The organism is Neisseria sp. HMSC064D07, from assembly GCF_001837185.1.
GTDB lineage: Bacteria > Pseudomonadota > Gammaproteobacteria > Burkholderiales > Neisseriaceae > Neisseria > Neisseria flavescens_C.
Map to the genome: position 1 here is coordinate 1 of NZ_KV831654.1, position 55,959 is coordinate 55,959.

The 55,959-nt window shown below is 51.0% G+C and carries 55 protein-coding genes and 1 other RNA gene (1 of these 56 only partly in view); 16 read left to right on the plus strand and 40 right to left on the minus strand.

The window, feature by feature from the left end:
* Positions 1–65: 65 nt before the first annotated feature.
* From gyrB to HMPREF2608_RS02230, 4 genes are all read right to left on the minus strand, one after another.
* Entirely contained in the window at positions 66–2,456 is a 2,391-nt protein-coding gene (gyrB, locus tag HMPREF2608_RS02215; RefSeq protein WP_070825907.1) for a DNA topoisomerase (ATP-hydrolyzing) subunit B, read from the minus strand.
* A gap of 194 nt (positions 2,457–2,650) precedes the next feature.
* On the minus strand, positions 2,651–3,538 hold the full coding sequence (prmA, locus tag HMPREF2608_RS02220) for a 50S ribosomal protein L11 methyltransferase (RefSeq protein ID WP_070825829.1): 888 nt from the start codon (positions 3,536–3,538) through the stop codon (positions 2,651–2,653).
* Positions 3,539–3,628: 90 nt separating this feature from the next.
* Positions 3,629–4,438: a 4-hydroxy-tetrahydrodipicolinate reductase gene (dapB, locus tag HMPREF2608_RS02225; RefSeq protein ID WP_003684215.1), complete on the minus strand. Its 810-nt coding sequence runs from the start codon at positions 4,436–4,438 to the stop codon at positions 3,629–3,631.
* Between the two features lie 9 nt (positions 4,439–4,447).
* Positions 4,448–4,843: an outer membrane protein assembly factor BamE gene (locus HMPREF2608_RS02230; protein WP_039862532.1), complete on the minus strand. Its 396-nt coding sequence runs from the start codon at positions 4,841–4,843 to the stop codon at positions 4,448–4,450.
* Between the two features lie 151 nt (positions 4,844–4,994).
* On the opposite strand from HMPREF2608_RS02230, the gene fur reads away from it, so the two are divergent.
* The 3 genes from fur to dapD all read left to right on the plus strand — a co-directional run bounded on the left by fur (position 4,995) and on the right by dapD (position 7,400).
* Positions 4,995–5,492, plus strand: coding sequence for a ferric iron uptake transcriptional regulator (gene fur / locus HMPREF2608_RS02235; protein WP_003682812.1), 498 nt, complete (start codon positions 4,995–4,997; stop codon positions 5,490–5,492).
* Positions 5,493–5,569: 77 nt separating this feature from the next.
* Positions 5,570–6,316 (plus strand): leucyl/phenylalanyl-tRNA--protein transferase, encoded by a 747-nt coding sequence (aat, locus tag HMPREF2608_RS02240; RefSeq protein ID WP_070825908.1) that lies wholly within the window; start codon positions 5,570–5,572, stop codon positions 6,314–6,316.
* A gap of 262 nt (positions 6,317–6,578) precedes the next feature.
* On the plus strand, positions 6,579–7,400 hold the full coding sequence (dapD, locus tag HMPREF2608_RS02245; protein ID WP_070825830.1) for a 2,3,4,5-tetrahydropyridine-2,6-dicarboxylate N-succinyltransferase: 822 nt from the start codon (positions 6,579–6,581) through the stop codon (positions 7,398–7,400).
* Positions 7,401–7,598: 198 nt separating this feature from the next.
* Here dapD and HMPREF2608_RS02250 read toward each other — a convergent pair whose 3' ends face one another.
* From HMPREF2608_RS02250 to HMPREF2608_RS02270, 5 genes are all read right to left on the minus strand, one after another.
* Complete coding sequence (locus HMPREF2608_RS02250; protein ID WP_070825831.1) at positions 7,599–8,393, minus strand: glycosyltransferase family 8 protein; 795 nt, start codon at positions 8,391–8,393, stop codon at positions 7,599–7,601.
* A 38-nt stretch (positions 8,394–8,431) separates the two neighbouring features.
* On the minus strand, positions 8,432–10,234 hold the full coding sequence (rmuC, locus tag HMPREF2608_RS02255; protein WP_070825832.1) for a DNA recombination protein RmuC: 1,803 nt from the start codon (positions 10,232–10,234) through the stop codon (positions 8,432–8,434).
* Positions 10,235–11,260: 1,026 nt separating this feature from the next.
* The gene (gene mnmE, locus HMPREF2608_RS02260; RefSeq protein ID WP_070825834.1) at positions 11,261–12,625 is read right to left on the minus strand and encodes a tRNA uridine-5-carboxymethylaminomethyl(34) synthesis GTPase MnmE; all 1,365 of its coding nucleotides are present in this window, start codon (positions 12,623–12,625) and stop codon (positions 11,261–11,263) included.
* A 112-nt stretch (positions 12,626–12,737) separates the two neighbouring features.
* Positions 12,738–13,277: a DUF924 family protein gene (locus tag HMPREF2608_RS02265; protein ID WP_004520918.1), complete on the minus strand. Its 540-nt coding sequence runs from the start codon at positions 13,275–13,277 to the stop codon at positions 12,738–12,740.
* A 432-nt stretch (positions 13,278–13,709) separates the two neighbouring features.
* Positions 13,710–14,366 (minus strand): NAD(P)-dependent oxidoreductase, encoded by a 657-nt coding sequence (locus tag HMPREF2608_RS02270; RefSeq protein WP_070825835.1) that lies wholly within the window; start codon positions 14,364–14,366, stop codon positions 13,710–13,712.
* A 119-nt stretch (positions 14,367–14,485) separates the two neighbouring features.
* Here HMPREF2608_RS02270 and HMPREF2608_RS02275 point away from each other — a divergent pair, with 119 nt between their 5' ends.
* From HMPREF2608_RS02275 to ubiG, 4 genes are all read left to right on the plus strand, one after another.
* Positions 14,486–15,376, plus strand: a complete 891-nt coding sequence (locus HMPREF2608_RS02275) for a LysR family transcriptional regulator (RefSeq protein WP_070825836.1) — start codon at positions 14,486–14,488, stop codon at positions 15,374–15,376.
* Complete coding sequence (locus HMPREF2608_RS02280) at positions 15,373–15,645, plus strand: GIY-YIG nuclease family protein (protein WP_070825837.1); 273 nt, start codon at positions 15,373–15,375, stop codon at positions 15,643–15,645. The genes HMPREF2608_RS02275 and HMPREF2608_RS02280 overlap by 4 nt, the downstream gene beginning before the upstream one ends.
* A gap of 467 nt (positions 15,646–16,112) precedes the next feature.
* Positions 16,113–16,646 (plus strand): c-type cytochrome, encoded by a 534-nt coding sequence (locus HMPREF2608_RS02285; protein ID WP_070825838.1) that lies wholly within the window; start codon positions 16,113–16,115, stop codon positions 16,644–16,646.
* 162 nt (positions 16,647–16,808) lie between these two features.
* Positions 16,809–17,522, plus strand: a complete 714-nt coding sequence (gene ubiG / locus HMPREF2608_RS02290) for a bifunctional 2-polyprenyl-6-hydroxyphenol methylase/3-demethylubiquinol 3-O-methyltransferase UbiG (protein ID WP_191620498.1) — start codon at positions 16,809–16,811, stop codon at positions 17,520–17,522.
* A gap of 151 nt (positions 17,523–17,673) precedes the next feature.
* On the opposite strand, the gene HMPREF2608_RS02295 is transcribed toward ubiG, so the two are convergent.
* Complete coding sequence (locus tag HMPREF2608_RS02295; protein ID WP_003749055.1) at positions 17,674–18,144, minus strand: CYTH domain-containing protein; 471 nt, start codon at positions 18,142–18,144, stop codon at positions 17,674–17,676.
* Positions 18,145–18,182: 38 nt separating this feature from the next.
* Complete coding sequence (locus HMPREF2608_RS02300; protein ID WP_036492713.1) at positions 18,183–18,602, minus strand: CopD family protein; 420 nt, start codon at positions 18,600–18,602, stop codon at positions 18,183–18,185.
* Between the two features lie 234 nt (positions 18,603–18,836).
* On the opposite strand from HMPREF2608_RS02300, the gene HMPREF2608_RS02305 reads away from it, so the two are divergent.
* The gene (locus HMPREF2608_RS02305) at positions 18,837–19,100 is read left to right on the plus strand and encodes a hypothetical protein (RefSeq protein ID WP_070825840.1); all 264 of its coding nucleotides are present in this window, start codon (positions 18,837–18,839) and stop codon (positions 19,098–19,100) included.
* A 188-nt stretch (positions 19,101–19,288) separates the two neighbouring features.
* Here the strand turns inward: HMPREF2608_RS02305 and HMPREF2608_RS02310 are convergent, their stop codons facing one another.
* The 4 genes from HMPREF2608_RS02310 to HMPREF2608_RS02325 form a co-directional block, all read right to left on the minus strand.
* Positions 19,289–21,325 carry a M3 family metallopeptidase gene (locus HMPREF2608_RS02310; RefSeq protein ID WP_070825841.1) on the minus strand — a complete coding sequence of 679 codons (2,037 nt, stop codon included), beginning with the start codon at positions 21,323–21,325 and terminating at the stop codon, positions 19,289–19,291.
* Positions 21,326–21,446: 121 nt separating this feature from the next.
* Positions 21,447–22,313, minus strand: coding sequence for a hypothetical protein (locus HMPREF2608_RS02315; protein ID WP_070825842.1), 867 nt, complete (start codon positions 22,311–22,313; stop codon positions 21,447–21,449).
* Positions 22,314–22,384: 71 nt separating this feature from the next.
* Positions 22,385–23,248, minus strand: coding sequence for a mechanosensitive ion channel family protein (locus tag HMPREF2608_RS02320; protein ID WP_004520900.1), 864 nt, complete (start codon positions 23,246–23,248; stop codon positions 22,385–22,387).
* Between the two features lie 21 nt (positions 23,249–23,269).
* A complete protein-coding gene (locus HMPREF2608_RS02325) occupies positions 23,270–23,764 on the minus strand; it encodes a restriction endonuclease (RefSeq protein WP_070825843.1) in 495 nt (164 codons plus the stop codon).
* Between the two features lie 288 nt (positions 23,765–24,052).
* Here HMPREF2608_RS02325 and HMPREF2608_RS02330 point away from each other — a divergent pair, with 288 nt between their 5' ends.
* The gene (locus tag HMPREF2608_RS02330; protein ID WP_003684489.1) at positions 24,053–24,388 is read left to right on the plus strand and encodes a hypothetical protein; all 336 of its coding nucleotides are present in this window, start codon (positions 24,053–24,055) and stop codon (positions 24,386–24,388) included.
* A 240-nt stretch (positions 24,389–24,628) separates the two neighbouring features.
* Here HMPREF2608_RS02330 and dnaE read toward each other — a convergent pair whose 3' ends face one another.
* Complete coding sequence (dnaE, locus tag HMPREF2608_RS02335; protein WP_070825844.1) at positions 24,629–28,063, minus strand: DNA polymerase III subunit alpha; 3,435 nt, start codon at positions 28,061–28,063, stop codon at positions 24,629–24,631.
* A gap of 164 nt (positions 28,064–28,227) precedes the next feature.
* On the opposite strand from dnaE, the gene HMPREF2608_RS02340 reads away from it, so the two are divergent.
* Together HMPREF2608_RS02340 and HMPREF2608_RS02345 are read left to right on the plus strand one after the other, a co-directional pair.
* The gene (locus HMPREF2608_RS02340; RefSeq protein ID WP_070825845.1) at positions 28,228–28,461 is read left to right on the plus strand and encodes an RNA-binding S4 domain-containing protein; all 234 of its coding nucleotides are present in this window, start codon (positions 28,228–28,230) and stop codon (positions 28,459–28,461) included.
* Positions 28,439–28,657, plus strand: coding sequence for a hypothetical protein (locus HMPREF2608_RS02345; RefSeq protein ID WP_070825847.1), 219 nt, complete (start codon positions 28,439–28,441; stop codon positions 28,655–28,657). The genes HMPREF2608_RS02340 and HMPREF2608_RS02345 overlap by 23 nt, the downstream gene beginning before the upstream one ends.
* A gap of 100 nt (positions 28,658–28,757) precedes the next feature.
* Here the strand turns inward: HMPREF2608_RS02345 and HMPREF2608_RS02350 are convergent, their stop codons facing one another.
* Positions 28,758–29,228, minus strand: coding sequence for a PepSY domain-containing protein (locus HMPREF2608_RS02350; RefSeq protein ID WP_283122279.1), 471 nt, complete (start codon positions 29,226–29,228; stop codon positions 28,758–28,760).
* Positions 29,229–29,570: 342 nt separating this feature from the next.
* On the minus strand, positions 29,571–30,212 hold the full coding sequence (gene yihA / locus HMPREF2608_RS02355) for a ribosome biogenesis GTP-binding protein YihA/YsxC (protein ID WP_070825849.1): 642 nt from the start codon (positions 30,210–30,212) through the stop codon (positions 29,571–29,573).
* A gap of 215 nt (positions 30,213–30,427) precedes the next feature.
* On the opposite strand from yihA, the gene HMPREF2608_RS02360 reads away from it, so the two are divergent.
* The 5 genes from HMPREF2608_RS02360 (at position 30,428) to rarD (ending at position 36,701) form a co-directional block, all read left to right on the plus strand.
* Entirely contained in the window at positions 30,428–31,051 is a 624-nt protein-coding gene (locus tag HMPREF2608_RS02360) for a c-type cytochrome (protein ID WP_003684518.1), read from the plus strand.
* 268 nt (positions 31,052–31,319) lie between these two features.
* Entirely contained in the window at positions 31,320–33,272 is a 1,953-nt protein-coding gene (locus HMPREF2608_RS02365; protein ID WP_070825850.1) for a cytochrome c biogenesis protein ResB, read from the plus strand.
* Positions 33,265–34,452, plus strand: coding sequence for a c-type cytochrome biogenesis protein CcsB (gene ccsB / locus HMPREF2608_RS02370; protein ID WP_070825851.1), 1,188 nt, complete (start codon positions 33,265–33,267; stop codon positions 34,450–34,452). Before HMPREF2608_RS02365 ends, ccsB begins: the two co-directional genes overlap by 8 nt.
* 99 nt (positions 34,453–34,551) lie before the next feature.
* Positions 34,552–35,622 carry a tRNA (adenosine(37)-N6)-threonylcarbamoyltransferase complex transferase subunit TsaD gene (tsaD, locus tag HMPREF2608_RS02375; protein ID WP_070825853.1) on the plus strand — a complete coding sequence of 357 codons (1,071 nt, stop codon included), beginning with the start codon at positions 34,552–34,554 and terminating at the stop codon, positions 35,620–35,622.
* Between the two features lie 176 nt (positions 35,623–35,798).
* On the plus strand, positions 35,799–36,701 hold the full coding sequence (rarD, locus tag HMPREF2608_RS02380) for an EamA family transporter RarD (RefSeq protein ID WP_070825854.1): 903 nt from the start codon (positions 35,799–35,801) through the stop codon (positions 36,699–36,701).
* Positions 36,702–36,794: 93 nt separating this feature from the next.
* Here rarD and murU read toward each other — a convergent pair whose 3' ends face one another.
* The 22 genes from murU to HMPREF2608_RS02490 form a co-directional block, all read right to left on the minus strand.
* On the minus strand, positions 36,795–37,490 hold the full coding sequence (gene murU / locus HMPREF2608_RS02385; protein WP_070825855.1) for an N-acetylmuramate alpha-1-phosphate uridylyltransferase MurU: 696 nt from the start codon (positions 37,488–37,490) through the stop codon (positions 36,795–36,797).
* Between the two features lie 87 nt (positions 37,491–37,577).
* Entirely contained in the window at positions 37,578–38,078 is a 501-nt protein-coding gene (gene hpaC / locus HMPREF2608_RS02390) for a 4-hydroxyphenylacetate 3-monooxygenase, reductase component (RefSeq protein WP_070825857.1), read from the minus strand.
* A gap of 10 nt (positions 38,079–38,088) precedes the next feature.
* The gene (gene hpaR, locus HMPREF2608_RS02395; protein ID WP_004520883.1) at positions 38,089–38,526 is read right to left on the minus strand and encodes a homoprotocatechuate degradation operon regulator HpaR; all 438 of its coding nucleotides are present in this window, start codon (positions 38,524–38,526) and stop codon (positions 38,089–38,091) included.
* A 339-nt stretch (positions 38,527–38,865) separates the two neighbouring features.
* Positions 38,866–39,372 carry a protein disulfide oxidoreductase gene (locus tag HMPREF2608_RS02400; RefSeq protein WP_070825909.1) on the minus strand — a complete coding sequence of 169 codons (507 nt, stop codon included), beginning with the start codon at positions 39,370–39,372 and terminating at the stop codon, positions 38,866–38,868.
* Between the two features lie 87 nt (positions 39,373–39,459).
* Positions 39,460–39,852, minus strand: a complete 393-nt coding sequence (rpsI, locus tag HMPREF2608_RS02405; RefSeq protein WP_003681515.1) for a 30S ribosomal protein S9 — start codon at positions 39,850–39,852, stop codon at positions 39,460–39,462.
* A 12-nt stretch (positions 39,853–39,864) separates the two neighbouring features.
* Positions 39,865–40,296: a 50S ribosomal protein L13 gene (rplM, locus tag HMPREF2608_RS02410; protein ID WP_003684605.1), complete on the minus strand. Its 432-nt coding sequence runs from the start codon at positions 40,294–40,296 to the stop codon at positions 39,865–39,867.
* Positions 40,297–40,475: 179 nt separating this feature from the next.
* A non-coding RNA gene (gene ssrS / locus HMPREF2608_RS02415) (6S RNA) lies at positions 40,476–40,656 on the minus strand.
* 8 nt (positions 40,657–40,664) lie between these two features.
* Positions 40,665–40,967, minus strand: a complete 303-nt coding sequence (gene zapA / locus HMPREF2608_RS02420) for a cell division protein ZapA (RefSeq protein WP_003681511.1) — start codon at positions 40,965–40,967, stop codon at positions 40,665–40,667.
* Positions 40,968–40,978: 11 nt separating this feature from the next.
* Entirely contained in the window at positions 40,979–41,302 is a 324-nt protein-coding gene (locus HMPREF2608_RS02425) for a hypothetical protein (protein WP_039862529.1), read from the minus strand.
* A gap of 74 nt (positions 41,303–41,376) precedes the next feature.
* Positions 41,377–42,366 (minus strand): NAD(P)H-dependent glycerol-3-phosphate dehydrogenase, encoded by a 990-nt coding sequence (locus tag HMPREF2608_RS02430; RefSeq protein ID WP_004520880.1) that lies wholly within the window; start codon positions 42,364–42,366, stop codon positions 41,377–41,379.
* A 135-nt stretch (positions 42,367–42,501) separates the two neighbouring features.
* Positions 42,502–44,661 (minus strand): polysaccharide biosynthesis tyrosine autokinase, encoded by a 2,160-nt coding sequence (locus HMPREF2608_RS02435; RefSeq protein WP_004520879.1) that lies wholly within the window; start codon positions 44,659–44,661, stop codon positions 42,502–42,504.
* Between the two features lie 26 nt (positions 44,662–44,687).
* A complete protein-coding gene (locus tag HMPREF2608_RS02440) occupies positions 44,688–45,137 on the minus strand; it encodes a low molecular weight protein-tyrosine-phosphatase (RefSeq protein WP_004520878.1) in 450 nt (149 codons plus the stop codon).
* Positions 45,138–45,306: 169 nt separating this feature from the next.
* Positions 45,307–46,434: a polysaccharide export protein gene (locus tag HMPREF2608_RS02445; protein ID WP_004520876.1), complete on the minus strand. Its 1,128-nt coding sequence runs from the start codon at positions 46,432–46,434 to the stop codon at positions 45,307–45,309.
* 43 nt (positions 46,435–46,477) lie between these two features.
* Positions 46,478–48,379, minus strand: a complete 1,902-nt coding sequence (locus HMPREF2608_RS02450; RefSeq protein WP_070825858.1) for a polysaccharide biosynthesis protein — start codon at positions 48,377–48,379, stop codon at positions 46,478–46,480.
* Between the two features lie 109 nt (positions 48,380–48,488).
* Positions 48,489–49,664, minus strand: coding sequence for a DegT/DnrJ/EryC1/StrS family aminotransferase (locus HMPREF2608_RS02455; protein WP_070825859.1), 1,176 nt, complete (start codon positions 49,662–49,664; stop codon positions 48,489–48,491).
* Positions 49,657–50,436, minus strand: a complete 780-nt coding sequence (locus HMPREF2608_RS02460; RefSeq protein ID WP_070825860.1) for a methionyl-tRNA formyltransferase — start codon at positions 50,434–50,436, stop codon at positions 49,657–49,659. Before HMPREF2608_RS02460 ends, HMPREF2608_RS02455 begins: the two co-directional genes overlap by 8 nt.
* Positions 50,437–50,449: 13 nt before the next feature.
* Positions 50,450–51,142, minus strand: a complete 693-nt coding sequence (locus tag HMPREF2608_RS02465) for an HAD family hydrolase (protein ID WP_070825861.1) — start codon at positions 51,140–51,142, stop codon at positions 50,450–50,452.
* Complete coding sequence (locus HMPREF2608_RS02470; RefSeq protein WP_070825863.1) at positions 51,135–52,109, minus strand: ATP-grasp domain-containing protein; 975 nt, start codon at positions 52,107–52,109, stop codon at positions 51,135–51,137. Before HMPREF2608_RS02470 ends, HMPREF2608_RS02465 begins: the two co-directional genes overlap by 8 nt.
* Complete coding sequence (locus HMPREF2608_RS02475) at positions 52,096–52,713, minus strand: sugar transferase (RefSeq protein ID WP_049333552.1); 618 nt, start codon at positions 52,711–52,713, stop codon at positions 52,096–52,098. Before HMPREF2608_RS02475 ends, HMPREF2608_RS02470 begins: the two co-directional genes overlap by 14 nt.
* The gene (locus HMPREF2608_RS02480) at positions 52,706–53,878 is read right to left on the minus strand and encodes a glycosyltransferase (RefSeq protein WP_070825864.1); all 1,173 of its coding nucleotides are present in this window, start codon (positions 53,876–53,878) and stop codon (positions 52,706–52,708) included. Before HMPREF2608_RS02480 ends, HMPREF2608_RS02475 begins: the two co-directional genes overlap by 8 nt.
* A gap of 13 nt (positions 53,879–53,891) precedes the next feature.
* Positions 53,892–54,962, minus strand: coding sequence for a glycosyltransferase family 4 protein (locus HMPREF2608_RS02485; protein WP_070825865.1), 1,071 nt, complete (start codon positions 54,960–54,962; stop codon positions 53,892–53,894).
* A protein-coding gene (locus HMPREF2608_RS02490; protein ID WP_070825867.1) for an O-antigen ligase family protein crosses the window boundary here: on the minus strand, positions 54,959–55,959 show its 3' portion. The gene runs 310 nt beyond the window's last position; 1,001 of the gene's 1,311 nt are visible here — the last part of the coding sequence; the start codon falls outside the window, past its right edge; it ends in the stop codon at positions 54,959–54,961. Before HMPREF2608_RS02490 ends, HMPREF2608_RS02485 begins: the two co-directional genes overlap by 4 nt.

Below are 55,959 nucleotides of genomic sequence, written 5' to 3' on the forward strand. Positions count from 1 at the left end.
GAATTTTGCAAAGGTCTCAGGCCGTCTGAAAATCGTTTTTCAGACGGCCTTTTATCTTCTCATGCTTAGGCGTCGATGTTTTGCGCCAGCAGGGCGTTGTTTTCGATGAAGGCGCGGCGCGGTTCGACTTCGTCGCCCATCAGGGTTACGAACACTTCGTCGGCGGCGATGGCGTCTTCGATGCGGACTTTCAGGAGGCGGCGGACGGTAGGATCCATCGTGGTTTCCCAAAGTTGTTCCGGGTTCATCTCGCCCAAGCCTTTGTATCGTTGGATGGACATGCCTTTTTGGGCAACGCTCATTAAGATGTCCAAAGCGCCTTCAAAGCTGTCAATGTCGTATTCGTTGTCGCCTTTGCAGAGCTTTGCCCCTTTGCCGACCATGCCTTTGAGTGCGGCGGCGGTTTGGGTAAGGGTTTGGTAGGCTTTGCTGTTGAGGAACTTAGGCTCGAGGTAGCTCACCATCACATTGCCGTGCAGTTTGCGTGTGATTTTGATGAACTGGTGTCCTTCGTGGCCTTCGATGCGTTCGAGTGCGACTTCTTTTTCGTCCAAGAGGCCGCTCAATTCGGCAACGGCGCGGTCTGCACTTTCTGCCGTGCTGAGATCGACCGGTGAAGCGTGCAGCATGGCATGCAGGACGAGTTCGTCAATGATGCGGCTTTCTTGCTCGATGACGGTTTTGGCCAACAGGAATTGTTTGGCGGTATTGGCAAGCTCTTCGCCTTCGATGGTACGGCCGTCTGAAACGATTTTGGCTTTTTCCAAGGCCAAACCGAGTAGCCATTGGTCTTTTTCCAATTCGTCTTTGAGATAGCGCTCTTGTTTGCCGTATTTGGCTTTGTACAAAGGCGGCTGGGCGATGTAGATGTAGCCGCGTTCGACCAGCTCGGGCATTTGGCGGTAGAAGAAGGTCAGGAGCAGGGTGCGGATGTGCGCGCCGTCCACGTCGGCATCGGTCATGATGATGATGCGGTGGTAGCGCAGTTTTTCGGCATTGAATTCTTCTTTGCCGATGCCTGCGCCCAAAGCGGTAATCAGCGTGGCGACTTCTTGGCTGGCCAGCATTTTTTCAAAACGTGCTTTTTCGACGTTCAAAATCTTACCTTTGAGCGGCAAAATCGCTTGAAATTTGCGGTCGCGGCCCTGCATGGCGGAACCGCCTGCGGAGTCGCCCTCGACGAGGTAGAGTTCGGACAGGGCAGGGTCTTTTTCTTGGCAGTCGGCAAGTTTACCCGGCAGGCCCAAGCCGTCCATCACGCCTTTGCGGCGGGTAATTTCGCGGGCTTTTCGTGCGGCTTCGCGCGCGCGGGCGGCATCGACGATTTTGCTGGTGATAATTTTGGCTTCGGTCGGGTTTTCTTCAAGGAAGTCGGTCAGGGCTTGGTTGATGACTTCATTGACAACGGGGCCGATTTCGCTGGAAACCAGTTTGTCTTTGGTTTGCGATGAGAATTTCGGATCGGGCAGTTTGACGGACAAAACGCAGGTCAGGCCTTCGCGCATATCGTCGCCGGCGGTTTCCACTTTGGCTTTTTTAGCCACTTCGTTGGCTTCGATATAGTTGTTGATGGTACGAGTCATCACTTGGCGTAATGCGGTCAGGTGAGTACCGCCATCACGTTGCGGAATGTTGTTGGTAAAACATTGCACGCTTTCTTGGTAGCTGTCGTTCCATTGCATCGCGCATTCGACGCTCATGCCGTCTTTTTCGCCGAACGCGTAGAAGATTTTTTCGTGCAACGGCGTTTTTTTACGGTTCATGTATTGCACGAAGCCGGCCACGCCGCCAGAGAGGGCGAAGCTTTCATGTCTGCCGTCGCGTTCGTCGATCAGCTCGATGTCTACGCCGTTATTCAGGAAGGAGAGTTCGCGGATACGTTTGGCAAGGGTGTCGAAGCTGTATTCGACGTTGCCGAAGGTTTCGCTGCTGGCGAGGAAGCGTACGGTCGTGCCTTTTTTGTCGGAATCGCCGACAACCTTCAACGGCTCTTCGGTTTCGCCGCGTACGAAGCGGACGAAGTGTTCTTTGCCGTCGCGGTAGATGGTCAGCGTTACCCAGTCGGACAGCGCGTTGACGACGGAGACGCCCACGCCGTGCAGGCCGCCGGAGATTTTGTAGCTGTTGTTGTCGAATTTGCCGCCCGCGTGCAAGACGGTCATGATGACTTCGGCGGCGGAGCGGCCTTCTTTCGGGTGGATGCCGGTCGGCATGCCGCGGCCGTTGTCGGCCACGCTGACGGAATTGTCGGCATGGATGGTTACGGTGATTTTGTCGCAATGTCCGGCGAGCGCTTCGTCAATGGCGTTGTCGAGCACCTCGAACACCATGTGGTGCAGGCCGCTGCCGTCCTGCGTGTCGCCGATATACATACCGGGGCGTTTGCGTACCGCTTCCAAGCCTTCTAGCACTTGTATGCTGTCGGCGCCGTATTCTTCGTGTTTTTGGTCAGTCATGGTCTTTTCTTGCTGAATTTCAAGGAATTTTTCCGTACGCACAATGAAATGTCAAACGGGCGCGGCGGATGTGTTCCGAAAGGTCAAAATAATAGGCAATTATACCTGATTTTGCTGGAATATTCAGCGTTTTAAGTGCAAAAAGGCCGTCTGAAAGATTAAATTTCAGACGGCCTTTGTATCGGAAAACAGGTTTAGCGTTTGACGCCGCTCAATCGCGCCCAGCCTTCTTCGATTTCGGCAGGCTCGATGTTGAACCATTGACTGTAAATGCCGCTGAGTTCTTCGACTTGTTCGTCCAAAAGGCCGGACAAGACAATACGGCCGCCTTGTTTGGTACGCGCGGCAAGCATTTCGCCGAGCATACGCAGCGGGTTGGCCAGAATGTTGGCGACAACGACATCAAATTGACCTTGCGGCAGGCCGTCCGGCAGGTAGAACTGCGCGTCGACGTTGTTTTGTGCGGCATTGTCTTTGCTGGCGCGGATGGCTTGTTCGTCAATGTCTACGCCGATGGCGGAGCCTGCGCCGAGTTTGAGGGCGGCAATGGCCAAAATGCCTGAGCCGCAGCCGTAGTCCAATACGCTTTCACCGCCTTTGAGCTGCGTGTCCAGCCATTTGAGGCAGAGGCGTGTGGTCGGGTGGCTGCCTGTGCCGAAGGCAAGGCCCGGGTCGAGTTGCAGGTTGACGGCGTTGCCGTTGGGTGCTTCGTGCCAAGACGGGGTAATCCACAGGCGGTCGGAAATTTGAATCGGGTCGAATTGCGCTTGGGTCAGGCGTACCCAGTCTTGATCTTCAAGGATTTCGCCGGTGTATTTCAAATCGTTCAAACCGCATTCCTGCGCGGCGGCTTCGATAATGGAAGCGGCATCGTCGCTTTCGCCGAAAAGGGCGATGACTTTGCTTTGTTGCCAGATTTGTTCGGTCGGCATGCCCGGCTCGCCGAAAATGGCCTGCTCGTTTTCTGTACCGGCGTAGGCATCTTCAATGGCGGCGGACAATGCGCCGTGTTCCATCAGCGCGTCGGCAAGGCGTTCGGCGACGGCATCGTTGACGTTGATGGTGATTTGTTGATAGGACATGGTGGGGCTTTCTTTGTTAATAAGGCCGTCTGAAAATCGACGTTGTGCTTTCAGACGGCCTTGTAAGGTATGAAACCTGATGATGCGGGTTTATCGGTTTTTCAAACCCAGTACGTCTTGCATATCGTACAGGCCTTTTTTGCCGTTTGCCCAAACTGCGGCGCGTACGGCACCGGCGGCAAAGGTCATGCGGCTGCTGGCCTTGTGGGTGATTTCCACGCGCTCGCCGTCGGTGGCGAAGAGGGCGGTGTGGTCGCCGACGATGTCGCCTGCGCGGACGGTGGCAAAACCGATGGTGGACGGATCGCGCGGGCCGGTATGGCCTTCGCGGCCGTAAACGGCGCATTCTTTGAGGTCGCGGCCGAGGGCGTCGGCAATGACTTCGCCCATACGCAATGCGGTACCGCTTGGGGCATCGACTTTGTGGCGGTGGTGGCCTTCGATGATTTCGATGTCGTAGCCTTCGTTTAACACGCGGGCGACGGTGTCGAGGATATGGAAGGTCAGGTTGACGCCGACGCTGAAGTTGGCGGCGAAAACAACGCCTATTTTTTCGCCTGCGGCTTGGATGGCGGCTTTGCCTGCATCATCAAAACCGGTCGTGCCGATGATGATGTTGACGCCTTTTTCCACGCATTTTTGTAGGTGTTTCAGGGTTGGCTCGGGGCGGGTAAAGTCGATGAGGACATCGCTTTGAGCCAGTACGGCATCCACGTCGTCTGAAATGGCAACGCCGGTTTTGAGGCCGGAGGCGAAGCCTGCATCCAAACCCAATACTTCCGAACCGGAATGCTCGAGTGCGCCGGAGAGGACGGCATCGGGATGGTTGTTGACCGCTTCAACCAAAACACGACCCATGCGGCCGTTGACGCCGGCAATGGCGATTTTCAATGCGCTCATGGGGCTTCCTTATTTCGCGTTGGTTTCGGTAGTTGGAACGACGTTTTGTCCAGCTTGAACCGCTTCGATGGATTTCTGAATGGCATCGCCTTCGGCTCGTGCAAGGACGTCGTTTTCAAAGTACAGGGTCAGGTTGCTTTGTTCTTTGATGATGCCGTTGCGGCTGGTGTTGAAAGTGTAATCCCAGCGGTCGGCATGGAAGGCGTCGCGCAGGAGCGGCGTGCCGAGCAGCAGTTGGACTTGGTCGCGGGTCATACCTTGGCGCAGGGAAACCACGGCGCGGGGATTGAGCTCGTTACCTTGAATGATTTTGAGTTTGTAGGATGGAAAGTTGGATACGCGCTCGGCACTGCATGAGGCCAGACCTAAAATAGCGGCGATGGCAAGGCATAAGGCTTTATTCACGGGCTTACCTTTCTGTGTCATTTCGGGAAAGATGTTTATCATCGCTTGAATATTTTTAAAAAGCAAACGATAATCATCTTCTTAATTTTTCTTTTCGCCGATTTTCAATTGCAAGACCGGCGGCAGATTGTCGCCCTTTAACGGTCCAATAGTGGGCAAACGGGCGGAAAGTGCGTATTATAACGGTTATTACCTTACAGGGATATTGAATATTATGGAAAAATTCAGCAACATTGCGCAATTGAAAGACAGCGGTTTGAAAGTTACGGGTCCACGTTTGAAAATTTTGGACTTGTTCGAGACTCATGCCGAGGAGCATTTGAGTGCGGAAGATGTGTACCGTATCCTGTTGGAAGAGGGTGTGGAAATCGGCGTGGCGACGATTTACCGTGTGCTGACCCAATTTGAACAGGCCGGCATTTTGCAACGCCACCATTTTGAAACCGGCAAAGCGGTTTACGAATTGGACAAAGGCGATCACCACGACCACATCGTCTGCGTGAAATGCGGCGAAGTAACCGAATTCCACAATCCGGAAATCGAAGCGCTGCAAGACAAAATTGCCGAAGAAAACGGCTACCGCATTGTCGATCACGCGCTGTATATGTACGGCGTATGTGGCGAATGCCAAACCAAAACCAAACGTTAATCAGTTTGTATGTTGATTTTTCAGACGGCCTTGGGCATTTTCAGCCTGAGGCCGTCTGAAACTTTATGGGCTTTACGATGAAGATTCCTTTTCTTGCGCCACAGGATTATTGTTTCCCCGACCCGTCTTACGCTTTGGCAGAATGCGACGGCTTGGTTGGTGTCAGCGGTGATTTGGATACGGGGCGGCTGCTGTCGGCGTATGTGCAGGGGATTTTTCCGTGGTTTAGCCGCGACGGTTGGTTTTTCTGGTATGCGGTTGCGCCGCGGGCCGTGATTGTGCCGGAAAGCCTGCATATAGGCCGTTCGCTCGCCAAAACTTTGCGTCACAAGCCGTATCGGGTAACGGTCAACCGCTGTTTTGAAAAAGTGATTGCCCATTGCGCCAATGTGCCGCGTCCGGAACAGGACGGAACGTGGATAGAACCTGCGTTTCAGACGGCCTATTTGAAGCTGCACCATCAGGGGCATGCGCATTCGTTTGAATGCTGGCTGCCGGATGAGCAAGGCGAAATGCAGTTGGCAGGCGGGTTTTACGGCGTGCAAATCGGCTGCGTGTTTTATGGCGAATCGATGTTTGCCTTGCGTCCCGATGCGTCCAAGATTGCGTTTGCCTGCGCCGTCCCGTTTTTGGCGGATTTGGGCGTTGCGCTGATAGACTGTCAGCAGGATACCGAACATATGCGCCGTTTCGGTTCGCAGTTGATGGATTTTGCCGACTTTCAGACGGCCTTGAAGGATTTGAATGCGAAACCGTTAAAGCGGAATATCGAATGCGGCGTGGTGGCTGAAAATCTGCTGCAAAAGATTGGTGGCAAAGATTGATTTATCGGCACGGCGTGTCGGCAGAAGCGATAGTCTGTATATCGTAGCTGGAAAATTAGTTAGAAAATAAATGCGATTCAACTTTCTTGGATAGGCCGTCTGAAAATCTTGGCTTAACCGAAATCCGGTCGTGTAATGCTCGGCGCTCATCATGTTAATAGCTGACGAAATCGCTTTTACATGGCAAAATAACGAGTTAAATATTTGTAATAGGGTGGCCTGAATAGGTTTCAGACGGCCCTGATCTCTTGAAGGAATCAACATGTCTTTGCAAAACATCATTGAAACGGCTTTTGAAAACCGTGCCGAAATCAATCCGAATACCGTTACTCCCGAAGTGCGTGAAGCGGTTTTGGAAACCATTCATCAACTCGACTCCGGCAAACTGCGCGTTGCCGAGCGTTTGGGTGTGGGCGAATGGAAAGTCAACGAATGGGCGAAAAAAGCCGTATTGCTGTCTTTCCGCATTCAGGACAATGAAATCCTCAACGACGGTGTGAACAAATACTTCGACAAAGTGCCGACTAAATTTGCCGATTGGTCTGAAGACGAATTCCGCAGCGCAGGTTTCCGTGCAGTTCCGGGTGCGATTGCCCGCCGCGGCAGCTTTGTGGCGAAAAATGTCGTGTTGATGCCTTCTTATGTCAACATCGGCGCATACGTTGACGAAGGTGCGATGGTCGATACTTGGGCGACTGTCGGCTCTTGCGCGCAAATCGGTAAAAACGTGCACTTGAGCGGCGGCGTCGGCATCGGCGGCGTACTCGAGCCTCTGCAAGCCAGCCCGACCATTATTGAAGACAACTGCTTTATCGGTGCGCGTTCTGAAATCGTTGAGGGCGTGATTGTCGAAGAAGGCAGCGTGATTTCTATGGGCGTATTCATCGGTCAATCCACCAAAATCCTTGACCGTACTACCGGCGAAATCTATCAAGGCCGCGTACCGGCAGGTTCGGTTGTTGTATCCGGCAGCATGCCTTCCAAAGACGGCAGCCACAGCCTCTACTGCGCGGTTATCGTCAAACGTGTGGACGCGCAAACCCGTGCGAAAACCAGCGTGAACGAATTGTTGCGCGGTATCTAATCGGATAACGATAACGCTGACTGAGGGTGGGTGCAAAGCCTGCTTTATGGTCGGGTTTGAACACAAAACAGGTAGAATGTTCTGCCTGTTTTTTTATGGCTTAAAGGCCGTCTGAAACGATTTCAGACGGCCTTTGTTTTTGATGATGGGTTGTTTTAAGGTCAATTGAGGCAAGGGAAGAGTATTCCCTGTCTGAGACTACGTTTCCGGCCAGTCGGCGCAATAGTATTGCCAATAGATTTCTTCAAAAGGAATCTTGCCGTAATCGCACAACCACGGTTTGGCGCGTGAGGTGTAGTGGATGATGGGCGGGGTGGTATCCGGCAGAGGGAACATTTCGTCAAGGTCGTATGTTTGGAAAAATCTTCTGGCGCCGGTTTGGTAATTCCAAGATTCTTCCAATTGCAGCCAGTTTTCTTGAAATACGGTGTTTAGAAAGCATTGGTCGCCGTAGGGGACGGTTTTATCAATGGTGGCGGCGGTTTGCAGCAGTTGCGCTGCGATATTGTGTTTGCGCCATTGACCCAAATCAGCCAGCAGCATACCGGAATTGAAATAGGGCGTGGTATGCAGGCCGGTCGGATGGTTCCAATCGGTACGGGCGAGATAGGAATCTTGTACGGCGGCGACGGGATAGCCGCGCATATCGAGGTTGAATAAATCGTGCAGGGATTGGGTAACCACCATATCGCTGTCGAGATAAAGGGCGCGGTCGACGGGCAGGTGCTGCATCATCAGGCGGAAAAATGCGGCATCCGAAATATGGGACAGGCGGCGATATTGGCTGAAGTCCATTTCGATTTTGACATCATTCAGACGGCTGCCGCTGGCGGCGAGTTTTTGGTTGGTATAGTTGATCCATTCCTTCCTGAAGGTGTTGTGCATAAGGTAGAAATTGACACCTGTATTGTGCGTACAGACGGACTTCATTAGGGTATGAACCTGCTCGGCGTAGCCGGTATCGGCGGCAAGGACGATGGTGATGTTGCTCATTGGTTAAATTCCCTTTATTTGCAATGTTTTAAATTTTGTCAGTCATTTTCTTGGTCTTGTGCGGTCGGTAAGGCGGCGTGGTCTTCGTTTTCCGACATAGCTTTTTCTAATAAATCGCGTTGCAGCTGTTTGCTGGCTTTGATGCCCAATTTGCGTAGTTTTTCGGTGCTGCTGATGAGGTTGCCCCTACCGGAAACCAAGCGGCCATAGGCCGTCTGAAACTGGGATTGAGCCTGACCAAGCGCTTTATTGATACCGTCCATGCTTTCGACAAAGCCGACAAATTTGTCATAGAGTTTGCTGCCTGCTTCGGCAATCGCCAGTGCGTTTTGGTTTTGTTGCTCGTTGCGCCAGATGTTGGCAACGGTGCGCAGGGTGGCGAGCAGGGTGCTGGGGCCGGTCAGCATGATGCGTTTGTCGAAACACTCTTGGAAGAGGTTCGGATCGTGTTGCAGGGCGAGGAGGTAGGCCGGTTCGACAGGGACGAACATAAAGACGAAGTCCAGCGTTTTGATGCCTTCAAGGTCAGTGTAATCTTTTGCTGCCAAGCTTTTGATGTGGGCGCGGATACTGGCGACATGGTTGGCAAGCTCGCGCTCTGCTTCTGCACCGGTGCTTTGCGTATAGCGGACGTAGGCGGTCAGCGATACTTTGGAGTCGATGACGATTTGTTTGTTGTCGGGCAGATTGATGAGGACGTCGGGCTGGAGGCGGCGCTGGGTGCCGTCTGCTTCGTGGCGGACGCTGGAAGCTTGAACGATGTATTCGCGGCCTTTTTGCAGGCCGGAATTTTCCAATACGCTTTCCAAAATCATCTCGCCCCAGTTGCCTTGGGTTTTATTTTGCGTGCCGGTCAGCGCAGTGGTCAGCGCTTTGGCATCGTGGTGGAGCTGGGTGTTGAGTGTTTGCAGGCGTTTGAGCTCGTTTTCGATGGTCAGGCGTTCTTTGGCTTCTTTTTCATAAGTCTGCTGAACCAGCTCGCTGAAGCCGTGTATGCGTTCGTTGAGCGGATTGAGCAGTTGCTGGAGATGGTCGTGGTTTTGTTCGGTAAAGCGGCGGCTTTTCTCTTCCAGAATAGTGTTGGCGAGGTTTTGGAACTGGTCGCTCAGGTTTTTACGCGCATCTGCCAGCAGGGTCAGTTTTTCTTCGGCAGCCTGACGGTCTTTTTCCGATTGGGTGTTGAGGCGCTCGTTTTGGACTTGAAGCGCGTGATTTTGCTCCAAAAGGGCGGCGTATTCTTGTTTCAGACGGCCTTGTTCGGCTTCCTGTTGCTGTAAAAGGCTGTTTTTATCGTCGATATTGGCTTTTTCTTGCGTCAGTTGTGTGGAGAGGCGTTCGTTTTGGACTTGCAGCGCATGGTTTTGCTCTAAAAGCGTGTCGTAGTCTTGTTTCAGACGGCCTTTTTCCGTTTCCTGCTGTTGTAAAAGCGTATTTTTATCCGCACTCAAGGCCTGCTCTTGAACCAGCTGCGTGTTTAGGCGCTCATTGTTGATTTGCAGGTTTTGTGCGCTTTGCTGCCATTTTGCACATTCGTGTTTTAAAGCTTCGGCTTCGGCCTCGCAATCTTGCAGATAGGCAATCTGTTTTTCGGCTGCGGCAAAGCGGTTGTCCGTCTCCTGCAATTCGTCTTGCAATTCCTGCACGGTATGGCGGCTTTGTGCCAAATCCGCTGCAGTTTGAGCCTGCACCTGTTCGGCAAACTCATGCAGGCGGCGGGCTTCGGCCAATTCTTGTAAAACGGTAAAGTGTCGGCTTTGGGCTTGGTAGCGTGTCATCAGCCAAGCAAACAGCGCGCCGATAAAAAATGCGGCCACGCCGGTCAGGATTAGGGTGTTGTTCATGCTGGAAATAGTCAATACGCAGAATGTTTCACTATATCATATATTTGCAGCGCATTTTATGGTCGGATATGCGCTAGAAACGTGTGTTTTCTTTAAAAGAAGCTATCAAAGGTATTGGTTTTGACTAATTGAACATTTAGGTTGTGAAAAAGATAAATTTGTAACATTTTGAATTTAAAAATATATTTAATTTAGAGTGCAATTTTGCAACAAAAAAGGAGGGATTTTATGGGCGCAGAAAGATACGTTTGTAGTGCGTATGTAATTAAGACATCGGTGTCATTGAAAAAGACATCGGTGTCATTTTCAAAACAAAATATAAATTAACTAAAATCATCATTATGTATATTTTTAGTATTTTATCTTTACGGAAAAATTGTATTAATTAACGATTAACACGGTATGATTCGTCCTGTCGGCAGCGCGGATGCCGGCGAAAAAATGTGTATGTTGTTAAATAACATTTTGTATCTATGAAAAAGGACTACTTAAAATGGGATATTTAATAACGCTTGCCACCGCTTCTTTAATCAGCATGTCGGAATACCGGCCTCCGCACTCGGCGTCGCCTACAATATCGAAACGGTAGTACACAAATAATTCAATCATAAACGAATTAATTACAATACTTCAGAAAACGCAACTTAGGCCGTTTTTCGGCCGACAGACAAGAAAGTGAGATAAACAATGAAAACTTTAATCAAACTGGCAGCAGCCTCTTTAATCGGTATGTCCGGCCTGACCGTCGGTGCAACCAATATCGCCCACAATATGGCTGATGCCGATAAATAAAAAATACACAACACACCTTTAAATACACAGAAAAGAGTTAAAATGAAAACATTAATCAAATTGGCCGCAGCTTCTTTGATCGGTATGTCCGGTTTGACAGTTGGCGCAACCAAAATCGCAAAAAATATGGCAGAAGCTGCCAATAAATAAACGCAAGTGAAATTAAGCTTGTTTTGGTGATAAAAAAGGCCGTCTGAACATTCAGACGGCCTTTGTATTTGATGGCAAACCGTTTTATTTGCCGATACAGAAGCGCGAGAAAATCACGCCCAGTAAATCGTCGGCGGTAAATTCGCCGGTGATTTCGCTGCACGCGTTTTGGGCGAGGCGCAGGTGTTCGGCAAAAAGCTCGATTTGGTTGTTGTTGCAGAGGGCGGCGTTTTCCAGCTCGGCTTCGGCTTCGTGCAAGGCGTTGAGGTGGCGGCTGCGGGCGAGGAATAGGCTTTCGCTTTCGCCCTGCCAGCCAACTTCCTGCAATAGGGCGTGTTTGAGCAAGTCGAGACCCGCGCCGGTCTTGGCGGACAGGCTGATGACACTTTCCGCACCGGTTTGCGCGAGGCCGTCTGAACGGACGGCGACAGGTTCGCCGGTCAGGTCGGCTTTGTTGTGGATTTCGATTTTTTTCAAACCTTCGGGCAGGCTGTTCAAAATGGCTTGGGTTTTGGCGTTCACACCTTCGCGCGGGTCAATCAGAATCAGGGCAACATCGGCTTCGGAGACGGCTTTGCGGCTGCGCTCGATGCCGATTTGTTCGACCACGTCGTCGGTTTCGCGCAGGCCGGCGGTGTCGATGATGTGGACGGGCACGCCGTCGAGGGTGATTTGTTCGCGCACGGTGTCGCGGGTGGTGCCGGCGATGTCGGTTACGATGGCGATGTCGTCGCCAGCCAAGGCGTTGAGCAGGCTGGATTTGCCGACGTTGGGCGCGCCGACAAGGACGACGTTCATGCCTTCGCGCAAAATTGCGCCTTGTTCCGCGCTGGCGAGGACGGTTTTCAGACGACCTTGCAGGGCTTGGAGCTTGCCGCGCGCGTCGGCAGCTTCGAGAAAATCAATGTCTTCTTCGGGAAAGTCCAGCGTGGCTTCGACCAACATCCGCAGGGTAATAAGGTCGTCCACCAGCTCGTGTATGTGTTGGGAAAACGCGCCTTTGAGCGAACGCAACGCCATGCGCGCGGCGGACTTGCTGGAGGCGTCGATGAGGTCGGCGACGCTTTCGGCTTGGGCAAGGTCGAGTTTATTGTTGAGGAAGGCGCGTTTGGTAAATTCGCCCGGTTCCGCCATGCGTGCGCCCAGTTCGAGGCAGCGCGAGAGCAGCATGTCCATCACGACGGGGCCGCCGTGTCCCTGCAATTCAATCACGTCTTCGCCGGTAAAGCTGGCGGGAGCGGCGAAGTAGAGCAGGATGCCGTTGTCTATCGGTTGCCCGTCACTGCCGAGAAAGTCGGTGTAAAGCGCGGTGCGCGGTTTGGGCGTTTTACCGCCGCTGAGGGTTTGCGCCAAAGACAGCAGGTTTTTGCCGGAAAGACGGATCACGCCGACGCCGCCGCGTCCTGGTGCGGTGGCGATGGCGGCGATGGTGGGTTGGGTTGCGGACATAGCTGGCTCGTATCGGGAATTTAATAGACAGTATTATATAGTGATTTCACGATGATGAAGGCCGTCTGAAAACCTTGATTTCGGTTTCAGACGGCCTTTGACTTTGATGGAATTAAAATGATGAACCTTCCTGCTTCAGAAATTCTGCTTCTTCTTCCGTGGTTTTACGCCCCAATACGGCGTTACGGTGCGGATAGCGTCCGAAGTGGTCGATGATGACTTTGTGTTTGATTTCAAAGGCCAATGCGTTTTCATTGGTATAGCGTTCAAACAGCGGTACGGCTTGTTCATGGATAACTTGGCTTTCGCTGTGCATCAACGGCATCAGCATGAAATGGCGTTCATGCGGAAGGAGGTCGGCGAAGCCGGGTTGGCGAACGGCTTCTTGGGCAAGAATGAGTGCAGCAGTATCTTGGGCAAACGCTTGAGGGCTGTCGCGGAACAGATTGCGCGAGAATTGGTCAAGAATAATGATTTCGGCGAGCCTGCCTTGCAGGGTATCGCGCCAGTGTGAAAGTTCGCCGCGAGCTGCCTGCTGCCAGATATCGAAAAATTGAGCGCGAATTTGGGCATCGAATCCATTGTTGCGGGCAAATTGGAAAGGGTGGTTTTCTTCGGTAAACCAGAAATCTAAGACAGTTTGAGGTGTCATGAAAACTCCTTGAAATAGAGTACATGGAAAATTGAGGCCGTCTGAAAAATTAGAGAGATGCTTTCAGATCATCTTAACCATCAGCGCTTGCGTGAGAAAAGATCGGTAGCGGAGCGGATTGTTGCTCACAATATGCAATTTATGATCTACATCTTTTCAGGATGGGCTCCTTACTACTCTGGTACAGTTCCTTCACTTTGTTCAAAATATTTTTGTAATTTTGATATAAATTGCCGACAGATTTTATTCGTATGTGGAGACGACGACAATATTTTGCACTTGGAAAACTTTGCTTGCGTTGCCGACATAAGCTGTTGCACCAATCACTGCGATTTTCATGTGTGACTTCTTGTTGAGATTCGATTGATGAGATGAGCGCATGCAAAGGCCGTCTGAAACTTTTAGTTTCAGACGGCCTTTAAATTAAGATGATTAAACAGCGGCGACGGTAAAACGTTCAAACAAATGCGCTTTGTTTTCCGCATCGTCGGCGATGGCGACTGCCAAATCGGCCACGCTGATGCCTGCCGGAATTTCACCGTCCATCAGCAAATCGTCTTTACCCAAGCGGTATTTGCCGGTTTTGTCTTCGCTGAAACCGCCGTCCGCGCCCAGTCGTGCCGGAGGGGAAACGAAAGACCAGTTCACGTCGCGGCGCGGCAGGAGTTCTGCCAAGAGATGGCGTGCGGCATTGGCACCGTCGAAAATTTCTTTCGGGAAGTCGGGCGTATCGATAACTTGCAAACCGGGTGCCACATACAGGCTGCCCGCGCCGCCGACGACCAATAAATAAGGCACTTGTGCTGCTTTTGCCGCTTCGACGATGCTGTTTGCGCCGTGTGTGAAATCCGCGCCGATGTTGGGATTGGTCCAGCCGGGGTTGAATGCGCTGACCACGGCATCAAAACCGGCCAGTTTGTCGGCAAAATCTGCTGCGTTGACATCTGTGGAGACTGCGGCAACATTTTGTGCTTGGAAAACTTTGTCTGTGTTGCGAGCGAAAGCGGTCACTTCATGGCCGCGGCCTGCCAATTCTTGAACGACTGCGTTGCCGACATAACCAGTTGCACCGATAACTGCGATTTTCATGTTTGACTCCTTGTGGGGATGTGATTGATTAGATAAGTGCATTGTAAGGCCGTCTGAAACGCTTGATAATCCCTGATTTACTGTTATTATTATGAAGTTTAACTACATAATTAGTCGAAATGCAAGACATCAAACCCCTGCTTGTTTTCGCTACCGTCCTCGAACACGGCAGCATGAATGCCGCTGCTGCCGCGTTAGGCATGACGCCGTCTGCTGTCAGCCAGCACATCAACCGCCTCGAAACCCTGCACGGCATCAAGCTGTTAAACCGCAGTACGCGCAGTCTTGCGCCTACCGATGCCGGCCGTGCCTTGGGCGAATACTGCCGCCGTCTCGCCGCCACGCTTGCCGATACGCGTACCGTTATCGACAATCTGAAAACCGAACCTGTCGGCGAATTGCGCATTTCTCTAACTTCTACGGTCATCGAATCCCACGCTTTTCAGACGGCTTTTTCGCGATTGCAAACTGAGTTCCCTAAAATCCGTCCTGTCTTTAATTTCAGCGATACCTTGGACGACCTGCAACACAATCAGACCGACATCGCCATACGTGGCGGCGACCGCGCTTTGGACGATCCCAATTTGGTTGCGCGCCATCTCGTGACGTGGCCGTACATAATTTGCGCCGCGCCGGATTATCTCGACCGGCATCCGCCCATTACCCATCCCTCTCAGCTTCACGCCCACCGCTGGCTGCATTTTTTACCTGTCCGCACGACCTTGCAAAACGGTGAAGAAAGCTATTTCCTCGACGTCGCCGACAGCATTGCCTGTACGCATCTTGCCGCCGTGTGCAATCTGACCGAAAGCGGTTTCGGTTTGTCTTTACAAGTGGGTGGCGAAGTAAGGGAGAAAATTGCGCAAGGCCGTCTGAAAGCGGTTTTGCCTGAATGGACATTGCCGCCGGTCAGCCTTTATTTGGTGACGCCTTATCGTGTGCAGTCTGCCAAAACCGAGGCTGCCGTGCGGATTTTTACCGAGAGTTTTGCCAAGGAAGGGGATTTATGAACGCGGAAAATTGGAGCGTTTACCTGATTTTGTGCGAAAACGGCGCGTTTTATTGCGGCATCAGCAACCGTCCTCAAGAGCGATTTGCAGCGCATTTGTCAGGAAAAGGCGCAAAATACATGCGTTTGAACAAGCCTGTCGAGATGCGCATCGTTTCAGACGGCCTGAGCAAAAGTGAAGCGCTGAAACGGGAAGTCGGCATTAAGAAATTGACGGCAGAGCAGAAGCAGGGATTGTGGGTTGAAGCTGAAACATTGGCAAAAGACTAATGGCGACAATGGATTAAATTGTAGTCGGAATATGAATAACCACATAAATAGGTAAGCCTGCTGGTGTCTTTTGCATGGCCAAGCGGCAAATGTTTATTAACATGATTCAAAAAGGCCGTCTGAAACCTGATTGGGATTCAAACGGCCTGTTTGGATGGGGATGGCTTTTAGGTTGACGCTACTTATGGAGAAGTCGGTAAAAAGTTGAATTCTAAAAGAAACTTTGAAAATAAAATGAGTAACTGCTTGAACAATAAAATGAAAGTTATCGCGTTTTATGACAAATGGGGGTGAATTTCTATCCGAGTAGAGAGGTGGTGTCAATATGTTTTTCAGTTTTTGAGACAAAATCTGATTTATACCAATATTTATTATAGTGTAGGTCGAAAGTATTAGTTTCTATGCTAGAATTTTTAAGCTGTTTATATAAAACAGTGATTTAAACTAAAACTAAGGAAAGACCGAACATGAACAAATTACTGATTGCCGTAATGATGATGGCTGGTTTGACAGCTTGTTCCCAAGAGGCTAAACAGGAGACTCAAGAGGCTGCTCAAGCCGTTGCATCTGAAGTTAAAACCGAAGCCGCTTCTGCTGCCGATGCGACTGCATCTGCCGCTCAAGAAGCTGCCGATAAAGCCGAAGCCGCTGCCAGCAAAGCAGAGGAAGCCGCTAAACCTGAAGAAGCTGTCAAGCCTGAAGAGAAAACCGAAGCGCCTGCCGCTGAAGCCAAGCCTGCCGAATCCGCCAAAGTGGACGGCAAAGCTGTTTTTGAAGCGAACTGTAAAGCATGCCACAGCGGCTTGATTCCCGGCGCTCCGGCCGTAGGCAAAAAAGAAGACTGGGCGCCTCGCATCAAACAAGGCCAAGACACTCTGCACAAACACGCAATCGAAGGCTTCCAAGCCATGCCTGCCAAAGGCGGCAACGGCAGCTTGAGCGACGACGAAGTGAAAGCCGCAGTTGACTACATGGCCAACGAATCCGGCGCTAAATTCTAAATCATACCGATTGAAACGCACCTTGCCACAAGGTGCGTTTTTTATATTCAGGCGGATGAAAGTTGAAATAGGGCCGATAAACGGGCAAAGGCCGTCTGAAACATTTTATTTTGAAGCACAATCGGCTAAAATCAGGCGAATGATTTTATGCAGGAGCAAACCATGAGCAATCAACACGACAACGTAGATGCCGGCGAAATCGCCAAGTTCAGCCAAATCGCCGATAAATGGTGGGATAAAAACGGCGAATTCAAGCCCCTGCATGACATCAACCCCTTACGCCTCGACTATATCGACGGCTATGCCGGATTGGCAGGTAAACGCGTGCTGGATGTAGGCTGCGGCGGCGGGATTTTGTCAGAAAGCATGGCCAAACGCGGCGCAGAACACGTGACCGGCATCGATATGGCGGAAAAATCCCTGCAAACCGCCGCTGCCCATGCGACCGCTCAACACGTTGCCAATATCGATTACCGCTGCATCCGCGTTGAAGACCTCGCCGCCGAGCAGCCGCACAGCTTTGACGTGGTAACGTGTATGGAAATGATGGAACACGTTCCCGATCCGGCCGCCATCGTTCAAGCCTGTGCGAAACTGGTCAAACCAGACGGCATGGTGTTTTTCTCCACTATCAACCGCAATCCCAAATCTTATCTGCATCTGATTGTCGGTGCGGAATATCTGTTGAAATTCGTTCCCAAAGGCACGCATGACTGGAAAAAATTCATCACGCCGGCAGAACTCGCACGTATGTGCCGCCAAGCCGGATTGGATACCGTCGGCAGCAAGGGCATGACCTACAATTTGTTGAGCGGCCGTTATTCTTTGTGTGACTCGACCGAGGTCAACTACATGGTTGCCTGCCGTCCGGCGTAAGGTTCCACGGATAAAACACACGGGCTTGCCCGATATTTGAAACAGTATGTCGAAAGCAGCTTAATTCAAATATCGGTAAGGCAAATCAGGCCGTCTGAAAAGAAAAAAGGCATGTGCGATACATGCCTTTTTTGTATGTGGGTTGTACTCGTTATTCCGTCCAAGACGAATACGGATGTTTGCTCAAATACGCATTGGTGAACTTACCGTCTGACGTGATTTCCTTGCCCAACCAAGACGGTTTGGGGAACTCGGTATCTTCAGACGGCAATTCGATTTCCGCCACAATCAATGGCGCATTGTCGCCGAAATATTCGTCTATTTCATACACAAAGCCTTCAAATTCGACCCGATAGCGGTATTTTTCCATTTTAAACGGGCACATATCCGCCATCATCGCCTGCGCGTGAGCCAGCGGGATTTCGTATTCAAACTCGCTGCGCGTCATATCGGAAATATAGCCTTTCAGGGTCAGCCAGGCTTGCGAACCGATAATCCGCACGCGGATGGTGCGCTCTTTTTCCACGCTCAAATAGCCCTGTTGCAACACCAGCGGCTCGCCTGCCGCTTCGCGCCAACTGTCATCCGCCAGCAAAAAGCGGCGTTCGATTTCGACCGTCATGAATTCTTTCCTTATTTACCAAACAGGCCGTCTGAAGATTAAAACGGCTTGAAAACCACCATATAAAGCGCGGCCACCATCATCAAAACGGGGAGTTCATTGAATACCCGATACCAGCGGTGCGAATACACATTGCTGCCGTTTTGAAAACGGCGCAGCAACAGGCCGCAATAAAGCTGATAAGCCAAGAGCAGCAGGCCGCACAATAATTTAACCGCCAGCCAGCCGTTGCCCCACCAATTGTTGACAAAGCCGATGGCCGCGCCGAATATCAGCGTTCCCCAGCCCAAAGGCGACATAAAGCGGTACAGCCGCCGCGACATATCCGTCAGCCGTACATATTCAGCGCTGCCGGGTTCTAATTGCGCCAGATTCACATAAATCCGCGGCAGATAAAACAGTCCGGCAAACCAAGAAATCACAAAAAATATGTGTAACAGCTTAAACCACAAATACATTTCAGACGGCCTCAACACCTAAAACCGTTATTTTATCCGCAATGCGGCCCAAGCCGAAACAAAATAGTCAAAACAATCCGACAAGGTGCGCCACAACAATGTGTGGCAGGCATGATTTTACCCAAAAGCCAAATTGTAAATTCCGCAATAATATGCACATTGAGATATGCAAAATGCAAAAAACTTGCTAGAATCCTATGCTATTTAACTATAAAAGCATTATGGACGGAAAACATGAAACAATTTGAAATCAGCAGCAGCGTCAGAAAAGCGCTTTGCGACTACCTGAATACGCACAATCTAAACCTCAAAGCCGCCATGGACAATGAAACAACCAATGGCGAAGTCGCGGCCATCGTTCACGCAGGATTGCCGGCGATGATTCGGAAAATCTATTCTTTGGAAAAAATGAAAACCTTTTTCTGGACGAAAAAAGATTTGATGATGGAGTTTATCAATATGCGCTTGGCAGCCGGCGATAAAAAGGGCAAAAACTAATTTTAGCGTTGAGCCGAGGGAGATAGGAGTTTGAAATGTGGACTTCAGTTTCTCCCGAAAAAATTGTTAGAGATTGGACGTATTTTGTTCCTCATTAATTGTGCCAACCGAAAGGCCGTCTGAAACATTTCAGACGGCCTTTAATTTTGAATCAGCAACCTTTCTGTTTAAAACGGCGGATTTTCAAATCAAGCTGCGTTGTCGAAACCGCTGTGGCGGAGCAGGGCATCCAGGCTTGGTTCGCGGCCGCGGAAGGCTTTGAAGGATTCGGCTGCGCTGCGCGAACCGCCTACGGCCAGTATTTCTTTCCAGAAGCGGCGGCCGGTTTCGGCAACGTCGTCGCTTTCTTCAAAAGCGGCGTAAGCGTCTGCACTCAAAACTTCCGCCCATGCGTAGCTGTAATAGCCTGCGGAGTAGCCGCCGGCGAAGATGTGGCTGAAGCTCAAGGCAAAGCGGTTGTATGCCGGTGGTTGGGTCACGGCGACTTCTTGACGCACTTTGTCTAAGATTTGCGGCCATTCTTTCAGACGACCTTCATCTTCCTGATGGTAGATTTCCATGTCGAAGAGGGCAAATTCCATCTGGCGGACGAGGAACATACCGCGTTGGAAGTTTTTAGCCGCGTGCATTTTGTCGAACAGCTCTTTCGGCAATACCGCGCCGGTTTCTTCGTGCGAGGACATTTGCGCCAATACGTCGTATTCCCAAACGAAGTTTTCCATGAATTGGCTAGGCAGCTCGACCGCGTCCCATTCGACGCCGTTGATGCCGGATACGCCCACTTCGTCAACTTGGGTCAACAAGTGGTGCAGGCCGTGGCCGGTTTCGTGGAAGAGGGTGATGATTTCGTCGTGGCTCAAACGCGCTTCTTTGTCGCCAACAGGCGGGGTAAAGTTGCAGACGAGGTAGGCGGTCGGCAGTTGCAGCGTACCGTCGGCGAAACGGCGGCGGCCTTTGTAGCCGTCCATCCATGCGCCGCCGCGTTTGCCTTCGCGTGCGTACAAGTCCATGTAAACGCCGCCGATGGTTTGGCCGTCTTGTTTCAGCTCGAAATAGCGCACGTCTTTGTGCCAAACGGGGACGGTTTTTTCAGCCAGCTCGATGCCGTAGAGTTTTTTGATTTGGGTAAACAGGCCTGCCAATACTTTGCTGATAGGGAAGTATTTTTTCACTTCGGTTTCGCTGAAGGCGTATTTGGCTTGGCGCAGTTTTTCGGCGGCGTAGCTCAAATCCCAAGATTGTGGATCTTCGATATTCAGGTTTTCGCGTGCAAAGGCTTTGATTTCGGCAAAGTCTTTTTCGGCAAACGGTTTGGCGCGGCGGGCAAGGTCGTGCAGGAAATTCAGAACCTGTTCGGGCGTATCCGCCATTTTGGTTGCCAGCGACAGCTCGGCGTAGTTTTTGAAGCCGAGCAGTTTGGCGGTTTTCAGCGCGTTTGCGAGGGTTTGTTCGACGTTGGCTGTGTTGTCGAATTTGCCTTCGTCAGCCAATTCGCTGGCACGGGTAACGTAGGCGCGGTAGATTTGTTCGCGCAGTTCGCGGTTGTCAGCGTATTGGATAACGGCGAGGTAGTGCGGAATCTGCAGGCCGATTTTGTAGCCTGTTTTGCCTTCGCTTTGCGCGGCGGCGGCAAACATGGCGATGGAGTCTTCGGGAATACCGGCAAGCGGCGCGGCATCGTCAAAGTAAATGCCGAAAGCGTCGGTCGCGTCTTGGATGTTTTGTGCGAATTTGGCGCCCAGTTGCGCGCCTTCGGTTTGCAGTTGCGCCAGTTCTGCCTGCTGTTCGGGCGGCAATTCGGCACCGCTGAGGACGAAATCGCGCAAGTCGTGGTTGAGCTTGGTTTGCTGTGCTTGGGAGAGGGTGTTGAATTCGGCAGAATTTTTGATGATTTTGAAGCGGTTGTACAACTCGATGTCTTGACCGATTTCGGTGAAGAAAATGGTGATTTCAGGCATCAATTCGTTGTATACGGCACGCAGCTCGGGCGTATCGACCACGGAGTTGAGATGGGAAACCACGCTCCAAATGCGGCCGACGCGTTCGGTAATGTCGGTTAGTTTTTCGACGGTGTTGGCCCAGTCGGTGTGCGTTTGCGCTTTGATGGCGGCGATTTGTTCACGTGCTTCGGCAATGGCGGTTTGCAGGGCGGGTTTGATGTCTTCGGTTTTGATTTGGTCGAAACGGGGTTCTTCGCCCAAGTGGAGCAGGACGTTGTCGCTCATATGGTTTCTCCTGAATAAGATGGATTCAGACGGCTTTGTGGCCGTCTGAAAAGAAAACGATAGGCGTTATATGGTGGCAGACAGGCAGAATTAAAGTGTCTCGCCTGCCTGTCTGCCAATCTTATTCTGCGCCGCGTGGATTGGCGTGCAATGGCGCAGCCAGCTCGAGGCGCATGGTGGTGCCTTCGGGGGCGTAAACTGCATTAGCAAGATTGGTTTGCAGGGATTCGGCAAACGAGCCGCGATACACTTTTGCGCCTTGGTGGGTCAGGTTGGATTGCACGTCGACGTACACTTCTCCGCCGATTTGACGCCAGAGGTAGCAGAAGGTGTAGTCTTCGGACAGATAGCGTTTGCTTTCGGGATCGACCATGCAGTCGAAGAAGCGGTAGTGCAGGCCTTTGTTTTCCGGGCTGTAGTCGCTGTCGGAGACGTAGTTCAACTCGGGGTAGGCCTCTATCATTTTTTCAAATACGCTGCGTTTGATAACCATGAAGCCGGTTGGCGCGTCATGGACTTTCATAAAACCGTCTTCATCGACTTTCAATACGATTTCACCGTTTTCATCTTTGTCGTTGGTGTTGACGGTGTAAGAAGTGTACATGCGCTCAAAATCGGCTTGAGTCATGCCGGCCGGAAGGCCTGCTTTCGGCCAGTTTTCGCGTTTGAGCGGATAAACGCCGGCTACAACGTCTTTATCGGCCAAGAGCAGGCGGTAGAATGAGTCGGGAGAGAAGCCGATGTCGGAGTCAATCCAGAATAAATGCGTCCATTCTTTGTTTTCCAAAAATTTGGCCACGCAGTTGTTGCGCGCGCGCGTAATCAGGCTTTCGCCGCGCTGCATCATTACTTGCAGCGGCAGGCCGAGGGAGGCGTTGGTGTGGACGATGTTCAGAAGCGAGAGGGTGTAGTTGTGGAAATATTTGCCGTCATGGCTGGGGGTCATAATGACGGGATACATTTCGGCAAGGGCTGATTCGGGCAACATGACTTTTCCTTATTGTTGATTGTGAACTTCATTATTGTAAGGGATTTGATTGTATCAATAAACAAACCGTACTATTTTGTTTGGTTGATCAGTCGGTATTGCGTGCGCAAAAATTCGTCTAAGACGGCCTGTTGTATTTCCAGCCGTTTGGAAACGGGGGAGGCGAAGCGTACGATGATGTGGTACACCTTGTCATCATGCGGCACGCGGGACACGCGCGGCTGGGCGGCGGGGGTAATAAAGAGTTTTTGCGCTTGAACGTTTTCCAAATATTGTTGGATAACGGGAACATAGGCTGCGCACAAGGGCTCAAGAACGGCTTTCAGACGGCCTATGATTTCGTCCGAATCCAAATGAATCGGCACGGGGATTTCCACCGTATGAATCACATAATTGCCCAAAATATTGTCGCGGCGCACGGTATGGCTCAAAAGCAGGCTGTTGGGAAACGAGAGCGTTTTGCCGGAAAGCTGGCCGATCAACGGATTAGGGCCGATTTGCATCATCAGCGTGTTCAGCATATTGATATCGACCACCCGTCCGCGCAGGCCGTTGATTTCGATGTAATCGCCGATGGAGTATTGTTTGGTTACCGAGCGCAGGATGCTGCCGGACAAACACATAATCAGCTCTTTGGTTGCCACCACAATCGCCGCGGCCACTGCAAACATCGACAAGGCTAAAGTTTGAATCTGCGCCGCCCAAATCATCGCCAGCCCGAGCAGGATCAGCAACATGGTCACGTTGCGGCTGAACACCAGCGAGCGGCGTTTGTTTTCAATGCTCAAATCCGGATGGCTGCGAAAATGCGCCGAGAGCAAAATGCTGCGCCCGGCAATGACGGCCACAATCATCAATACCGACATCAATGCCGATTTAATGATTTCTTCACTGACAGGCAAAGCGTTCAGCCATTCATGCATGGTGTTCCACATAATACTGTTTCCTTTCCCTTTTTAGGTCGTCTGAAAACTCACGTGTTCAAAAATTTCTGCCGCACACGCTTCCGATACCGCAAACAAAGTTGCCACGCTGCCCAAAGTCCGTTGCGCTGCCACGCTCAAATCATCGCGGCACACTTCGCCCAGCCACTCAACCGGCCGTACCAGCGACATTTTTTCATCGTCCCATTGCGGACAATGTACCGCTCCGCCCGTAATCCTGCCAACCCGATAACGGCGCAGGGTAGGCGAGTAGGTCAATACGGCATCTCCATCGGACAACTCGTTGACAAACCGCCACATCTGAGCCGCACCCGATTGCGCCGTTCTCAACTTCACATCCGGCACGGCTGAACGGTAAATATCCGTCAGTTCCTCACGGCCAAAACCCTTGGCCGCCGCTTCGGCCAGCATAGGCCAGGCCAACGCCACCACACCGCGTTCAAAAAATACATCATAAAGCGCACCTTGCGTGCTGCGAACCATATAAAGTCTGGCTTGTTTTCCCATTGCAGTACCTGTTTGTTTGAAGAACCCATCTCTTTGTTTCCATGTTACCCGTTACGGCTGAAAAATTCGATATTTTGAATTATCGGAAGGGTTTTAAGTTCTCGCTGAAAATAAATGAATGATGAATAAAAGGCCGTCTGAAAAACAAAATAGTCTGATATATCAATAGATGATATATCGTAACAATATATTAATAACTGTAAAATTTTTTACGTTTGCATCAAAAAAAGATAAGATAAAAAATCAATCACGAAAGATTGCTATTCACTGAACATTAGGAGAGAAAAAATGACCTGTAAAACCCACGAACATCATGACCACGTCCACGGCGCAAACTGCGGCCACACTGCCATCAAACATGAAGGCCACGTCGATTATCTACACGACGGCCACCTGCACCATGAGCACAACGGCCACTACGACGAGCATGCACTGAGCGTCAATGAAACCAACCCTGACGGCTGCCACCCGGTTGACACCTGCCACGGCCACGTTCACGGCGAAGGTTGCGGCCACGAAGCCGTACCGCACGGCGATCACGTCGACTACATCGTCAACGGCCGTCTGCATCACCAACACGGCGATCACTGCGACGACCATGGCCCGGTTGAAATCGTTAAATAAAACTGTTTTTCAGACGGCCTTTGATATGGGGCTTCTATAGAAAAAGGGGGTGTATTTTCACCCCCTTTTTTTGTGGGCTATCTTTTCCTATTAGCCAAAGTCTCTTGCAATAAACTTTTCAGATAATCTCTCTATACAATAAGGTCGTCTGAAAGCCTCAATCCGTATTTGATTTATGTTTTTAAAGCGCTTTTTAAATTAAAGGCCGTCTGAACGTGTAGTTTCAGACGGCCTTTAGTCTTACCAATTCACACGAACTGCCCTGCTGCCGAGCAATGTTTCCAGTTCGTCAAACAAGGCGGTGCTTGGCGTTACAATCCATTTGGGCGCAATTTTCAATTTACCCGATGCTTTGCCGTTGCTGTACGATAGTTGCAGCGGGATGTGCGACGTGTCGGGCAGGCGGTGGGCGGTGAGGATGGCGGCGAGGCGCGTGATGTCGTGGCCGGGAGCTAGGGCGAGGCTGAGGCTGCGGGCGTAGCGTTCGCGCGCCATTTGCAGGGTCATGACTTGGTTGGCCATGATGCGCAGCCCGTCGCCGCCTCCGTAGTCGTCACGGCTGACTTTGGACTCGATAATCAGCACTTGGTCGGATTTGAGGTAGTCGGCGCAGTTTTCCAGCGTGTGGCCGCTGACCATGATTTCAATCTGCCCGCTCAAATCTTCGAGGCTGACGAAGGCGATTTTGCCGCGCTTGCCCATCATGGTGCGCACGGCGGTAACGAATCCGGCGAGGCGCGCGCTGTCTTGCGGTTTCAGACGGCCTAATTTGGTCGGGGCGATTTGGCGGACTTCTTGGGCATACGGGCCGAACGGGTGGCCGGACAGATAAAAGCCGATGACGGTTTTTTCTTCGGCAAGTTTTTCCGATTCGCTCCACATCGGCGCGTCGATGAGCTGCACCGGCTCGATAGCGTCTTCCATCATGTCAAACAGTCCACCCTGATTGGCGTTGGCGGCTTTTTGGTCGGCGTTGTTCATGGCGAGGTCGATGTTTGCCAAGAGCATGGCGCGGTTGGGTTCGATGCTGTCGAACGCGCCGCCGCGGATCAGGGCTTCGAGGGTGCGGCGGTTCATGTGTTCTTTGCCGACGCGCTCGCAGAAGTCCAAGAGGCCGGTAAATTTGCCGCCGCTTTGCCGCGCGGCGATGATGGATTCGACGGCGGCTTCGCCCGTGCCTTTAATCGCGCCGAGTGCGTAGCGGATTTTCATGTTCGGATACGGCGTGAAGCGGTAGTCGGATTCGTTGATGTCGGGCGGCAGGAACTCGATGCCGTTGGCGCGGCAGTCGTCGTAGAAATGCTTGAGCTGGTCGGTGTTGTCCAATTCAGACGACATGGTTGCTGCCATAAATTCGGCGGGGTAGTGCGCTTTGAGCCATGCAGTCTGGTAGGAAATCAGGGCGTAGGCGGCGGCGTGGGATTTGTTGAAACCGTAGCCGGCGAATTTTTCCATGTAGTTGAAGATTTCGTCGGATTTTTCGCGCGAAATACCTTGTTTTGCCGCACCTTCGGCGAAAATTTCGCGGTGTTTCACCATTTCTTCGGGCTTTTTCTTACCCATGGCGCGACGCAGTAAGTCCGCGCCGCCGAGCGAGTAGCCGCCGATAATCTGCGCCGCCTGCATCACTTGTTCCTGATATACCATAATGCCGTAGGTCGGCGCGAGGATGCCTTCGAGCAGCGGATGGATGTATTGGAATTCCTGTCCCTTCATGCGCGCGACGAAGTCGGGAATATTGTCCATCGGGCCGGGACGGTAGAGCGACACGAAGGCGATAAGTTCTTCAAACTTGGTCGTGTGCGCCGTTTTCAGCATTTTTTTCATGCCGGTCGACTCGAACTGGAACACGGCGGTGGTGTTCGCATCGCGGAAGATTTGATAGGCGGCTTGGTCGTCAAGCGGAATCTTGCCGACATCGACGATATCGCCGGTGGTGTTTTTGATGTTGTTCTGCGCCATTTCGATAATGGTCAAGTTGCGCAGACCCAAAAAGTCGAACTTCACCAAGCCCACGTCTTCCACGTCGCCTTTGTCGTACATGGATACGGGCGAGGCGGATTCGTCCGCCTGATACACAGGGCTGTAATCGGAAATCTTGCCCGGCGCAATCAACACGCCGCCTGCGTGCATACCCAAACCGCGCGTCAGGTCTTCCAGCTTTTTCGCCAGCGTAATCAGTTCGTCCGCTTCTTCCGCTTCAATCAATTCCTGAATCTGCGGCTCGGCCTCCATGGCTTTTTCTAAACCCAGGGGTTTGTTGGCTTCCAACGGAATCAGCTTGGACAGTTTGTCGCACAGCATAAACGGCAGTTCCAGCACGCGCCCCACGTCGCGGATGACTGCTTTGGACGACATCGTTCCGAAAGTCACAATCTGGCTTACCGCATCCGCGCCGTATTTTTCGCGCACATATTCAATCACGCGGCCACGGTTTGCCTGACAGAAGTCAACGTCAAAGTCAGGCATGGAGACGCGTTCAGGGTTTAAGAAACGTTCGAACAGCAGCGCGTATTTGAGCGGATCAAGGTCGGTAATCTTCAATGAATACGCCACCAATGAGCCTGCACCCGAACCACGGCCCGGTCCTACCGGACAGCCGTGCGTTTTTGCCCAGTTGATAAAGTCTTGTACGATAAGGAAATAGCCGGGGAATTTCATCTGGATAATGATGTTCAGCTCAAAATCCAAACGTTCCTGATATTCCGGCATTTTTGCCGCCCGTTCCGCCTCGTCGGGATAAAGCTGAACCATGCGTTCCTGCAAACCCTCGTTGGACAGTTTCACCAAATAATCGTCCAGCGACAGGCCGTCCGGGGTAGGGAAGAGCGGCAGGAAGTTTTTGCCCAATGTGATGTGCAGATTACAGCGTTTGGCAATTTCTACCGTGTTTTCCAAGGCTTCAGGCAAATTGGCGAAACGTTCGGCCATGGTTTCCGGCGGAATGAAAAACTGGCTCGGCGTGAAATCGCGCGGACGTTTTTTGTCCGTCAATACCCAGCCGCCTGCAATACACACCCGCGCCTCGTGCGCGTTGAAATCGTCGCGGCTCATAAACTGTGTCGGATGCGTCGCCACCACTGGCAAACCCAGTTCCTCAGCCAGCTTCACGCTGCCCGAAACGCAAGCCTCCCATTCAGGGCGTTCGGGCAGGCGTTGCAGCTCTAGATAAAACGCATCGGGAAACCATGCTGCATATTTCAACGCCGCCGTACGCGCCGCGTCTTCATTGCCGTTCAAAAGATTCACGCCCACTTCGCCGTAATGTGCGCCGCTCAAACAAATCAAGCCGCTGTTGTCGCCGTTTTTCAGCCATTCGGGGTTGAGTTCCGCATGATGGATATTGCGGTCTTTGCCGACATAAGCCTCCGTTAAAAGCTCGCTCAAGCGCAGATAGCCCGCATCGTTGCGGATAATCAGCATGGCGCGAAACGGCTTGTCGGGCGCATTCGGATTGCCTATCCACACATCCGCCGCGCCGATGGGCTTAATCCCTGCGCCGCGGCAGGCTTTATAGAATTTCACCAAGCCGAATTCGTTCATCAAATCGCTGATGCCCAAAGCAGGCAAACCGTATTCCTGCGCTTTGGCAATCAGTTTTTTAATCCGCACCATACCGTCGGTAATCGAAAATTCGGTATGCAGGCGCAGGGGGATGTAGGTCGGCTCGGTCATGGCAAAATCGGCGTGAACAATAAAAGGCGTATTGTAGCAGGGTTGGCAGCTAAAGGCCGTCTGAAAACCAAATGTAATGGGGTTGGATAAAGCAAATCAAACAGAAGGGGCTTTCTTTCAGACGGCCATGTTAAAATATCGCCATTATTGAAAAGGATTAAATGATGGAAGCAACCGTCTATCTTGAAGACAACGAATACATCGCGTTGTGCGACTTATTGAAATTGGCCGGCCTTGCCGAAAGCGGCGGACAGGCAAAAGCGTTTATCGCCGAAGGGCTGGTGTTGCGCAACGGCGAAACCGAAACCCGTAAAACCGCCAAAATACGCGGTGGCGAAGTGATTGAGTTTGACGGTGCGCGCTTGGAAATCGCCGATGGATACGACTCTGAAGAATAAAGCCGAAGCCATCTTGGGCGAGCCGTTGTTAGACGAACCTGTCCGCCCTGAGTCGTGGGAATGTTGCGGCAGCGAGTGCGGCGATGCCTGTATCCAGACAATGTATTGGGCGGAAAAAGCACGTTATGACGCGCAACAGCGGAAATTGAAAGAAGCTGGTTGGACTGATGGTGAAGATGAGGTAAAGGCCGTCTGAAAACGATTGGGCTTGATAGGAGCTGTGTTTCAAACAATGCTGCATTAAAGCCAATGCCGTCTGAAAGTTTCAGACGGCATTGGCTTTTTTAAAGTTTAAATTAAGATTGTGTTACCTCGGAAGCGGTTGCATTTTCAGGTGTGTCAGGTACAGCATCTGCAGGAGCCTGATAATCTGTATTTTGCGATGAAGAGGGCTCGGCATTGTCATGGTTATCATGTTTATGATGCTTATCATGTTTACCAAAGTGTCGTTTGTCTTGATCGTCATCTTGTGCTACTGCCAATACTTTGCCGTTTTGAGCATCAACCAAAGCTTCGTATTCGACGCCGTCTTTCAAGATTTCTACTTTGTAACGGCCGCCCAAATGTTGTTTGTATTTGTAATCGACATCTTTAACGACGCCGCCCACTTCCGCTACCGCTGCTGCGGCTGCTTGCTGGCCGGAAACCTTTGCAAATATACCTTCTTTGAAAGCCATAGTACCTGCTGCACCAGCAACGCCCAAACTTGAAGCAATAATACCGGCAATGATGAGTTTTTTTGAAATAAAAGCGTTAATGCGTTTCATGATTTTCTTTCCTACTGTGTTGTTGAACGATGAATGCATTCTATGCCTCAACAATTAGCTGAATATGAGCAAAATGCTAAGATGTGTAATTAGTTGCAATACTAAAATTAACACTTTAATAATAATGGAGATCGAAGCCGCGCTTTCAGACGGCCTTGCTGATATGTTGTGATGGCATATTTGGCGAAAGTTTTGGTTTGCGTGTGAAAACAAAAAGTGTGATGAAAAAAGGGCATGTGTGATACATGCCCCGAATTAAATGGTAAACGCGATGGTGAGAAAACAAATGACGGAATAAAATTTGCGGTTGGTCAACTCATCTCATTCCGCCTTGTTTTACAATCATTCAGGCGATGCTTCGCCTGCAAGATTCTCGATTTCTTTGCGATGCGCGTCAAACCATGAGCCGACCACTTGATTGACTTCGTCCATACCTTGCTTTTTCAGGCTGGAGAACAGTTGAACGCTGATTTTTTGACGCTCGGTGTAGGGCTTGAGTGATTTTTTTACCGTCGCTAAAGTTTTAATCTGGTCGTTTTTAGACAGCTTGTCTGCTTTTGACAGCAGGATATGCACAGGACGGCCGGTGATGTGGAAAAAGTCCAGCATTTGAATGTCTAAAGCTTTTAGCGGATGGCGCGAGTCCATAATCAAAATCAGGCCGATCAATTGGCGGCGTTGTTGCAGGTAGTCGCCCAAGAGTTTGACCCAGTGCGCACGAATGGCCTCCGGTACTTGCGCGTAGCCGTAGCCGGGCAAGTCGACCATGAAATTGCCGTTTTCCAGTTCAAAGAAATTGATGTGTTGGGTGCGGCCCGGTGTTTTGGAAACGTAGGCAAGGCGCACATGATTGGTTAAAGTATTGATGGCGCTGGATTTGCCGGCATTGCTTCGGCCGACAAAGGCAATCTCGGCCGGCGTATCGGGCAGGTCTTTCAGATGGTTGACCGTTGTAAAGAATTTGGCGTTTTGAAAAAGGTTCATCAGGATTTCCTTGCATGGAAACAAAACTGCAACATCATAATTTGTATCGGGCATTTATGTTGCAGCAGTTTGGTAATTTGAGTAGTAATTTAATGTAAACTTGGTATAGAATAGCACGTTTATAGAATTATCGGTTTTAATCGGGAAAATTCCCCGGTATTTGAGTATAAAAAAGGCATTGACGCGGTACGCAATGCTGTAATCAGGAGCACTCCATGAAACGATTGACTTTATTGGCCTTGGTATTGGCTGCCGGTGCGGTTTCCGCTGCCCCTAAAGCAGATGCTGAAAAAGGCAAACAGGTAGCGACTACTATCTGTGCGGCGTGTCACGCAGCCGATGGTAACAGCGGTATCGCAACTTATCCTAAACTGGCAGGTCAGGCTGCGGCCTACACCTACGGTCAAACCATGGCCATCAAAGACGGTACCCGTACCCACGGTGCTGCCGGCGTGATGAAACCGATGGTGATGAACTTGTCCGAACAAGACATCCGCGACGCTGCCGCCTACTATGCCAAACAACAAGGCAAACCGGGCGAAGCCAATCCTAAAGAAAACCCAGAGCTGGGCGCGAAAATCTATCGCGGCGGCCTGAGCGCTAAAAAACTGCCGGCATGTATGTCTTGCCACGGCCCTAGCGGCGCAGGTATCCCGGGCGGCGGTACTGAAATCCAAGCCTATCCTCGTTTGGGCGGCCAACACAAAGCTTACGTTGTCGAGCAAATGAAAGCTTACCAATCCGGCCAACGTAAAAACGCTATCATGGCCGATATTGCCAACCGCCTGAGCGAAGAAGAGTTGAACGCAGTAGCCAACTTCATTCAAGGTTTGCACTAAATTTCGTTCTGAAACGAGTTTATTGATACAGGCCGTCTGAAAACCCTTCAGACGGCCTTAGCCAATATAGGCCGATAAGCCTGATTGGTTTTTTCAAATAGCGACAGCAAGATTTTGACTACAATATGCAATATTCTTCCTTTCGCATCACACGTCATAGCAGTCCGTTCCATCAATCGGGTTGCCCCAAGCCGACATTTGAGACATGAGTAAATCTTCATCATCCGTCCCACTTATCCGTAGACCATGGTTTGCCTTTTTCAGCTCCATGCGTTTTGCCGTTGCCCTGCTCAGCCTGTTGGGCGTGGCTTCGATTATCGGTACGGTCTTGCAGCAAAACCAGCCACAAGTCGATTATTTGGTTAAATTCGGCCCGTTTTGGTCGCAGATTTTCGGCTTGTTGGGCCTGTACGACGTGTACGCCTCGGCGTGGTTCGTTGTCATCATGATGTTCTTGGTGATTTCCACCGGATTGTGCCTGATTCGCAATGTTCCGCCGTTTTTGCGCGAGATTCGTTCGTTCCGTGAAAACGCGAAGGAAAAATCACTGGCGGCAATGCGCCATTCCATCGTTTTAGACGGACAGGTAACGCCCGAAGTTGCGCAACGTTATTTGGAAGTGCAGGGCTATGGCTGCAAAACCGTTACGCGTGAAGACGGTTCGGTTTTGGTGGCGGCGAAAAAAGGCGCGATGAATAAATGGGGCTATATCTTTGCCCATGCCGCGCTGATTGTGATTTGTTTGGGCGGTTTGATAGACAGCAATATCCTGCTGAAAATCGGTATGCTTACCGGCCGGGTCGTGCCGGACAATACTGCGGTTTACGCCAAAGACTTTAAGCCCGAAAGCGTGTTGGGTACGTCTAATTTGTCGTTTAGGGGCAATGTCAATATTTCGGAAGGTCAGAGCGCGGATGTGGTATTTCTGAATGCGGATAACGGCATGCTCGTGCAAGACCTGCCGTTTTCCGTCAAATTGAAGAAATTTCATATTGATTTTTACGATACCGGTATGCCGCGCGATTTCGCCAGCGACTTGGAAGTCACGGACAAGGCGACCGGCAAAGTCAGCGAACACACCATCCGCGTCAACCATCCTTTGACGCTGCACGGTATTACGGTTTATCAGGCAAGTTTTGCCGACGGCGGCTCAGACTTGACGTTTAAAGCGTGGAATCTGGCTGATGCCGACCGTACTCCGGTCAAACTCAAAGCAACTTCCATGCGCGAGTTTCCGCTGGATTTGGGCAAGACCTCTTATAAGCTGGAATTTGACCAGTTTACTTCGATGAACGTCGAAGACATGAGCGAGCCGTCTGAAAAAGAGCAAAACCTGAAATCCGCCATCAATGATGTTCGCTCCGTTCGTCAGGAAGGCAAAAAATACACCAATATCGGCCCGTCTATCGTTTACCGCATCCGCGACAAAGCAGGGCAGGCGGTCGAATATAAAAACTATATGCTGCCGGTAAAACAAGATGAAGACTATTTCTTCATTACCGGCACACGCAGCGGCTTGGCGCAGCAATACCGCTGGTTGCGCATTCCGATGGATAAAAACGGTAAAATCGATACCTTTATGGCTTTGCGCCAATATTTGAAAGACGACGCGGCACGCCGTAAAACCGTTGCCAACGCCGTCAAAGGCGCACCCGCCGAAATCCGCGAGCAATTCATGGCGGCGGCGGAAAACACCTTGTCGATTTTTGCCAAAGGCGGCTATTTGGCTTTGGACGAATTTGTTACCACCAACATTCCCAAAGATCAGCAGGAAAAAATGCAGGGTTATTTCTACGAGATGCTCTATGGCGTGATGAACGCCGCTTTGGAAGACACGATCAGTACATACAACCTGCCGGCTTGGCCGCAAGATGAAAAGCGCAACCGCTTCCTGCTGCATGCAATGGACGCGTACACCGGTTTGACCGAGTATCCTGCGCCGATGTTGCTGCAATTGGACGGCTATTCCGAAGTGCGCTCTTCCGGATTGCAGATGACCCGTTCGCCGGGCGCATTCTTGGTATATCTGGGTTCAGTATTGCTGGTGTTGGGTACGGTGTTTATGTTCTATATTCGTGAAAAACGCGCGTGGCTGCTGTTTTCAGACGGCCGTATCCGTTTTGCCATGTCTTCCAGCCGCAACGAACGCGACTTGCAGAAAGAATTTCCGCAACACACACGGCAATTGCAGCAGCTTGCCAAGGATTTGAACCATGAATAACAAACATCAGGCCTTGCCCGAGCATGAGCTTCTGACACACAAATCATTTATCCGAAACCTCAACCTCTTCGACTGGGCATTCGCACTGCTGATTGCAGTCGGTGCGTTTATTGCCCAAACCCAAGCCGGTCTGCACATGGATATCTACGAAATGGTAATTTTGTGGTCGAGTGCCGGTATTGCCGTTTTTCTGGGTTGGTTTTTCAAACCGATGCGCTGGTTTATCCCTTTGGGCGTGTGCTTGGCGTATTTGGCTGTTGATTTGTATGGCGGCAACATCAAACGCGCAGACGGCTTCCTGCTCAAATACCTGTTAAGCAGCCAGTCGGCGATTATGTGGCAATGCGCGTTTGTGTTCTTTGCCTTGTTTGCCTATATCGTCGGCGCGATAGCGGCGGTACGCAAAAATGTGCCGTCCAATACGCTTTTGAGCATGGGTACCGTGTTTGCGTGGGTTTCCGCGATGGCGGGCTTTGTCGGTTTGCTGGTACGCTGGCATGAAAGCTATCTGCTGCGTCCCGATGCCGGCCATATTCCGGTTTCCAACCTTTACGAAGTATTCATCTTGTTCTTGGTCATTACGGCGCTGATGTACCTCTATTACGAAGGCCGCTTTGCCGTACAAAAACTGGGTGGCTTTGTCTTCAGCTTTATGGCGATTGTGGTCGGATTTGTCTTGTGGTACAGCGTTTCACGCGAGGCGCATGCCATTCAGCCGCTGATTCCTGCTTTGCAGTCTTGGTGGATGAAAATCCACGTTCCGGCCAATTTTATCGGCTACGGCGCATTCTGTATCGCCGCCATGCTGGGTATTGCCGAATTGCTGGCACTCCGAAAAGAAGATGCGGGCAAAAAATCATGGCTGCCGCACTCGCAAGTCATTGAAGAAGTTATGTACAAAGCGATTGCCGTCGGTTTCTTGTTCTTCACGATTGCCACCATTCTCGGCGCATTGTGGGCGGCCGATGCGTGGGGCCGCTATTGGAGCTGGGACCCGAAAGAAACTTGGGCATTCATCGTTTGGCTGAATTACGCTATCTGGTTGCATTTGCGGCTGGTGGCAGGCTGGCGCGGCAAAGTGTTGGCTTGGTGGGCGGTTATCGGCCTGGTCATTACCGCCTTTGCCTTTATCGGCGTGAATATGTTCTTAAGCGGCCTGCATTCTTACGGCACTTTGTAAGCAGCTTATCCCACACTTTATTTCAGACGGCCTTTTTCCGTTTTCGGAGAAAACGCCGTCTGAATCGTTTTTAATCATTTTTTCAGACGGCCTCAAACCATGTTGGTATTAGGAATTGAATCATCTTGCGACGAAACTGGCGTTGCGCTCTACGATACCGAGCGCGGCCTGCTGGCGCATCATTTGCACACACAAATGGCGATGCACGCCGAATACGGCGGCGTTGTCCCCGAATTGGCCAGCCGCGACCATATCCGCCGTGTCGTGCCGTTGACGCAAGGTTGCTTGAAGGAAGCAGGCGTAGGCTATGCCGATATTGACGCAGTTGCCTTTACGCAAGGCCCGGGTTTGGGAGGTGCATTGCTGGCCGGTTCAGGCTTCGCCAATGCCTTGGCATTTGCCATCGGCAAGCCCGTTATCCCCGTTCACCATCTTGAAGGCCATTTGCTCTCGCCTTTATTGGCAGACGATAAGCCTGAATTTCCATTTGTCGCTTTGCTGGTGTCGGGCGGACATACGCAATTTATGGCTGTACGCGGTATCGGTGATTACACCTTGCTGGGTGAAAGCGTGGATGATGCGGCAGGCGAGGCGTTCGACAAAACGGCCAAGCTTTTGGGCCTGCCTTATCCCGGCGGTGCCAAATTATCCGAGTTGGCCAAACTCGGCACGCCTGATGCCTTCACATTCCCACGCCCCATGCTCCATTCGCACGATTTGCAGATGAGCTTTTCCGGTTTGAAAACCGCTGTTTTAACCGCTGTCGAAAAAGTCCGCGCCGAAACCGGCAGCGATGAAATTCCGGAACAAACACGTAACGATATTTGCCGCGCTTTCCAAGATGCGGTGGTTGACGTATTAGCGGCCAAAGCCAAAAAAGCGTTGTTGGATACTGGCTTTAGAACTTTGGTGGTTGCCGGCGGTGTGGGTGCAAACTGGAAACTGCGTGATGAATTTTCGCGCTTAACCGTTAAAATGCCGTCTGAAAAAGGCAAACCAAAGCCGCAGGAAGAAAAAATCAATGTTTATTTCCCGCTGATGGCATATTGCACCGACAACGGCGCAATGATTGCCTTTGCCGGCGCGATGCGTCTTGCCGAGCGTCAGGCTGTCGGCGCATTCAATGTCAAGCCGCGCTGGCCGCTGTCGGATATTGTGAAGCAGGGCTGATGTATTAGACTGCTTCGATGCAATGAAAGGCCGTCTGAAAACCTGAAGACAGGGTTTTCAGACGGCCTTTAATGAAACGGATGTTTGCGGTAAAACTTCATTCAAAAAGATGAGTAATTTTTTCATCCGTTTTTTCTACAATATTAACTTTGATTGATTGCAAAAGGCCGTCTGAAATGACGAATTTATCCAAAGGTTTGCTGGCTGCGATAGCGTCCAATTTGTTGTTTTCCATGCTGTTTCTGTATGGTATGTGGATGCGGCCGATGACGGGGACGGAGGTGTTTGCCTGGCGCATAGTCGCCATGCTGTCGGCTTTGTGCGTGCTGATGACGATGGTCAACGGTTGGCAGGCGGCAACGCGTTTTGCTTATGGCGTCGGCCGGGATTGGAAACGATGGCTGCTGATTGTATTGCCGACGCCGATATTTGCCAGCCAGTTGTGGCTGTTTGTCTGGGGGCCGGTCAATGGGGAAGGGGTAAACATTGCCATGGGTTATTTCCTGTTTCCTTTGGCAATGATGCTGGGCGGACGGATTTGGTTTAAAGAGCGTTTGAACCGGTTACAGAGGGTGGCGGTAATCTTGGCGTGTGCAGGCGTGGCATGTGAATTGGTGCGGTCGGGCGCGTTTTCGTGGACGACTGTATGGGTGTTCGGTACTTATCCGTTTTATTATCTGCTACGTCGCAAGCTGGGCGTGCCTTCCTTAATCGGGCTGACCTTTGATTTGATGATGATTACGCCGTTTGCGTTGGCGTATATTTTGCTGGCAACGGATACGCCGGCGATGATTGCGGCCAAACCGGTTTTAATCTTTTTTATCGTGTTGCTGGGCTTCAATAGTGCAATATCCATGCATTTGAATTTGAAGGCAAATCAGTTGCTGCCGGTGGCGGTGTTCGGCATGTTGAGCTATTTGGAGCCTGTATTGCTCTTTATCGTGTCGATTGTGTGGCTGGGCGAGCCGGTACAAAAAGGCGCATTGATCGGCTATGGCCTGATTTGGTCGGGATTGTGCGTGATGATCGTCAATGGCTTGTTGGGAATGAAGAAAGAAAAGAAATTGGCTAAAGCTTGATGATAGATTGAGGCCGTCTGAAAAATGGGTTGCCCAATATTTTCAGACGGCCTTTGATATTGCAAGGGATGTATCGGATACGTCTCTTTTGTTTTACCAGCTTTGGGCGATACGATCGGCTTCTTGCAGGCGTTCGACTGTGCCGACATCCAACCAAAGGCCGTTGTGGTGTTCGCCGCTGATTTGGTTTTGGCTCATGGCCTGACGCAACAGAGGGGCAAGTTTGGCAGCCTGATGCGCCGGGGTATCTTTGAAAAGTGCGGGATGATAAACGCCCACACCGCTGAAAGTCAGGGCTTGGCCGTCTGTGGATGAAGCGGATACCAGGCCGTCTGAAAGCAGGCCGAAGTCGCCTTCGGGATGATGGGGCGGATTGTCCACCAGCCATAAATGGGCGAGAAGGTTGTGTTCCTGCATACGCTGGGCAGCCAGTCGTGCAGCTTGGAAATCAATGTCGGTCAATACATCGCCATTGACGACCAAAAATGGTTCGTCGCCCAAAAGAGGCAGGGCAGTGGCAATGCCACCGGCGGTTTCCAGGCCTCCGGCGCGCTCTGGAGAATAGGCAATGCGCACTCCGTAGTCTGAACCGTCTTTCAAGGTATCTTCGATTTGTTGGCCAAGCCAGGCATGGTTGATGACGATTTCAGTGAAACCGGCCTGTTGCAGGCGGCGTAAGTGCCAGCCGATAAGCGGCGTGCCTGCTACTTCGAGTAAGGGTTTGGGCGTGTGGTCGGTCAGGGGGCGCATGCGTTCGCCGCGACCGGCGGCCAGTATCATTGCTTTCATGGGTGTGCCTATAATGTGTGAAACAGAAAAGGTCTCAGGCCGTCTGAAAAAATGAAACCGATGTTTCAGACGGCCTGAGACCTTTATTTATGCCAAAGATTTGAATTGCCTACGGAAATACAGCAATGCCGGTGCCTGTGTGTCGGTATTGCGGATTTCGTTGATCTGAACGAAAAAGACGTAATGCGTGCCGATTTCGCGTTGATCGACAATGCTGCCGTGCAGGTGCGCCAGCGCGCCTTCGACTTCGAGCTGTCCGGTTTGCCCCCTGTGCCAAATATGGTATTCGAAGCGTTCTTCGGGCGAGAGGTCGGTCAGTCCGGCAAAGTGTTCGGCGACATCCTGCTGGCCGTCGTTGAGTGTGTTGATACACAAATCACGGTTGCCTTGCAGGATGGGAATGATGGCGGATTGGCGGTTGATGCACAGCATGACCGTCGGCGGCTCATCGGTAACGGCAGTTACGGCAGTCATGGTAATGCCATAGCGTCCCGCTTCGCCGTCTGTCGTGATAACGTGCACACCGGCGGCACAGGAGGCCATGGCATCTCGGAAAGAACTCTTGAATGTGTGTGTTGAATCTGTCATCCGGCTCGCTTTATTTTAATGCCTGTTCGATTTTTGCCAGCTCTGCCAAGAGTTCTTTGAGTTGTGCCATTTTTTCTTTGGTAAGGACTTTTTCAATTGCGTCATAGCGCTCGTCAACCAATGCGCCAGTGGACTCATAGAGTTTCTCGCCTTCGGGCGTCAGTTTCAAGTAAACACGGCGTTGGTCGTTGGAAGGCTTCAGGCGCACGGCCAAACCTGCTTTTTCCAAGCGGGTCAGAATGCCGGTCAGGCTGGGACGGAGGATGCAGGCCTGATTGGCCAAATCTTGAAAGTCGAGTGTGCCGTTTTCCGCTAAGAGCCGGATGATACGCCATTGCTGGTCAGTAATATTGGCTTGGTTCAGAATAGGGCGGAATTGGGTCATCAATGCTTCCCGTGCCTGAATCAGACCGATATTGATAGATGCATGTTTAGATTGGTTGGGCATTACTAAGTCTCCGGTGTTATCAAAAATCAAACCGTTGAAGCGTGAGGTAGATTGATAAAGGCGAATATTGCTGTTTTAAGGCTACCGTCGGCAGCCGGGTCATGGGAACAAAAGCATCACTGCCACAATATTAGATGAAGATCTCTAACAGTTTGTTTTGATAATAATGTTTCCAATTGTTCTTATGGTTATATCTTAGTCTATTTTCTTTATAATCTCAACAAAATCATATGTTATTGGGAAAGAGATAGTTTATTTATTTATGAAATGGAATTGGTTGAATATATTCAGGTGAAATTATTCTTTAGATTCTCTATTTTTAGTGGATTTTCAATGAATTTAGCTGAAGATATTTGCCAAGTAAATTCTGATTTTTAAGCCGATATAACTGGAAAGTCCGGATGTGTGATGAATCATTTTGCCATCTTTTAATATGATAATGGTCGGAGTGACGGCTATGTTCCATTTTTGAGCCATCAGGCCGTCTGAATCGTTGAAGTTTGGAAAGGATAGATTGTTTTGTTGCATATGGTGGGCAATGTCCGCGTCACTTCCGGAGCGTAAGGCTACGCCCAGTGTTGGGATATTGTCTTGGTGCAGCTTTTCTATGGTTGATGATGTGTATGAACAAATACGACACCAGCTGCCCCAAAAATAAACAACGGCAACCCGATTTTGGCTGAAGGATTGGAGGGAAGTGGTTTGCCCATCGGTTAAAGTGATGGTTTGTGCTGCCGACTGCAAGGGTTGGTCAGGCTTGCGCACCCAGTCGACAATCAGGGATAAGAAGATGAAGATAATCACAGCCTGAAGCAATGATTTGGCATAGTGGAGCAGGGTTTTCATCATATATTGCGGGGATATTGGATTATTGTTTTATATATGAAAAAAGCCTTGCAGAGCAAGGCTTTTTGATTCGATTCTGAAAACGTATTAACGTTTGGAGAATTGTTTTGCGCGACGTGCTTTGCGCAAACCTGGTTTTTTACGTTCAACTTCACGAGCATCGCGAGTAACGAAGCCTGCTTGAGACAGGGCTGGTTTCAGGGCTGCATCGAAGTCGATCAGGGCGCGGGTAATACCGTGACGGATAGCGCCGGATTGACCGGTTTCGCCACCACCGGTTACGTTAACTTTGATGTCGAAAGATTCGGCATTTTCAGTCAGAACCAGAGGTTGACGTACAACCATGCGGCTGGTTTCACGTGCGAAGAATTCGTCAACGGGACGGCCGTTTACGATGATTTGGCCGGTACCTTTAGTCAAGAATACACGAGCCACTGAACTTTTGCGGCGGCCTGTGCCGTAGTAGTATTTACCGTTCATGTCGTGTCCTTATTATTTCAGTTCCAAAACTTTAGGTTGTTGTGCAGCGTGGCCATGTTCGGCGCCGGCGTACACTTTCAGTTTTTTGATCATAGCGTAGCCCAGAGGACCTTTAGGCAGCATGCCTTTTACGGCTTGTTCCAAAGCGCGGCCTGGGAATTGCTCTTGCATTTCGCGGAAAGTACGCTCGTAGATGCCGCCTGGGAAACCAGAGTGACGGAAGTATTTTTTGTCTTCGAATTTAGCACCGGTCACGCGCAGTTTGTCTGCGTTGATGACGATGATGTAGTCGCCAGTATCAACGTGAGGGGTGTATTCGGGTTTGTGTTTGCCGCGCAGACGGTGTGCGACTTCGGCTGCGACACGACCCAGAACTTTGTCTTCTGCGTCAATGACGAACCATTCGCGCTTCACCTCATGGGGTTTTGCAGAGAAGGTTTTCATGGTTGGAATCCAGATATATATAGAAAGTTATGGATTTTAAAGAGGAGATTGGCTTTTGTCAATCTTAATTGAGTGTGTTTGATGCATGAATATGTGGTTTTTTCAGACGGCCGGAAATCTTTACGAAAGTCTTTACTTAGAAAGGGAAAAGCCACACCTGTCGGTATGGCTTTTTTTAGGGAATCCCCACGAGTGCCGTTTAGGCTGAATCCGCTTGAACCTTGCTGACAAGGCGGTCACCTCGGGTAGTTTCGGGTGCGTCCAATAAACGGACGCTCGCGCCCACTACAGCTCCCGGCAACCTAAAGCGAACGTATTGGTTCAAAGGAATATATGCCTTCGCGAACACCGCAGGGAAAAGGGGGAAATCAGTTTTGCTCCAAGCGCGCCAGTGCTTTTTGGCACGCGTTGTTCATGTCGGTTATTTTACGCTCAAATTCACCGATTGCCAAATCGTCGTTGAGGGTGGTTTTCAAGAGGTCGTGCACGACGTTGAGGGCTGCCATGACGACGATTTTGTCTGTGCCGACGATGCGGCCGCTTTCTTTAATCGCATCGCTTTTCTTGTTGAGCATTTCAACGGCTTGCAGAAGGGTGGCTTTTTCTTCACTCGGTGTGTTGATGGTGAAGTTGACATTCATGATGTCGAGATTGACTTGTTCGATACTCACGGGGCATCCTTTTATTGTTGTGTTTCTTGGGGCAATCGGGTAATGAGGCTGCGGATTTGGTCTGCGCTTTGGGCCAGCGCGTTGCGGTAGTTTTCTTTTTCGGCAGTCAGGTTGTCAATTTTGCTTTGCAGGTCCTCTTTGAGTTTGCCGACTTGAACCAGCAAGGCTTCGCTGAGTTCGTCAATGGCCGCGTCGTGTTGGCGTTTTTGTTGCTCTTGCTCGAGTTTGAGTCTGTCGATTTCTTCGTTGAGACGGCGGTTTTCTGAAACCAGCGTTTCAAATTTTTGGACAAGTTGGTAAACGTTGATTTCCAGATTGTTCAGTGATTGGTTCATGTGTTTCCCTTCAGACGGCCTGATGGCCGCCATATTGTGCGTCAGGCCGTCTGAATGGCAGACGGCGCGACCGTTTATTCGAAGCGCGCGCTTCGTTCCATCAGTCGTTCAACGACTTGCTGCGGGGTCATTTCTTTGCGGATGAGTTGCAGCAGGGTTTGAGTGATGGGCATATCGATTTGGTATTTGGCGGCGGTGTTGAAGACTTCTTCAATGGTGCTGACGCCTTCGGAAACGTGGCCGATTTCGACAAGCACTTGATGCAACTCTTTACCCTCTGCGAGGCCTAGGCCGACGCGGCGGTTGCGCGAGAGTGCGCCGGTACAGGTCAGGATAAGGTCGCCGATGCCTGCTAAGCCCATCATGGTTTTGGGTTGTGCGCCCATGGCGATGGCAAGGCGGGTGATTTCGGCAAGGCCGCGTGTTACTAAGGCTGCGCGTGCATTGAGGCCGTATTCGAGGCCGTCTGAAAGGCCGGTGGCAATTGCCATGACGTTTTTAACGGCACCGCCCACTGCGACACCGATGACGTCGGTGCTGCCGTACAGGCGCATTACGTTGGTGTTCAGTTGGGCAGTAGTTTCTTCCACCCAGTCTTTGTTTTCGGAAGCAAACACGACGGCGCAAGGCAGTTGGGCTGCAAGTTCTTGGGCAAAGCTCGGACCTGAGAGAACGCCGATTTTTTTATTGTTAGGTAGGACTTCTTTCAGTACTTGGAAAGTCAAAAGGCCGGTATCTTGTTCAAAACCTTTGCAGGCGGCGAGAACGGGAATATCGGCGGCGTTATGCTGTTTGAGCAGCTCGGCGCTGCTTCTGAGGCCGGCTACGGAGGTAACGATCAGGGCAAGTTGGCTGTCTTTCAGCGCTTCGCCCAAATCGGCGTGAACGGTCAGGGACTCAGGGAAAGGGAAGCCGGGCAGGCCGCGTTTGTTTTCGCGATCTGCTTGCAGGGTGCGGATTTGGTCGGGATTGCGTGTCCAAAGGGCAACTTCATTGTTGTGGTGCGCAAAGTGCAACGCGAGAGCTGTACCCCACGAACCTGCGCCGATGACGGTAATTTTCATGTTTCTCTTCCATATGGGAACGGGGCTTACTTTAAAACAAACGGCTTTGGGGTGCAAGGGCGGCGTTTGTGAAAAATATTTTGTGCTGTTTAAAAAGCCTTAGGCCGTCTGAAAGTTCAGACGGCCTGCTTCGGTTTATGATTTATTGTTACCGGAATGGTAGGCATCGTAGGCGTAGTAGTCGTAGCTGTTGTTGGCTTCGCGCTTCATGCCGTTGAGGACAACACCTTTGATGTTGATGTGGTTTTGTTTGAGGCGTTCGACGCTGGCTTCAAGCTCTCGTGCACGCGTGTGCGCATAACGGCTAATCATAAGGACGGTGCCGGCATGTTGGCCGATGATGATGGCGTCGGTAACGGCCAATACGGGCGGCGTGTCCAAGATGACATAATCGTAGCGTTGGCGCGCGTGGGCGAGCAATTCGTTGAAACGGTTGTCCATCAAAAGCTCGGACGGATTGCTAGGATAGCTGCCGCTGCTGATAAGGTGGAGGTTTTCAATGCCGGTCTCTTGTACGGCTTTTGCCGGAGCTGCTTTGCCGTTGAGGATGTCAGACAAGCCGAACTCGGGGGTAAGGCCGAAGAGTCGGTCGAGGTAGCCTTTGCGCATATCGGTATCGATAAGCAGAACGCGTTTGCCTGACTGCGCCATTACGGTGGCGAGGTTGGCAGAGATAAAGGATTTGCCTGCTTCAGGCGCGGCACCGGTAATCATGAGGACGTTGTTAGGCGCGTCCAGCATGGAGAAGTAGATATTGGTGCGCAGGGCGCGGATGGCTTCGACTGCCGTGTCGGCGCGGTCTTCGCTGGCCAGCAGATAGTTGGAACGGCCGCCGGTTTTTTTGAATTTGTTTTTGAAGAAGTCGCGTTTTTGCTGGGTTTTGGAGTGCGGAACAAGAGCGACGACTTCCAAATTGAGGTTTTCGATTTCTTCGGATGAAGTAATGCCGTTTTTCATGCGGTTGCGAATCATCAGCCACAAAGCGGTCAATGAGCCTGCGGCAAGTGCGCTCAGGAGCGTGATGACGGCTTTGCGCGGGGCAACGGGGTTTTCAGGGACATAGGCATAATCGACGATGCGAACATTACCTTGTGCACTGGCTTTCATGATGTTGAGTTCTTGTTGTTTGCTCAACAGTTGGACGTAGGTTGCTTGGTTGGTTTCTACGTCGCGGGTCAGGCGGATAACTTCTTGTTGGGTGTTCGGCAACTCGGCAATTTGTTGGTTGATTTTGTTTTTAGCGCGTTCGAGGACGGCAAGTTTGTCCAATACGGCTTTATAGGAAGGGTGTTCCGGCGTGTACAGCTCGGCCAAACCTGCTTCTTCGGTTTTGAGCAGGGTAATTTGGGTTTCGATGCCGGTCAGGCTTTCCAATGCGCCTTTGGACTCGAGCGGAATGTCGAGAGAGCCTGATTGTTGGCGGTAGGCATTGAGTTTGTTTTCAGCGTCTTGCAAGGTTTCTTTCAAGCGTGGCAATTCTTCGCTGATGAAGGCCAAACCGCTGGATGCGACTTGGACGTCGCGTTCGCGGTTTTGCGCAACGTAGTTGTCGGCAATGCTGTTGAGGATGACGCTGGTACGTTTAGGGTCGGTGCCGGTAAAGGTAAGGTTAATGATGGGGCTGGTTTTACCTTTGCTGATAACAGCCAGTTTGTTTTGGATGTTTTCGATGGCGCTGATGCGGGAGAACTTGGTTAACGCAAATTCTTGACCCGGATTAGCCAGGATTTGATCGATTTTGAGGGTGGTTTGATTGTTGATTTTCAGAGGCACGCCGACCTTGCCTTCGACAACGCGTTTGTCAGGCAGGGTAAGGGTATAGGCTTTGTTGCTCTTGGCGGTCAGTGTGAAGGTTTTGTTGAACCATTCGTCTTGTACGGAAAAGCTGCCGACGGTCAGTTTGGGATCGGGGTCGCCACTGATGTTGTGCATCAGGCTGCCGATAACGGGTGTGTATTTGGCTTTGACTTCTTGGTCAAGCTGAAGGTCGTCAACGGTTTTACCCAGCACCAAGCGTGATTGAACCAACTCGACTTCTGCTTCAGACGGCGTGGTTTGGTTGTTGAAGATGCTGTTGATTTCGGTCAGGATTTGGTTTTGTCGCGTTTCAATTTCCAGCATGGCATCGGCACGGTATTGCGGAGTGGATGCCAGGCTGAAGGCTGCGCCAAGAATGCCGCCTGCAAGCAGGGCGGCGAGGATTTTGTATTTATTTGTCCAAATTACTCGCAGCTGTTGGCCGAAGTCGATTTCGTCGTTGTCTGCGCTGTAAGGTGTGTAGGTCGTTTTTTTCATTGCTTGCTTTCTTGTTCATGCCGGTTTTATACCGGTTGAGTTTTTCCGTTTAGTTTGGTTTTCCAAGTGTCTGCGGCAGCATTGAGCTGTTCAAAAACGGCTTCAAACATTTCACTGCTTTGTTTGTATGGGTCAGGTACGGTTTTTTTAGGCAACCATTGGGCAAACAGCATGGTTTTGCTGCGTGCCGGCGGATGGATGTCGGCCACCATGTCAATTTGACAGGGCTCCATGACGAGAATCAAATCGGCCTGTTCGCACATTTGGGCAGTCAGTTGGCGTGCCGTATGGCCTGCAACGATAACGCCGTGTTTGAGTGCGGTTTTGATGGCTTGGAAATCGGCATCCTTACCTGCCAGTGCTTTTATGCCAGCGCTGCTGATGCGGTGGCCGGGTAGTTTTTTCTGCATAATCCGCTCTGCGGTGGGGGAGCGGCAGATGTTGCCTAGGCAGACGATGAGTATGTTGTGGTACATGATATTGTTTCGGTTTATGGTCTGAAAAAAGCGTGAGTCAGACTATAAGGTACTGCTTTTCCGTTTGTGCGGTGTGTACGGCTTTTATATGCCGTTTATGTAATTTGGTTGGATTGTGCGTGATTTTGTATCCTGCTGTCAAACAGGGTCTGACAGCAGGAACCACTGCTTATTTAAACGTATTGTCGAGGGTATTGACGTTGCTGATGGAGTTGGTAATTTGTGACATTACGCGGTTCCAACGGGTAACTGGGGCGGCGGTAACGTAAACGGTGTCTTCGGAGCGCAATTTGAATTCGCTGCCCAGTGCGTAAGAAGTCGCATCTTTTAGGTTGAGCTGGTAGATGTGGATAGGTCTGGCCGCATCTTCAGGTGCGCGGCGGATCACGAATACGCCGGTTGCATCCGCATAGGCTTGGTTCATGCCGCCCACTTCGCCGAGCGCTTGGGTCAGGTTGAGGCCGTGATTGCCGATCGGCAGGGTGGCTTGTTTGCCGACTTCACCCATGATGTAGATTTTGTTGTTGCTGCTGTTAGGAACATAAACGATGTCACCATGGCTGAGGAGGTGGTTTTGCGACATATCACCGTATTGCAACATGTCTTGTAGGGAAATGGTGCGGTCGACGCCGTTGTGCGTCCATTTGATGTGTTGGGTGTCGGCACTTTGGGTGACGCCGCCTGCTTGGTTGATGGCATCCAAAATGGTCATCGGGATATTGGTAATCGGCAGCTGACCTGCTTGGCTGATGGCACCGGATACTGAAATGCGTTGCGAACGGAATTCGGTAACGTTGATGGCTACTTGAGGATTTTTGATGTAGCGTTTCAGAAGGTTGGTCAGGGTATTTTGCAATTCGTCCAAAGTTTTGCCTTTGGCTTGAATTTTGCCTGCTAACGGGTAAGTAATATAACCGCCCTCATCCACCCAGGCGCCGCGGCTGACTTGGTTGGTTTGCGGGTTGCTTTGCTGGATGGGGGAATTGAGGTCGGAGTGCGCCCAAACCATGATATTGAGGACGTCGCCGCTGCCGATGCGGTAGCGGTAAGCGCTTTTGCTTTGCTCCAAGCCTTGGTTGGCTTGGGAAAGTACGGGTGGCGTACGCATTTTTTCAATCAGGTTGGGCGTGATGGGGTAAACGGCAACGCGGCTGTCGAGGTTGGTATCGGCTGCGGTGTCGGTGTCGGTGTAAACAATGGTTTTGGTTCGGGTTTTGATGGTTGAACCAGGAATGACTGTTGTGCTGTTGCAGGCAGTCAGTGCGAATAGAGTAAGCAGGGAGAGTGTTTTTTTCATGTAGTAGTCCTTGCAGTATGGTGTCCGGGCCGTCTGAAAATGTTCAGACGGCCTTGTTGTTTTGTTGCCAAACCAAGTCGCAGATACCGTCTTTAGGTACGAAGCCTGTCGGTGCGCGCAACAGAAGCTGGCGCAGGCTGTTTTGGTCGCTTTGGAAACAAGCGGTTTCGAGTTCCGACAGTATGTCAGATAATTGCGTCCATGGAAGCATTACTTCACTGGCGGTCATAATACGGGGATGAGTGGTTTTTTGCACCTCGTCGCCGATGAGCAGTTCTTCATAAAGTTTCTCGCCCGGGCGCAGGCCGGTAATCTTGATTTCGATGTCGCCGTGGGGGTGTTGTTCGTCTTTCACTTTGAGGCCGCTGAGGACAATCATTTGACGGGCAAGGTCGATGATTTTGACGGATTCACCCATGTCGAGGACGAATACGTCGCCGCCTTTACCCATTGCGCCGGCTTGGATAACCAATTGCGCCGCTTCGGGAATGGTCATGAAGTAGCGGGTAATGTCTTGGTGAGTCAGGGTAATCGGGCCGCCTTCGGCAATTTGTTTTTCAAATACAGGGACAACGGAGCCGGACGAACCCAATACATTGCCGAAACGCACCATGCAGAAGCGTGTTTTTTGCTCCGGCTCGGCGGCAAGCGCTTGCAGGCAAAGTTCGGCCATGCGTTTGCTGGCGCCCATGGTGTTGGTCGGACGGACGGCTTTGTCGGTGGAAATCAAAACAAAGGTGGAAACGCCCGCATCTACGGCAGCCTGCGCGCAGCAGAGTGTGCCGAACACGTTGTTTTGAATGCCTTCGATGGTGTTGAACTCAACCATAGGGACGTGTTTATAGGCTGCGGCATGATAAACGGTGTCAACGTGATAGGCCTTCATGATGCTGCTAAGGCGTTCTTTGTTTTGAACCGAACCCAAAAGCGGCACGACTTCGACTTGGCTGCCTTGCGCGGCTTGGGTTTCGCGCAATTCTTTGTCTATGCTGTACAGGGCAAATTCGGACAATTCAAACAACAGCAGCTTGGTCGGACGGCAGTTGAGAATCTGACGGCAAAGTTCGGAGCCGATAGAACCGCCTGCGCCGGTCACCATCACGACTTTGTCGCTGATGTCGGCGCTCATTAATTCAGGGCGCGGTGCCACAGGGGCGCGGCCGAGCAAATCGACCACAGAGATTTTTTTCAATGAGCTGACGTTGATTTTGCCGTCGACCAAATCTTTCATGCCCGGAATGGTCAGGACTTCGCATTTGTATGCTTCGAGGCGGCGGATGATGTCTTTGCGTTCTTCCGGTGTAGAACTTGGAATCGCCAGCAGAATTTTGCGGACGCCGTAACGGCTGATCAGCATCGGGATTTCATTGGGGTTGTGGACGGCAAGGTCATAGATGACGGTGCGTTGGATTTTCGGGTTGTCATCGACAAAGGCAATGGCTGAGTATTCGTTAACCTGTTTGATGGCTTCCAACAACTGGCGGCCGGATTGGCCTGCGCCGTAGATGATGACAGGGGTCATCTGTTTGCGGTGATGGTCGGTCAGAATCGCACGCAGGATCATGCGCGAGCTGGTTACGCCGACTACCAAAACCAAGAAATAGACGATGGGCAGGGCAAGGTGTAGTTTTTGTTCAAAAATCAGGGTGGTCAGGCAGAACAAGACCGCCGAAATAATGCTGCCGAATGCGGCGGCGGTCAGGACGCGGATGCTGACGAAGCGCGTGACGGCGCGATAGAGGCCGATACGGATGAAAAGGATGATGGTCAGCACAGCGGTGCTGCCGAAAGCCAGCCAGTTGGCGATACTCAACCATTCGTCAGAATATTGCACTTTGAGGCTTTGGGCAAACCAAAACGCCACGAATATCATCAAGATATCGTGGATGACGAAGAAGGTTTTTTTTAGATTGCGCGGCAGAGCCAGCAGGGTTTCCAAGTTCATTTTATTTTTTCTTGTGTCTGAGTGTTGTAATGTAGCTTGGTACGGATTGTTTGAAGCAGGTTGTTTTATTTTTTCAGACGGCCTGAAGTTGCAGGCCGTCTGAAAATGATTATGCCGTGGCTTCAGTCAATACGGCTTCGATGTTTTCTTTGCAGAACGCAATTTCTTCATCGGTCAGGGTTGGGTGCACCAAGAACATCAGGCTGGTGTCGCCCAACTCGACAGCGTTTTTCAAACGCTCTTTCGGACGCCAAGGCGTGTCGTCGAAGGCTTTTTCCAAATACACTTCGGAGCAGCTGCCTTGATAGCAGGGGACTTTGCGCGCGTTCAGTTCATTCACGATGCGGTCGCGCGTCCAGCCGTCTTTCAAGTGTTCGGGTTTGACGAAAACGTAGAACTTGTATTGCGCATGTTCAATGTAGTCGGCAACTTCAACCAAACGAATGCTGGCAAATTTGCCCAAGCTTTCAGCCAGTTTGGCGGCGTGCGCTTGACGGCGGGCAGTCCATTCAGGCATGCGTTTGAGCTGGATGCGGCCGATGACAGCCTGCATTTCCATCATGCGCCAGTTGGTGCCGAAGCTTTCGTGCAACCAGCGGAAACCGGGTGCGTGTTCGCGGTGGTACACGGCATCGTAGCTTTTGCCGTGGTCTTTGTACGACCACATTTTGCTCCACAGCTCTTTGTCGTTGGTGGTTACCATGCCACCTTCGCCGCCGGTGGTCATGATTTTGTCTTGGCAGAACGACCATGCGCCGACGTGGCCGATAGAGCCGACGGATTTGCCTTTGTATTTCGCACCGTGCGCTTGGGCGCAGTCTTCGATAACCCACAAGTTATGTTCTTTGGCCAAAGCCATGATGTCGTCCATTTCGGCAGGCATGCCGGCAAGGTGAACCACGATGATGGCTTTGGTGTTTGGAGTCAAAGCGGCTTTGATGGTTTCGGCGCTGATGTTTTGGCTGTTCAAATCGACATCGGCGAACACTGGATTGGCACCGGCGGTCACGATGCAGGATGCGGAAGCCAAGAAAGTGCGCGAAGTGACAATCACATCATCGCCTTGGCCGATGCCCATTGCTTTGAGGGCTACGTCCAAAGCCAACGTACCGTTGGAAAGGGCGACGGCGTATTGTGTGCCGACAAAAGCAGCAAATTCTTTTTCAAATTCGCGACATTCCGTACCTGTCCAGTAGTTGACTTTGTTGGACAGCAGGACTTTGGAAACGGCATCGGCTTCTTCTTGAGTAAAGCTTGGCCATGGGGAGAGTGATGTATTAAGCATTTGTTTTTCCTGCAAAAAGACTGGTTGAGCCTTTGGGGGCGATTTCTTCCAGCAGTTGGCGGTTGATCAGGGTGTATTTCTGACCGTTGATTTCGACGTATGCGCCGTCGTAAGGAGGGAACCAGAAGGCGCGGATTTTTTTCTCGATATTGTCGCCGTCGCGGATTTGTTTCATGGCTTCCATCTCGTCACGGCTGACGTAGCGGCCACCGATGTTTGGCGTGGTCGGCAATTTGGTTTTCGACTCGATGGCGCGGGTGATGATGCGTCGTGCGAAATCTTCCAAGGCCTGCATGGTTTTGCGTTCAAGCGATTGGGCGGTTTCTGTTTCGGCATTGATGGGGAAGCGGTCCACTTCGATGATTTCGCCGGTATCGATGGAAGCATCGACGTAGTGGGCGGTATTGCCCCATTCGTTCAGTTCGTCCATGATGGCCAGGTTGTAGCCGCCTGTGCCTTTGTATTCGGGCAACAGTGCAGGGTGGAAGTTGATCGTGCCTAAAGTCGGAATGCTCAGGAATTCATCACGCAGCTTGCGCCAGTAAAGGACGGACAAGCCCAAATCGTATTTCAGACGGCCTTCTCGCATTGCTTCCAAAGCCGTATCGAAGGTGTACAGGGGCAAGCCCAATTCCTGTGCGGCGGCCGTGGTCGGCGAGCCTTGCAGATGGCTGTCGGTCAAGACGCCGACGATTTCGATATGGTCTTGTTTGGTCAAAAAACGAAGCAGGTTGGCGGAAACCTGTTTACGACCCATAAATAAGATTTTCATGGAGAAATGTCCCTTATGCATTTGCTTTTTCGGTGGCGGAAGTTGTCAGTGTAGTCAGTTCTTCCAGGGTGTTTATCCAAAGGGTGGGCTGGTATTCACGACCGTATTGCTCGGGCTCGGCTTGATGAATATTGTGCGGCTTAGGCATGATGCCTATGGAGAGCCAACCCAGTTTGTTGGGTGCGACAAAATCTTTTTTGATGTTGTCGCCGATGTAGATGAAACGTTTTGCAGCCGGATATTTGTTTTGCAGGAAGACAAAACGCTTATCGTCGGGTTTTTCCGATTGCATGGCTTCTGAAATCAAAATGTCGTCAAACAAATCGGTCAAACCCAAGGCCTGTATTTTCAAACGCTGTGTCAGACTGCGGCCGTCTGTAATCAGGGCGCGTGCGGCAAAGGGGCGCATCAGCTTCCGTAAAAAAGACGGTTCGACATAGGGTCGGATAACAGGCCTATGTAGTCGATATTGCCACAAAAGTGATTGTTTCTCTAGTTTGTTTAATTTGCAATGATGACACAAATTGTCGAGCCAGTCTTTACTTTTATTGTCTGCAATTTCATTTAGTACGTCAGCATCGTATTGCGGGTAAAGCGACGTAATTATCCCTACAACTGCCTGTATTCCGGAGCATTTGTAGTCGTACTCAGAGTAAAGCGTATCGTCAAGATCGAAGACGATAACGGATTCTTCCGGCTTAATCATGTTCTCTTACCAAAACCTTAGCATCGTAACGAAGCATGATTAAATTGTTTTCCCAGTCGTCGGAGAACAGGACGTCTTGGCCGCCGATATATTCTTGAATCAGCCAGCCCGGATAGTTGCCGCCTGCTGCGTAAGTCAGTGGGAAACCGCCGCCGAAGCGCGGGTTAATTTCCACACCGTAGGTTGTGCTGTCGGTTTTGCTGACGAAGAATTGCGCGGTAATGCAGCCGCGTGCGCCTTCCAATACGGCCATTTTTTCAATCAGCTCCTCATACAGGGCATTGCGTCGGGTTGCGCCTTTGCTGACTTCGCCGGTGCGCACTTCCAAACGTTCGCGAGGAATGGCGCATTTCAGACGGCCTTGACGGTCGTAATACATATCGACGGTAAATTCGGAGAAAGTATTCTCGATATCGATGTATTGGGTGAACATCATTTTCGGGTCTTCGGTAATGTCGACAGTCAAATCAGCCGGTGTGTTGATTTTTTTCGCACCGATGGCACGGCTGCCGTCATAAGGCTTGGTAAAACATGGGAAAACCAGGTGGTCCCGTTCGTAAATTTCAGGGGAACGGATGCTGTATTGTGCAAATAGGCCTGAGGTCAGGCGCTTGTCGCGGCATAGGGTAATCAACTTTGCATCGGAAATGACAATATGTATTCCTTCAGCTTCAAAACGGTCACGTACTTCGGCCAGTTTGAGCAGCTCGGTATCGATGGTTGGCACAATCAGACCGATGTCGTGTTGTTTGGCCAGCTCGAAAATGCTGTCAATGTATTCGGCTACATCGATGCGCGGCACGCTGAAAGCGCGGTCGGCAACATGGCAGGCAGAAGACATGTGGGGGTTGAGGTCAGTGGCAAAAACGCCGATGCCGTCTGAAAAACGTGCGGCTTCGGTTTGAAAGTCCTGCACCAATTCGACACGGCGACCGGCCGACAGAATCAGTATATTATTTTTTTTCATCAGTTTTATTACCTGTGAAATAAGGCATGGTGGCTTCTCCTTCGGCTGAGATGCCTTCTTTGACGAAGACTTTTTTAACTGTCAGGAACAAAATTTTGATATCCAGCCAAAAGCTGAAGTTGTCGATGTACCAAACATCGTGGGCGAACTTTTCGTCCCATGAAATGGCATTGCGGCCATTGACTTGCGCCCAACCGGTCACGCCCGGTTTCATTTCGTGGCGGCGGTTTTGGAAGTCGTTGTACAACGGCAGGTAGTGCATCAGCAGCGGACGAGGGCCAACTAGACTCATCTCGCCTTTTAAGACATTCCATAATTCAGGAAGTTCATCCAAACTGGTGGCACGTAATTTTTTGCCGAAATCAGTCAGGCGTTCGCTGTCCGGTAGTGGGTTGCCGTCTTTATCGATTGCATCGCGCATGGAGCGGAATTTAATCATTTTAAACGGCTTGCCATCTTTGCCCGGCCGCTCTTGGATGAAGAATACGGGCGAGCCTAGGTTTTTGCGGATGAGGTACACCAAAATCAAAAACACAGGCGACAGGATAATCAGTCCTGAAGCGGAGGCAACAATGTCAAACAGGCGTTTGAAAAATTTATTCATGAGCTAATCTTTCAATCAGGTTGACGATTTTTTGATAGGCAACGTCGCGTTTGAAGCGGCCGACGATTTCTTCGGACTGAACAGGATCGCTTTTGCGCTTCAAAATATCTTTGGCGGCTTGAACGAAACCGTCCACATCGCCGGAATGGTAGTTCGCATGCGGTAGCAGGGTAAGGACTTCGGCAACTTCATCGTTGACTTGGCTGTTCAGAATCGGTTTTTGCAAAGCCATATAGTCGGAAAGTTTGTTGGTAATCGATGCCATTGAATAGGACTGGATGGCGTTGATGGCAATGTCGCAGCCCTTGGCAACCGACATCATTTCGGCATAGGGAATGTAGCCGTAAAACTTGATGTCGTCGCAGGCGTATTGTTTGAGCCTGTCCAAATCAGGGCCACCGCCCATGATGTGCAACTCGACGTTTTCGCCGGCGTCCAACAGCTTGAGAACGCCTTTGCACACGGTTTCCACGTCATAGCTGTAACTGAGCGTGCCCAAGTAGAAAAAGCGGGTTTTGTCGTCACCAAAATCTTTGGCAGGCGCGGCATCGAGTTTCGGAAAGTCAGCACCGATATAGACGACTTCACCGGGTACGGTCGGATTGGCTTCTTTGGCACGGTCGAGATAAGTCTGCGATACGGCAACCAGCGCGTCTGCGTAGCGGTAGGCTTGGTTGGCGCGTGAAGCAAAGGGCAGCAGGTTGTGCGGTACTTTTTTCAAAAAAGGTACGACCGAGGAAAAAGACTCCGGCCATACGTCCTGCACATCGACAATCAGTTTGTAACCCAAACGGGCTTTGTGTTTGCCCAACAGTAGGTTGGTGGCAATCAGCGGATAGGCGGAAAAGACGACGTCTTGTTCGCCCGGACGGCAGTTTTCCAACCATTTTTCAAAATGTTTGACGAAGTGGTGATGGCTGGCCAAGCGTCCTAAAGACACGTTTTTGCTGTATCCGCTTTCTTCCAACAGCATGACTTTCAGACGGCCTTGTGAGGCGGCCTCGGCATCTTCGGGCCGTCTGAAAGATTTGTCGTAGTGCTTGAAGTTGCTGGTAATCAGCAACACGTCATGCGACTGCGACAACAGCTCGGCAAGATACCAGAAGCGGTTGAAATGCGGCTCGGACGGCAATGAGCAATAAGGGGCGACGATGGTAATGTTCATGTTTCAGACGGCCTTACATTTTGTACGCAGCCATGGTGGTGCGGTAGATTTCGTCATCGGAGCATAAGGTTTCGACGTGTTTGTGCAGGGCTTTACCCATTTGACCACGCAACTCTGGATGCTTGATGAGTGTATCGACGGCTTCGATAAATGCTTCGTCGTCGCCGAAAGGAATGCAGTAGCCGGTTTGGCCGGTAATGACCATTTCCGAAATGCCCGCCATGTTGTAGGTCACGACAGGCGTGTCGTAAAGGCCGGCTTCCAAAATATTGTTGCCGACACCTGCTCCGTGGTCGCCTACGCAATGCGGCGTGTTCACCAAAATATCGACTTCTTTGAAGTAGCCGGTCAAGTCGCGGACGCCGCCGAGGAAGGTGACTTTGTCTTCAATGCCTAAACGTTTGGCTTGGGCTTTGAGGTTGTCCATTTCTTCGCCGATACCTGCAACGTTGAGGCGTACAGGCATACCGCGGTCAACCATTTTCTTCAAAATATCCAACATCAGATGCACAGCGCGGACGGTGTCCAAACGGGAAAGCGTGCCCAGTTGGACATAGTCTTTGACTGTTTTTTCAGGAACGAAATCTACTTTGTGCAGGGCATTGTAGGTGTAGGTGATGCGGTTGGCAGGGAAACCGTAACGGATGAGTTTTTTACGTTCGTGTTTGCAGTTGCCGATGATGTACACGCCCAGCTTGTCGAAAAGCTTGGCGATTTTCGGATAAGTTTCCGGATCAAGGCCGCGCGCGTGGTAGAACACTTTGGTTTTCGGCGAAGCGAGCTTGGCTGCAATGGCACAGGCTGGAACGATACGCGCCATTTGGCAGTGAATCACATCGGGCTTCTCTTTTTTCAGCAGTTTCATATAGGCAAACATGCCTTTGACGTAACCCAAAAGACCACCTTGGTAAAAATCAATCGGCTGCCAACGGATGCCCAATGCTTGCGCTTCCTGAATCAAAGGGCCGTCTGAAGAGGCCAATACGATATCGTGTCCGCGTTGTTTGAGCAGGCGACCGAGGCGGAAAGTGGCGTTTTCAGTGCCACCGAGGCCAGACATGGAGGTAGTCAGGGTGATTTTCATGATATTCCCTTTGTTTTAGATGGGGTATAGCTATATGTGTAAGCGGCCTGATTTTGTAATTTGGATGCGACAAATGTGCTGTAAATGTAAATCAGCAGGCAGGGTAGCCAGATGAAGGGCATACGCAAAATGGTGGACGGAATAAAACCTGCTAACAAGAAAATGCCCAAGGCAACCCAAGCCAGTACGCGTGATTTGTTGGTTAGTGCACGGCTTGAGGCAGTGTAGAGGAAATAAAACGCTACAAATGCAATAAAGCCGAGCAGGGAAATTATGCCGAAACCCAGATACAGTTCGATGATGAAGCTGTGCGGGTTTTCAAAGCCCAAGCTGTCGCTCAAATGGCCGCCGAAATATTCGCGGAAGTTTTTAGGACCGTAGCCGGTCAGCAGCAGGGGCGGATTGTTCCAGAAGTAGTTGTAAATCTCCTGACGGTAGGACACAGAGTTGTCGCTGTCTAAATCGAACAGAAAAAGGTACACGCGGCTGGAAAAACGTTCAAGAAAAGGGTTGCCGTTAAGCGACAGCAAAAATTCCGCGATGACACGGGATGGAATCATCGATAATGTTAACGCGAGCAGTCCTGTGGCAATAACGGTAATAAAACCATTTTTACGATAAGCTATATAAATTAGTGAAATCAAAAGGTAGCAGGCAATAGCTGTGCGTGATACGCAAACAAAAATGGCCATACCTAGTAGTAAATATAATCCCCAGCCCAGTAGTTTCTCTTTGTGTTTGCGTCCTTGCAGTTGAAAGAAAAATAGGATGGCGGGTGCGAGGCAAACGGCAGTGGCAGCAAGGTTGTTGGGATTGAAAAACAGCCCTTTGAGCGAACCTTCTTTAATGGCCAGTTCATCACTGGCACTGACAAACTGAATGCCGGTAATCAATTCCACAAATGGTGGAATGGCAACATAAAGGGCAAAGACCAATAAAAACTTCTGAATAACGCCCAATGGATCTTCAGCGCGCATAAGCACTTGGTAAAACAAGT

Bases quoted from the DNA above. Each gene is read 5' to 3' on its own strand.
- rarD (WP_070825854.1), top strand. From the start codon at position 35,799: ATGACGAATTTATCCAAAGGTTTGCTGGCTGCGATAGCGTCCAATTTG.
- tsaD (WP_070825853.1), top strand. From the start codon at position 34,552: ATGTTGGTATTAGGAATTGAATCATCTTGCGACGAAACTGGCGTTGCG.
- HMPREF2608_RS02295 (WP_003749055.1), bottom strand. From the start codon at position 18,144: ATGACGGTCGAAATCGAACGCCGCTTTTTGCTGGCGGATGACAGTTGG.
- aat (WP_070825908.1), top strand. From the start codon at position 5,570: ATGAAGATTCCTTTTCTTGCGCCACAGGATTATTGTTTCCCCGACCCG.
- HMPREF2608_RS02270 (WP_070825835.1), bottom strand. From the start codon at position 14,366: ATGAAAATCGCAGTTATCGGTGCAACTGGTTATGTCGGCAACGCAGTC.
- HMPREF2608_RS02305 (WP_070825840.1), top strand. From the start codon at position 18,837: ATGAAACAATTTGAAATCAGCAGCAGCGTCAGAAAAGCGCTTTGCGAC.
- HMPREF2608_RS02450 (WP_070825858.1), bottom strand. From the start codon at position 48,379: ATGAACTTGGAAACCCTGCTGGCTCTGCCGCGCAATCTAAAAAAAACC.
- HMPREF2608_RS02325 (WP_070825843.1), bottom strand. From the start codon at position 23,764: ATGGGAAAACAAGCCAGACTTTATATGGTTCGCAGCACGCAAGGTGCG.
- hpaC (WP_070825857.1), bottom strand. From the start codon at position 38,078: ATGACAGATTCAACACACACATTCAAGAGTTCTTTCCGAGATGCCATG.
- HMPREF2608_RS02365 (WP_070825850.1), top strand. From the start codon at position 31,320: ATGCGTTTTGCCGTTGCCCTGCTCAGCCTGTTGGGCGTGGCTTCGATT.
- dapB (WP_003684215.1), bottom strand. From the start codon at position 4,438: ATGAGCGCATTGAAAATCGCCATTGCCGGCGTCAACGGCCGCATGGGT.
- HMPREF2608_RS02460 (WP_070825860.1), bottom strand. From the start codon at position 50,436: ATGAAAATCTTATTTATGGGTCGTAAACAGGTTTCCGCCAACCTGCTT.
- HMPREF2608_RS02455 (WP_070825859.1), bottom strand. From the start codon at position 49,664: ATGCTTAATACATCACTCTCCCCATGGCCAAGCTTTACTCAAGAAGAA.
- HMPREF2608_RS02475 (WP_049333552.1), bottom strand. From the start codon at position 52,713: ATGAATAAATTTTTCAAACGCCTGTTTGACATTGTTGCCTCCGCTTCA.
- murU (WP_070825855.1), bottom strand. From the start codon at position 37,490: ATGAAAGCAATGATACTGGCCGCCGGTCGCGGCGAACGCATGCGCCCC.
- HMPREF2608_RS02280 (WP_070825837.1), top strand. From the start codon at position 15,373: ATGAACGCGGAAAATTGGAGCGTTTACCTGATTTTGTGCGAAAACGGC.
- HMPREF2608_RS02470 (WP_070825863.1), bottom strand. From the start codon at position 52,109: ATGAAAAAAAATAATATACTGATTCTGTCGGCCGGTCGCCGTGTCGAA.
- HMPREF2608_RS02320 (WP_004520900.1), bottom strand. From the start codon at position 23,248: ATGTGGAACACCATGCATGAATGGCTGAACGCTTTGCCTGTCAGTGAA.
- HMPREF2608_RS02440 (WP_004520878.1), bottom strand. From the start codon at position 45,137: ATGTACCACAACATACTCATCGTCTGCCTAGGCAACATCTGCCGCTCC.
- HMPREF2608_RS02400 (WP_070825909.1), bottom strand. From the start codon at position 39,372: ATGAAAACCCTGCTCCACTATGCCAAATCATTGCTTCAGGCTGTGATT.
- prmA (WP_070825829.1), bottom strand. From the start codon at position 3,538: ATGTCCTATCAACAAATCACCATCAACGTCAACGATGCCGTCGCCGAA.
- HMPREF2608_RS02430 (WP_004520880.1), bottom strand. From the start codon at position 42,366: ATGAAAATTACCGTCATCGGCGCAGGTTCGTGGGGTACAGCTCTCGCG.
- HMPREF2608_RS02465 (WP_070825861.1), bottom strand. From the start codon at position 51,142: ATGATTAAGCCGGAAGAATCCGTTATCGTCTTCGATCTTGACGATACG.
- yihA (WP_070825849.1), bottom strand. From the start codon at position 30,212: ATGAACCTTTTTCAAAACGCCAAATTCTTTACAACGGTCAACCATCTG.
- HMPREF2608_RS02310 (WP_070825841.1), bottom strand. From the start codon at position 21,325: ATGAGCGACAACGTCCTGCTCCACTTGGGCGAAGAACCCCGTTTCGAC.
- rplM (WP_003684605.1), bottom strand. From the start codon at position 40,296: ATGAAAACCTTCTCTGCAAAACCCCATGAGGTGAAGCGCGAATGGTTC.
- HMPREF2608_RS02350 (WP_283122279.1), bottom strand. From the start codon at position 29,228: ATGAAACGCATTAACGCTTTTATTTCAAAAAAACTCATCATTGCCGGT.
- HMPREF2608_RS02275 (WP_070825836.1), top strand. From the start codon at position 14,486: ATGCAAGACATCAAACCCCTGCTTGTTTTCGCTACCGTCCTCGAACAC.
- HMPREF2608_RS02425 (WP_039862529.1), bottom strand. From the start codon at position 41,302: ATGAACCAATCACTGAACAATCTGGAAATCAACGTTTACCAACTTGTC.
- rpsI (WP_003681515.1), bottom strand. From the start codon at position 39,852: ATGAACGGTAAATACTACTACGGCACAGGCCGCCGCAAAAGTTCAGTG.
- HMPREF2608_RS02300 (WP_036492713.1), bottom strand. From the start codon at position 18,602: ATGTATTTGTGGTTTAAGCTGTTACACATATTTTTTGTGATTTCTTGG.
- ubiG (WP_191620498.1), top strand. From the start codon at position 16,809: ATGAGCAATCAACACGACAACGTAGATGCCGGCGAAATCGCCAAGTTC.
- hpaR (WP_004520883.1), bottom strand. From the start codon at position 38,526: ATGCCCAACCAATCTAAACATGCATCTATCAATATCGGTCTGATTCAG.
- HMPREF2608_RS02360 (WP_003684518.1), top strand. From the start codon at position 30,428: ATGAAACGATTGACTTTATTGGCCTTGGTATTGGCTGCCGGTGCGGTT.
- HMPREF2608_RS02480 (WP_070825864.1), bottom strand. From the start codon at position 53,878: ATGAACATTACCATCGTCGCCCCTTATTGCTCATTGCCGTCCGAGCCG.
- HMPREF2608_RS02285 (WP_070825838.1), top strand. From the start codon at position 16,113: ATGAACAAATTACTGATTGCCGTAATGATGATGGCTGGTTTGACAGCT.
- HMPREF2608_RS02485 (WP_070825865.1), bottom strand. From the start codon at position 54,962: ATGAAAATCACCCTGACTACCTCCATGTCTGGCCTCGGTGGCACTGAA.
- gyrB (WP_070825907.1), bottom strand. From the start codon at position 2,456: ATGACTGACCAAAAACACGAAGAATACGGCGCCGACAGCATACAAGTG.
- HMPREF2608_RS02250 (WP_070825831.1), bottom strand. From the start codon at position 8,393: ATGAGCAACATCACCATCGTCCTTGCCGCCGATACCGGCTACGCCGAG.
- HMPREF2608_RS02315 (WP_070825842.1), bottom strand. From the start codon at position 22,313: ATGTTGCCCGAATCAGCCCTTGCCGAAATGTATCCCGTCATTATGACC.
- HMPREF2608_RS02265 (WP_004520918.1), bottom strand. From the start codon at position 13,277: ATGACACCTCAAACTGTCTTAGATTTCTGGTTTACCGAAGAAAACCAC.
- mnmE (WP_070825834.1), bottom strand. From the start codon at position 12,625: ATGTCCGCAACCCAACCCACCATCGCCGCCATCGCCACCGCACCAGGA.
- rmuC (WP_070825832.1), bottom strand. From the start codon at position 10,234: ATGAACAACACCCTAATCCTGACCGGCGTGGCCGCATTTTTTATCGGC.
- ccsB (WP_070825851.1), top strand. From the start codon at position 33,265: ATGAATAACAAACATCAGGCCTTGCCCGAGCATGAGCTTCTGACACAC.
- dapD (WP_070825830.1), top strand. From the start codon at position 6,579: ATGTCTTTGCAAAACATCATTGAAACGGCTTTTGAAAACCGTGCCGAA.
- HMPREF2608_RS02345 (WP_070825847.1), top strand. From the start codon at position 28,439: ATGGATACGACTCTGAAGAATAAAGCCGAAGCCATCTTGGGCGAGCCG.
- HMPREF2608_RS02445 (WP_004520876.1), bottom strand. From the start codon at position 46,434: ATGAAAAAAACACTCTCCCTGCTTACTCTATTCGCACTGACTGCCTGC.
- HMPREF2608_RS02435 (WP_004520879.1), bottom strand. From the start codon at position 44,661: ATGAAAAAAACGACCTACACACCTTACAGCGCAGACAACGACGAAATC.
- HMPREF2608_RS02340 (WP_070825845.1), top strand. From the start codon at position 28,228: ATGGAAGCAACCGTCTATCTTGAAGACAACGAATACATCGCGTTGTGC.
- HMPREF2608_RS02330 (WP_003684489.1), top strand. From the start codon at position 24,053: ATGACCTGTAAAACCCACGAACATCATGACCACGTCCACGGCGCAAAC.
- dnaE (WP_070825844.1), bottom strand. From the start codon at position 28,063: ATGACCGAGCCGACCTACATCCCCCTGCGCCTGCATACCGAATTTTCG.